50 protein-coding genes, 4 tRNA genes and 1 pseudogene (1 of these 55 running past the window's edge) are annotated in these 57,671 nt (G+C 38.5%); 35 read left to right on the top strand and 20 right to left on the bottom strand.

Annotation, left to right across the window (positions count from 1 at the left end):
- Positions 1-200: 200 nt before the first annotated feature.
- The 3 genes from infA to aat form a co-directional block, all read right to left on the bottom strand.
- The gene (gene infA / locus L0668_RS18180) at positions 201-419 is read right to left on the bottom strand and encodes a translation initiation factor IF-1 (RefSeq protein ID WP_008844395.1); all 219 of its coding nucleotides are present in this window, start codon (positions 417-419) and stop codon (positions 201-203) included.
- A gap of 84 nt (positions 420-503) precedes the next feature.
- The gene (locus tag L0668_RS18185) at positions 504-1,202 is read right to left on the bottom strand and encodes an arginyltransferase (RefSeq protein ID WP_235314241.1); all 699 of its coding nucleotides are present in this window, start codon (positions 1,200-1,202) and stop codon (positions 504-506) included.
- 8 nt (positions 1,203-1,210) lie between these two features.
- Positions 1,211-1,918 carry a leucyl/phenylalanyl-tRNA--protein transferase gene (aat, locus tag L0668_RS18190; protein ID WP_235314155.1) on the bottom strand — a complete coding sequence of 236 codons (708 nt, stop codon included), beginning with the start codon at positions 1,916-1,918 and terminating at the stop codon, positions 1,211-1,213.
- A 214-nt stretch (positions 1,919-2,132) separates the two neighbouring features.
- Here aat and L0668_RS18195 point away from each other — a divergent pair, with 214 nt between their 5' ends.
- Positions 2,133-4,391 (top strand): beta-galactosidase, encoded by a 2,259-nt coding sequence (locus tag L0668_RS18195; RefSeq protein WP_235314156.1) that lies wholly within the window; start codon positions 2,133-2,135, stop codon positions 4,389-4,391.
- Between the two features lie 91 nt (positions 4,392-4,482).
- Here L0668_RS18195 and trxB read toward each other — a convergent pair whose 3' ends face one another.
- Positions 4,483-5,436, bottom strand: coding sequence for a thioredoxin-disulfide reductase (gene trxB, locus L0668_RS18200; protein ID WP_235314157.1), 954 nt, complete (start codon positions 5,434-5,436; stop codon positions 4,483-4,485).
- A gap of 235 nt (positions 5,437-5,671) precedes the next feature.
- Here trxB and yfbV point away from each other — a divergent pair, with 235 nt between their 5' ends.
- Together yfbV and L0668_RS18210 are read left to right on the top strand one after the other, a co-directional pair.
- Positions 5,672-6,118 carry a terminus macrodomain insulation protein YfbV gene (yfbV, locus tag L0668_RS18205; protein ID WP_235314158.1) on the top strand — a complete coding sequence of 149 codons (447 nt, stop codon included), beginning with the start codon at positions 5,672-5,674 and terminating at the stop codon, positions 6,116-6,118.
- Between the two features lie 34 nt (positions 6,119-6,152).
- Entirely contained in the window at positions 6,153-6,500 is a 348-nt protein-coding gene (locus L0668_RS18210; RefSeq protein WP_235314159.1) for an outer membrane protein assembly factor BamB family protein, read from the top strand.
- Positions 6,501-6,505: 5 nt separating this feature from the next.
- On the opposite strand, the gene L0668_RS18215 is transcribed toward L0668_RS18210, so the two are convergent.
- Entirely contained in the window at positions 6,506-7,003 is a 498-nt protein-coding gene (locus tag L0668_RS18215; protein WP_235314160.1) for a SprT family zinc-dependent metalloprotease, read from the bottom strand.
- 93 nt (positions 7,004-7,096) lie between these two features.
- Between L0668_RS18215 and L0668_RS18220 the strand changes: the two genes are divergently transcribed.
- Both L0668_RS18220 and L0668_RS18225 read left to right on the top strand, forming a co-directional pair.
- Positions 7,097-7,582, top strand: a complete 486-nt coding sequence (locus tag L0668_RS18220; protein WP_235314161.1) for an acyl-CoA thioesterase — start codon at positions 7,097-7,099, stop codon at positions 7,580-7,582.
- A gap of 154 nt (positions 7,583-7,736) precedes the next feature.
- Entirely contained in the window at positions 7,737-8,825 is a 1,089-nt protein-coding gene (locus L0668_RS18225; protein WP_235314162.1) for a PQQ-dependent sugar dehydrogenase, read from the top strand.
- 35 nt (positions 8,826-8,860) lie between these two features.
- Here L0668_RS18225 and L0668_RS18230 read toward each other — a convergent pair whose 3' ends face one another.
- Positions 8,861-9,802, bottom strand: a complete 942-nt coding sequence (locus L0668_RS18230) for a LysR family transcriptional regulator (protein ID WP_235314163.1) — start codon at positions 9,800-9,802, stop codon at positions 8,861-8,863.
- 121 nt (positions 9,803-9,923) lie between these two features.
- Here L0668_RS18230 and L0668_RS18235 point away from each other — a divergent pair, with 121 nt between their 5' ends.
- The 7 genes from L0668_RS18235 (at position 9,924) to L0668_RS18265 (ending at position 21,168) form a co-directional block, all read left to right on the top strand.
- Complete coding sequence (locus L0668_RS18235) at positions 9,924-11,108, top strand: efflux RND transporter periplasmic adaptor subunit (protein ID WP_235314164.1); 1,185 nt, start codon at positions 9,924-9,926, stop codon at positions 11,106-11,108.
- Positions 11,109-11,117: 9 nt separating this feature from the next.
- Positions 11,118-14,327: an efflux RND transporter permease subunit gene (locus L0668_RS18240; RefSeq protein ID WP_235314165.1), complete on the top strand. Its 3,210-nt coding sequence runs from the start codon at positions 11,118-11,120 to the stop codon at positions 14,325-14,327.
- Complete coding sequence (locus tag L0668_RS18245) at positions 14,320-15,768, top strand: TolC family protein (protein ID WP_235314166.1); 1,449 nt, start codon at positions 14,320-14,322, stop codon at positions 15,766-15,768. The genes L0668_RS18240 and L0668_RS18245 overlap by 8 nt, the downstream gene beginning before the upstream one ends.
- Before the next feature lie 44 nt (positions 15,769-15,812).
- On the top strand, positions 15,813-16,826 hold the full coding sequence (locus L0668_RS18250) for a zinc-binding dehydrogenase (protein WP_235314167.1): 1,014 nt from the start codon (positions 15,813-15,815) through the stop codon (positions 16,824-16,826).
- A gap of 144 nt (positions 16,827-16,970) precedes the next feature.
- The gene (locus L0668_RS18255) at positions 16,971-17,933 is read left to right on the top strand and encodes a DUF7133 domain-containing protein (RefSeq protein ID WP_235314168.1); all 963 of its coding nucleotides are present in this window, start codon (positions 16,971-16,973) and stop codon (positions 17,931-17,933) included.
- A 117-nt stretch (positions 17,934-18,050) separates the two neighbouring features.
- Positions 18,051-20,087: a DUF7133 domain-containing protein gene (locus tag L0668_RS20955; RefSeq protein WP_441295209.1), complete on the top strand. Its 2,037-nt coding sequence runs from the start codon at positions 18,051-18,053 to the stop codon at positions 20,085-20,087.
- 136 nt (positions 20,088-20,223) lie between these two features.
- Positions 20,224-21,168, top strand: a complete 945-nt coding sequence (locus L0668_RS18265; protein WP_235314170.1) for a sugar phosphate isomerase/epimerase family protein — start codon at positions 20,224-20,226, stop codon at positions 21,166-21,168.
- A 119-nt stretch (positions 21,169-21,287) separates the two neighbouring features.
- Here the strand turns inward: L0668_RS18265 and L0668_RS18270 are convergent, their stop codons facing one another.
- The 3 genes from L0668_RS18270 to rimK are packed head-to-tail and all read right to left on the bottom strand — an operon-like array spanning position 21,288 to position 23,664.
- Positions 21,288-21,728 carry an ATP-dependent zinc protease family protein gene (locus tag L0668_RS18270; RefSeq protein ID WP_235314171.1) on the bottom strand — a complete coding sequence of 147 codons (441 nt, stop codon included), beginning with the start codon at positions 21,726-21,728 and terminating at the stop codon, positions 21,288-21,290.
- A gap of 5 nt (positions 21,729-21,733) precedes the next feature.
- The gene (locus L0668_RS18275; protein ID WP_235314172.1) at positions 21,734-22,759 is read right to left on the bottom strand and encodes a succinylglutamate desuccinylase/aspartoacylase family protein; all 1,026 of its coding nucleotides are present in this window, start codon (positions 22,757-22,759) and stop codon (positions 21,734-21,736) included.
- Positions 22,759-23,664 carry a 30S ribosomal protein S6--L-glutamate ligase gene (gene rimK / locus L0668_RS18280; RefSeq protein ID WP_235314173.1) on the bottom strand — a complete coding sequence of 302 codons (906 nt, stop codon included), beginning with the start codon at positions 23,662-23,664 and terminating at the stop codon, positions 22,759-22,761. Before rimK ends, L0668_RS18275 begins: the two co-directional genes overlap by 1 nt.
- Before the next feature lie 199 nt (positions 23,665-23,863).
- Between rimK and L0668_RS18285 the strand changes: the two genes are divergently transcribed.
- The 3 genes from L0668_RS18285 to lysS all read left to right on the top strand — a co-directional run bounded on the left by L0668_RS18285 (position 23,864) and on the right by lysS (position 27,627).
- On the top strand, positions 23,864-24,691 hold the full coding sequence (locus L0668_RS18285; RefSeq protein WP_235314174.1) for a mechanosensitive ion channel family protein: 828 nt from the start codon (positions 23,864-23,866) through the stop codon (positions 24,689-24,691).
- A gap of 208 nt (positions 24,692-24,899) precedes the next feature.
- A protein-coding gene (gene prfB, locus L0668_RS18290; RefSeq protein ID WP_235314175.1) for a peptide chain release factor 2 occupies positions 24,900-25,998 on the top strand; the annotation gives its coding sequence in 2 pieces (ribosomal slippage) (positions 24,900-24,974 and positions 24,976-25,998; 1,098 coding nt in all).
- 84 nt (positions 25,999-26,082) lie between these two features.
- Positions 26,083-27,627, top strand: a complete 1,545-nt coding sequence (lysS, locus tag L0668_RS18295; protein ID WP_235314176.1) for a lysine--tRNA ligase — start codon at positions 26,083-26,085, stop codon at positions 27,625-27,627.
- A 58-nt stretch (positions 27,628-27,685) separates the two neighbouring features.
- Here the strand turns inward: lysS and L0668_RS18300 are convergent, their stop codons facing one another.
- Together L0668_RS18300 and L0668_RS18305 are read right to left on the bottom strand one after the other, a co-directional pair.
- Positions 27,686-28,414, bottom strand: a complete 729-nt coding sequence (locus L0668_RS18300; RefSeq protein ID WP_235314177.1) for a TMEM175 family protein — start codon at positions 28,412-28,414, stop codon at positions 27,686-27,688.
- 75 nt (positions 28,415-28,489) lie between these two features.
- Positions 28,490-29,392, bottom strand: a complete 903-nt coding sequence (locus L0668_RS18305) for an HPP family protein (protein WP_235314178.1) — start codon at positions 29,390-29,392, stop codon at positions 28,490-28,492.
- A 151-nt stretch (positions 29,393-29,543) separates the two neighbouring features.
- Between L0668_RS18305 and L0668_RS18310 the strand changes: the two genes are divergently transcribed.
- Entirely contained in the window at positions 29,544-30,506 is a 963-nt protein-coding gene (locus L0668_RS18310; protein WP_235314179.1) for a DUF4862 family protein, read from the top strand.
- 222 nt (positions 30,507-30,728) lie between these two features.
- Here the strand turns inward: L0668_RS18310 and L0668_RS18315 are convergent, their stop codons facing one another.
- Together L0668_RS18315 and L0668_RS18320 are read right to left on the bottom strand one after the other, a co-directional pair.
- Complete coding sequence (locus L0668_RS18315) at positions 30,729-31,652, bottom strand: manganese-dependent inorganic pyrophosphatase (protein ID WP_235314180.1); 924 nt, start codon at positions 31,650-31,652, stop codon at positions 30,729-30,731.
- A gap of 172 nt (positions 31,653-31,824) precedes the next feature.
- Entirely contained in the window at positions 31,825-33,621 is a 1,797-nt protein-coding gene (locus L0668_RS18320; RefSeq protein WP_235314181.1) for a M61 family metallopeptidase, read from the bottom strand.
- A gap of 129 nt (positions 33,622-33,750) precedes the next feature.
- On the opposite strand from L0668_RS18320, the gene L0668_RS18325 reads away from it, so the two are divergent.
- The 9 genes from L0668_RS18325 to L0668_RS18365 all read left to right on the top strand — a co-directional run bounded on the left by L0668_RS18325 (position 33,751) and on the right by L0668_RS18365 (position 41,058).
- Positions 33,751-34,437 (top strand): flagellar brake domain-containing protein, encoded by a 687-nt coding sequence (locus tag L0668_RS18325; RefSeq protein WP_235314182.1) that lies wholly within the window; start codon positions 33,751-33,753, stop codon positions 34,435-34,437.
- A 66-nt stretch (positions 34,438-34,503) separates the two neighbouring features.
- The gene (locus L0668_RS18330) at positions 34,504-34,965 is read left to right on the top strand and encodes an Mpo1 family 2-hydroxy fatty acid dioxygenase (RefSeq protein ID WP_235314183.1); all 462 of its coding nucleotides are present in this window, start codon (positions 34,504-34,506) and stop codon (positions 34,963-34,965) included.
- A gap of 164 nt (positions 34,966-35,129) precedes the next feature.
- Complete coding sequence (locus L0668_RS18335) at positions 35,130-36,221, top strand: sensor histidine kinase (RefSeq protein WP_235314184.1); 1,092 nt, start codon at positions 35,130-35,132, stop codon at positions 36,219-36,221.
- Entirely contained in the window at positions 36,211-37,029 is an 819-nt protein-coding gene (locus L0668_RS18340; RefSeq protein ID WP_235314185.1) for a LytR/AlgR family response regulator transcription factor, read from the top strand. The genes L0668_RS18335 and L0668_RS18340 overlap by 11 nt, the downstream gene beginning before the upstream one ends.
- Before the next feature lie 83 nt (positions 37,030-37,112).
- Entirely contained in the window at positions 37,113-38,048 is a 936-nt protein-coding gene (locus tag L0668_RS18345) for a DMT family transporter (protein ID WP_235314186.1), read from the top strand.
- Positions 38,049-38,152: 104 nt separating this feature from the next.
- The gene (locus tag L0668_RS18350) at positions 38,153-39,334 is read left to right on the top strand and encodes an FAD-dependent monooxygenase (RefSeq protein WP_235314187.1); all 1,182 of its coding nucleotides are present in this window, start codon (positions 38,153-38,155) and stop codon (positions 39,332-39,334) included.
- 13 nt (positions 39,335-39,347) lie between these two features.
- Entirely contained in the window at positions 39,348-39,524 is a 177-nt protein-coding gene (locus tag L0668_RS18355) for a hypothetical protein (RefSeq protein ID WP_235314188.1), read from the top strand.
- A 109-nt stretch (positions 39,525-39,633) separates the two neighbouring features.
- Positions 39,634-40,650, top strand: coding sequence for a ribosome biogenesis GTPase YlqF (gene ylqF / locus L0668_RS18360; RefSeq protein ID WP_235314189.1), 1,017 nt, complete (start codon positions 39,634-39,636; stop codon positions 40,648-40,650).
- Between the two features lie 9 nt (positions 40,651-40,659).
- Entirely contained in the window at positions 40,660-41,058 is a 399-nt protein-coding gene (locus L0668_RS18365; RefSeq protein ID WP_235314190.1) for a YkgJ family cysteine cluster protein, read from the top strand.
- A gap of 1 nt (position 41,059) precedes the next feature.
- Here the strand turns inward: L0668_RS18365 and L0668_RS18370 are convergent, their stop codons facing one another.
- The 7 genes from L0668_RS18370 to L0668_RS18400 all read right to left on the bottom strand — a co-directional run bounded on the left by L0668_RS18370 (position 41,060) and on the right by L0668_RS18400 (position 45,554).
- Positions 41,060-42,487, bottom strand: a complete 1,428-nt coding sequence (locus tag L0668_RS18370; RefSeq protein ID WP_235314191.1) for an alanine/glycine:cation symporter family protein — start codon at positions 42,485-42,487, stop codon at positions 41,060-41,062.
- A gap of 302 nt (positions 42,488-42,789) precedes the next feature.
- Positions 42,790-42,864, bottom strand: a tRNA-Gln gene (locus L0668_RS18375).
- A 74-nt stretch (positions 42,865-42,938) separates the two neighbouring features.
- A tRNA-Gln gene (locus L0668_RS18380) sits at positions 42,939-43,013 on the bottom strand.
- A 4-nt stretch (positions 43,014-43,017) separates the two neighbouring features.
- Positions 43,018-43,102, bottom strand: a tRNA-Leu gene (locus tag L0668_RS18385).
- A gap of 31 nt (positions 43,103-43,133) precedes the next feature.
- Positions 43,134-43,210, bottom strand: a tRNA-Met gene (locus L0668_RS18390).
- Between the two features lie 198 nt (positions 43,211-43,408).
- Positions 43,409-45,019, bottom strand: coding sequence for a PH domain-containing protein (locus L0668_RS18395; protein WP_235314192.1), 1,611 nt, complete (start codon positions 45,017-45,019; stop codon positions 43,409-43,411).
- The gene (locus tag L0668_RS18400) at positions 45,009-45,554 is read right to left on the bottom strand and encodes a PH domain-containing protein (protein ID WP_235314193.1); all 546 of its coding nucleotides are present in this window, start codon (positions 45,552-45,554) and stop codon (positions 45,009-45,011) included. Before L0668_RS18400 ends, L0668_RS18395 begins: the two co-directional genes overlap by 11 nt.
- A gap of 210 nt (positions 45,555-45,764) precedes the next feature.
- Here L0668_RS18400 and dapB point away from each other — a divergent pair, with 210 nt between their 5' ends.
- From dapB to L0668_RS18450, 10 genes and pseudogenes are all read left to right on the top strand, one after another.
- Entirely contained in the window at positions 45,765-46,568 is an 804-nt protein-coding gene (gene dapB / locus L0668_RS18405; protein WP_235314194.1) for a 4-hydroxy-tetrahydrodipicolinate reductase, read from the top strand.
- Positions 46,569-46,877: 309 nt separating this feature from the next.
- On the top strand, positions 46,878-48,035 hold the full coding sequence (gene carA / locus L0668_RS18410; RefSeq protein WP_235314195.1) for a glutamine-hydrolyzing carbamoyl-phosphate synthase small subunit: 1,158 nt from the start codon (positions 46,878-46,880) through the stop codon (positions 48,033-48,035).
- 74 nt (positions 48,036-48,109) lie between these two features.
- A complete protein-coding gene (gene carB / locus L0668_RS18415) occupies positions 48,110-51,328 on the top strand; it encodes a carbamoyl-phosphate synthase large subunit (protein ID WP_235314196.1) in 3,219 nt (1,072 codons plus the stop codon).
- Between the two features lie 90 nt (positions 51,329-51,418).
- Positions 51,419-51,895 (top strand): transcription elongation factor GreA, encoded by a 477-nt coding sequence (gene greA, locus L0668_RS18420; RefSeq protein ID WP_235314197.1) that lies wholly within the window; start codon positions 51,419-51,421, stop codon positions 51,893-51,895.
- A 90-nt stretch (positions 51,896-51,985) separates the two neighbouring features.
- Positions 51,986-52,141: a RidA family protein gene (locus L0668_RS18425; RefSeq protein WP_235314198.1), complete on the top strand. Its 156-nt coding sequence runs from the start codon at positions 51,986-51,988 to the stop codon at positions 52,139-52,141.
- A gap of 15 nt (positions 52,142-52,156) precedes the next feature.
- Positions 52,157-52,378: pseudogene (locus tag L0668_RS18430) on the top strand (Rid family hydrolase); the annotation flags it as partial.
- A 299-nt stretch (positions 52,379-52,677) separates the two neighbouring features.
- Entirely contained in the window at positions 52,678-55,338 is a 2,661-nt protein-coding gene (locus tag L0668_RS18435; RefSeq protein WP_235314200.1) for a TonB-dependent receptor, read from the top strand.
- A gap of 76 nt (positions 55,339-55,414) precedes the next feature.
- Positions 55,415-56,476: an AraC family transcriptional regulator gene (locus L0668_RS18440; protein WP_235314201.1), complete on the top strand. Its 1,062-nt coding sequence runs from the start codon at positions 55,415-55,417 to the stop codon at positions 56,474-56,476.
- Between the two features lie 156 nt (positions 56,477-56,632).
- Positions 56,633-57,247, top strand: coding sequence for a c-type cytochrome (locus tag L0668_RS18445; protein WP_235314202.1), 615 nt, complete (start codon positions 56,633-56,635; stop codon positions 57,245-57,247).
- A 4-nt stretch (positions 57,248-57,251) separates the two neighbouring features.
- Positions 57,252-57,671, top strand: partial view of a cytochrome-c peroxidase gene (locus L0668_RS18450; RefSeq protein WP_235314203.1) — the start only. It continues 768 nt past the right edge of the window; 420 of the gene's 1,188 nt are visible here — the first part of the coding sequence; the start codon lies at positions 57,252-57,254; the stop codon falls past the right edge of the window.

Raw genomic sequence — 57,671 nt, forward strand, 5'->3', positions numbered from 1 at the left:
TGAACGTCTGACGCTTTTATTGCTTGATGTTTCCATAAAGAAGTCCTCTTTATGTCAACGTATTTCAGGATGAGACACTACCGACAAAAAAGCCGATATCAAATGATATCGGCTTTTTAATTTATGCTTTATTGCTTGTTAATTGGAATATTTACCAATGCTTCGCTGCGAATATTTATCGCGCAAAAACAATTTAACTATTATCTTGCACGGTAGATGATGCGACCTTTCGTTAGGTCATAAGGGGTCATTTCAACTGTAACCTTGTCACCTGTCAAAATACGAATATAGTTCTTACGCATTTTACCTGAAATATGTGCGGTAACAACGTGACCATTTTCTAATTCAACACGAAACATAGTATTTGGAAGGGTATCCAACACAGTGCCTTCCATTTCAATACAATCTTCTTTCGCCATCTAACTCTGCTACCTCTAATCAATAAAATAAGTGTCTAAAAATGCCGCGCAGATTTTGCCCAATAAGCAGGCGAGTGTAAAGCTTTACCCTACTTTTTTTGCAATTAGTTGCCATTTTTCGTTAAAAAAGCGCTCATGGGGTAAAAAATTCTGTTTATAGTTCATTTTTGCACAAGCATCAATTTGATAACCGAGATACAAAAATGCTTTGTTCATCGACTTTGCCAAGTCAATTTGTTGCAAAATGGCGTAGGTACCGAGTGATCTTTTACCTTCAGTGGGTTTAAAAAATGTGTATAAGGCGGACAGTGATTTAGGTAGATTGTCTGTGACTGCTACCCCAATTAATTCAGTTTCAGCATAAAACTCAATAAATAAAGCGTTGTCCCACGGACTTAGAATAAAACCATCATACTGTTGCCGACTGGCAGGATACATACTGCCATCAGCATGTCTTTGATTAATGTAAGATTCGTATAAAGGATAGTACTCTGGTTTGTCTTGTTCACTAACTTTAATAATGAGATCTTTATTTCGATTCAAAATCCGTTTTTGACTTTTGGATAACGCAAATTGGTTAACAGGTAACCTTATCGCTTCACAGGCTTTGCAGGCTTGGCAATGAGGTCGATAAATTTGTAATCCGCTACGTCTAAATCCTGCCCCAATTAAATAATCATAATGTTCAGCAGTTGGCGCTAAGTCTGGCATTAAGACTAATAACTGTTCTTGTTGATCGGTTAAATAACTACATGGAAAAGCTTGGGTTAAGCCAAATTTCATACTCATTTTTATTTTAGTGCCTGTAAGTATCTCGGTTGCCACAAGTGATTAGCAAAAGTTGATTGTTGCTGTATTGCTAATTGTTCTAAAAAATATTCTCTAGACACTTCTATACAACCTAAACTGGCTAAGTGTGGATTTTGCATTTGGCAGTCAATAAAAGTAGCCCCTGATGATTTGACTATCTCTATTAAATGCCAAAAGGCTAATTTAGAGCTATTTGCCACTTTATGAAACATGGATTCTCCACAAAAGACCTTTCCGGACACCACACCGTATAAGCCCCCAACTAACTGGTCTTCATCCCATATTTCAATTGAATGAGCATGACCCTCTAGGTGCAGATTTTTATAAGCTTGGATCATTTCATCTGTAATCCAAGTGCCTGAATCATTGCGTGGAATAGAGGCGCAGGCATCGATAACTTGGTTAAAGGCCAAATTCACTGAAATTTTTAAACCACAATTTCGAGAGAACTTACGTAAACTTTTACTGGCTTTATAATGATCTATTCGAATGATGCCTCTTGGATCTGGCGACCACCATAATATGGGCTCACCTTGGCTGAACCAAGGAAAAATGCCATTAGCATAGGCTAATTTTAATCTTGCACAACTTAAGTCCCCACCAAACGCTAATAAACCATTCGGTTCTACTATTGCTGTATGGCACTCAGGAAAGGTTAATTCTTCATTAAGTTGGGTAAGGGTGAGCATATAAATTCAGTTTAGGATAAGTGAGGCCAAGTCTAATACCAAAAAAATTGCGCCTCAAGTTGTTTAGTTGTCACTATTGTTTTTATTGTGATTACAAACCTTATTGTAAATTGTCTACAATATTGGTAGTGTGCATGGAAATATGATGTAACCCATTACATTGGCATATATAGAACTGTTTTTAATATTTCCCCAAATTTAAGAGATAGATTAAGTGAAACTACTATTATTGATTACCCTATTATTGACCTTGTCGTGCAGTCATAAAAAAGAGCAAAGCCTACTTACTTCGCCAACTTCAATCCAAGAATCGATCCTTGTATTACAAGACTTTGAAAGTGAAGAATTACAAGCTGATGTCTCTTTTACCGCAGCACAGGCAGAATTTGTCCAAACAAGTAAAATTGTAAACAGGGGTAATCAAGCCCTCAAGGTTAAGTTTTTATCTAAAGATAATCTTCACTCTTCGTTAGCTTTAAAACCTCAAACGCCTTATGACTGGAATCGGTATACAGATTTTAATATCGCCTTTGATATTAGCAACCAAGGACAACATTCAGTGCAGTTATTTTTAGATATAACAGATAAAACTGGTGCTAATTATACTCGAAGTGTGAGTATTCCTATTGGGCCTACAAAAACATACTATGCAAAACTAGCTGGGCATGATCTTGCCACGCCAGAGGGAAGGGGAGACATAGAGTTAAACTTTTTGTCAGGACTCAGGAATAACCCTGTGACATGGGAGTCTGATGAGGTTCAGTTTATCTCTTTATGGGGTAAAAAAAATCTAGATGTTTCAGCCATAACTAAAATTGAATTGAGTGTGCAATATGCTTTATTTGATAAAGAAATCACTATCGACAACATAAGATTACGTCACAATCCAAAGCAAAATGAAGCATTTTTGAAGGACATAGTTGATCAGTTTGGTCAAAACGCAAAACAAGACTATCCAGGTAAAGTGCACTCACTTGAAGAGTTGAATAAAAATAAGCAACAAGAGCTCAATGCTTTAACTGGTGAACTGTCTTCACAATTTAGTCTATTTAGTGGTTGGGCTAAAGGTCCTAAACAAAAGGGAACGGGTTTTTTCACTACAGGCAAGGTTAATGGTAAATGGTCCTTTATTGACCCTCAAGGCTACCCTTATTTCGCCACAGGACTAGATATAATTAGATTAGGTGATGCCGCTACAATGACAGGCTTTGATTTATCTGATCCTCAAACCCGCAAAGGGCGACATGTGGCACTTGATAGTCGAGCCAATATGTTTGAATGGTTGCCAGAGGAGAATGATCCATTAGCAAAACACTTTGGCTATATAGGCAATAATCATTCAGGCGCATTAAGAAAGGGTGAAACTTTTAATTTCCAACGTGCCAACCTAGAAAGAAAATATGGCCAAAACTACGAGCAAGAATGGTTGGATGTGACAGTCGATCGTATGCTTGATTGGGGATTCACTTCCTTAGGAAATTGGACATCTCCAAAATTATACAGCAACAATAAAATCCCATATTTTGCTAATGGCTGGATCAGAGGTAATTATAAAACTGTATCCAGTGGCCAAGATTTTTGGGGAGCAATGCCAGATGTGTTTGACCCTATTTTTGCCCAAAGCGCAGACAAAACAGCGCGCAGAGTAGCTACTGAAGTGAATAACAGCCCTTGGTGTGTCGGTATATTTATTGACAACGAAAAAAGTTTTGGTCGCTCTGAAAGCAAAAATAGTATTTACGGTATAGTGATCAACACATTAACTCGTGATGGTAAAGAAGTGCCAACCAAAGCCCACTTTACCCAGATGATGAAAACTAAATATTTAACCATCGAAAACCTTAATCTAGCTTGGGATAAAAGTATTACTAGTTGGCAAGCGTTTGAAAAAGGAATCGATTCAAGTCTAGTTAATGATGCTCAAGAAGCAGATTATTCGGCCATGTTATTTGCATATTCAGAAAAATATTTCAGTACGATTAACCAAGCAGTTAAGAAATATATGCCTAATCATTTGTATCTTGGTGCTAGATTTCCAGTATGGGGAATGCCTATGGAAGCGGTTAAAGCCTCAGCCAAACATGTCGATGTGATTAGTTTTAACGCCTATAAAGAGGGGCTTATTCCTAAGCAATGGGAGTTTTTAATTGATTTAGATATGCCAGCCATAATTGGTGAGTTTCATATGGGCGCAATGGACAGAGGCATGTTTCATTCTGGGATAGTGATAGCCTCTGACCAAAATGATCGAGCTAAAATGTTTAAAGATTATTTATATTCGGCTATCGACCATCCTAACTTTATTGGCGCTCATTATTTTCAATATGCTGATGGGCCTTTAACGGGCAGGGCGTACGATGGAGAAAATTACAATATTGGTTTTATATCCGTGACAGATACGCCTTACACTGAGATGGTAGAAGCGGCTAAGTCACTGAATAAGGAACTATATCCAAGACGATTTGGCAATTAATTTGTTTTACAGCTTGATTTAAGTTTTAACTAAAAAAGGGATGAAGCACTTACTTCATCCCCTTTTAAATCGGTATACTTAGATGTATTGGTTACTCTTGAGCGTCTAAATATTTTTCAGCATCTAACGCTGCCATACAACCAGTACCAGCAGATGTGATGGCTTGACGGTAAATATGATCACTTACATCACCAGCAGCAAAAACACCTTCTACGCTAGTTTGAGTAGCGTTGCCTTCGGTACCACTTTGCACTTTGATATAACCATCTTTCATCTCTAACTCACCTTCAAAGATAGAAGTGTTAGGTTGATGACCAATAGCAATAAATAAACCCATCAAGTCTATTTCTTCCGTCGCATCAGATTTGGTATCTTTAATTCGAATACCGGTAACGCCCATATCGTCACCTAATACTTCATCAAGTTGACGATCAAAATGTAAAATCACATTACCATTTTTAGCTTTGTCCATTAAACGGTCTGCCAGTATTTTTTCACTTCTGAATGAATCGCGTCTATGTATTACGTGAACTTCTGAGGCGATATTAGACAAATATAAAGCTTCTTCAACGGCAGTATTACCACCACCCACAACCGCTACTTTTTGATTGCGATAGAAAAATCCATCACAAGTGGCACAAGCTGATACACCCTTACCCATGAAGGCTGTTTCTGACTCCATACCTAAGTATTTAGCCGATGCGCCAGTACAAATAATTAAAGAGTCACAAGTATAAGTGCCTTGATCACCGGTTAAAGTAAATGGGCGTTTAGATAAATCAGTTTTATTGATGTGATCAAAAATAATTTCAGTATCAAACTTTTCGGCATGTTTTTGCATACGTACCATTAAATCTGGCCCTGTTAACCCTTCAGGATCGCCTGGCCAGTTTTCAACTTCGGTTGTAGTGGTAAGTTGGCCACCTTGCTGAATACCAGTCAACAATACTGGATTTAAGTTTGCCCGAGCAGCGTACACGGCTGCAGCATATCCCGCTGGTCCAGAACCTAAAATAAGTAACTTTACGTGTCTTGCTTCAGACATTTCATTCTCCAAAAATTCACTTAATAATCACCTAACATTCGGCGATTTGATTATCGTATGGGCTAGACATGTGGGCAAGTCTTTTACTTTCAATGATTTGAGAAAAACTTAATAGAATTAGCTTGAATAATTTATATATGTCTATAAAACCGGTTTTCAATGGTATTTGTATTTGGTGTTAGCGCAAATCGATTTTAGCAGTTAGAATGCAGGTGTAGCTTTTAGGAGAAGTCAATTGGCAGATACAATTACATCTATGGTAAAAGACGGTCAGCAATATATGCAAACCTGGCCGATGCAAAGGCAACTTTTTAGTATGTTTCCTGAAGGTCGTGTGATCACGGCGACTAAACTGTCTATTAAAGTCATGCCAGCCTTTGCTGTATTATCTGTAGCCTTAATGATAAACCTGAAAGGTTATGAAATATTACCTCAGGCATTAGCCATTGGTGCGTTCTTTTTGTCTTTACCTTTACAAGGCTTAATCTGGCTAGGTCATAGGTCCAATCAATTTTTACCTCCAACGCTTAATTCATGGTATTTAGATATTCACCATAAAATGCAATTGCAAGGTTGTGCATTACAAAGCCCTAAAGCCAAACCAAATTATAAAGAATTAGCACGATTACTTAAAACTGCATTTGATGAACTAGATAAAGCTTTTACCAAAACGTGGTTTTAACGTAAGGGAAGGGATTAAAAGGATAGAAATCAATATGGACAAGTTATATTTAGGAATTGATGGTAAAGCGGTTTGTATTGATAAAAAGACCGGGAATATTATTTGGTCGACCAAGCTCAAGTCTTCTAGCGCTGTTACCAATGTTTTTTATGATGATGGTTTTATATATGCCTACTCAGGCGGTCATTTATTTTGCGTTGATTCTAAAACTGGTGAAATTAAATGGGAAAATGGCTTAAGTGGGTATGGTTATGGCGCTTGCATTATGGCCAGTGAAAGTCAAAATGCTGCAGCCATCGCTGACCAAGTCGCAGCTCAAGCTCAACAGGCCGTTGCTGCAAGCATAGTCGTTGCCAGCACCACAACTCAAAGTAGCAATTAAAAGTATTATTTATTTGAAATGTTTGTTTGAGTTAAAATCGATTGACATCGTCGACAAGTATATTGTTGTTCGCCTCGTTTTACTTTGTTGTGCCGACGAATACTAAGCTCTACTGGGCCACATTCACATTGATAAACAAATTGTTTACCGGCAACCTTTTTAACATCCATTTTGTGATAAGTTTGCCCATCTAAGTCAAACAGTACTTTCATTAAACTTTTCCATTCTTTGCCATGAGGTCGTACTTTCCCAAACATAGAAAATGCAATTAAATGGCAGACCTCATGGGGTACCACTTCATCTAAAAATAATTGATGATTGTCTTTTAATAACACAGGATTAAAACGTAATTCGTTGGTTTGTAGCCTTGCGCAGCCAGCTATTTTTCCTCTTTGGTTAAAGGAAATTTTAGGAGGTTGAAAAGCTTTATTAAGTTGTTTAGAAGCTGTATGAATACATTCTAAAACTCGATTGATAACCAATTGTTGATATTGAAACGACAAAGTTTACTTACTCTGCTTAACAGTTGCTGACAATTAGATGATTTTAAATGATAATTCCAAACATAACACTCTCTAAGTTAACAGGATCCTACTATGGATATTGCACAGCGCCGCGCACTCAACTTTAGGTTTTTAGCTGAACCCACAGATGTAAACTTTGGTGGAAAAGTTCATGGCGGAATTGTTATGAAATGGATGGATCAAGTGGGCTATGCCTGCGCTGCCCAATGGAGTGGCAGATACTGTGTGACAGTTTCAATTGGGGGAATTCGATTTAAGCGTCCAATTCTAGTGGGGCAAATGGTTAATCTTAGGGCCAAAATTGTGCACACTGGCAGAACCAGTATGCATATTTATATTACTGTTTTGGCAACCGACCCTAAACAAAACGCTATGGTTGAAACAGGCCATTGTATTATGGCCTTTGTGGCCAGTGATGAAGCGGGTTATCCAGTAGAAGTGCCAAGCTGGAAACCTGAATCGGAACAAGATTTAGCTTTAGAAAGATATGCAATTCAAGCAAAAGAATCGGCACAAAGCTTAGATAAAGAGTTGCAAAGCACCCCAAATGACGAATAGGCTTAATAACTTCTAGTTATGCAAATAAGTTTCTGAATAATTCGTAGTTGAGTTACGAATTTTTTGTATTTGTTAAATTGTTAACAATACGGCTTGTCTTTTTGTAGAAAATACTATTAAGTAGGCATGTTCATAACCAATAGCGAATACCCAAATGAAAAAATTTATTATCTTAGTGTTATTAGTTTGCCTGCCAGTCTTTGTCTATTCGTTCCAATTAAAAGAAGTGGTAAGTGAATTAGAGCAACCAACGGATTTGTTATTTCTATCAGAGCAACAATTATTAGTGGCTGAAAAAACGGGGCGTTTGGTTTTGGTTGATTTAACTAAGAAATCGCAAAAAGACGTGCATAACTTCGAGGTATTAACTGATAGTGAGCTAGGATTATTAGGTATTACGCTCCATCCAAACTTTCAGCAGAATCAATTTATTTTTGTTAATTATAATCCGAAAGAAGGTGAACGGAGAACACGGATTTCGCGCTTTACTTTAAATAACCTACAAGGTGCCCCTTCGCTTAGCAATGAAAAAGTCATTTTAGAAGTAGAACAACCATATAAAAATCATGATGCAGGACAAATAGCCTTCGGACCAGATGGTTTTCTTTATATCGGCATGGGAGATGGCGGCTCTGGTGGCGATCCCAAAGGCCATGGTCAAAATTTAAAAACTTTATTAGGCACTGTGTTACGTGTTGATATTGATGCAGCAGACAATATTCCTTATTTAATTCCAGCAACTAATCCTTTCATTAATAATAGTGAAGCTAAAGATGAAATATGGGCTTACGGTATTAGAAACCCGTGGCGATTTACATTTCATGAAGAAACATTAATTTTAGCCGATGTGGGGCAAAATAAGTTAGAAGAAGTAAATGTGATCACCAAAGGTAAAAACTATGGTTGGAAAGTAATGGAAGGCAATGAATGTTTTAAAGATAAAAAACAATCTTGTGATAAAAGTCAGTACGAAGCCCCAAAAATCACCTATGGACGAGATCAAGGTCAGTCCATTACTGGAGGAAAAGTTTATACTAAAGGACATATTAAAAGTTTAGCCAGCCGTTATATCTATGCGGATTTTATTACAGGTAAAATCTGGTCAGCTAAGTATCCTGAATTTACCGATAATAAACTTGAAATTGATACAGATATCAATGTGTCAGCGTTTGGTTTAGACATTCAAGGTGAACTTTATTTGGCTGATTATGCCAATGGTAAAATCCATCAAATAGTGGAATAAATGTAAAGGACATAAAACACTCCAACAATTATTTTTTACTGATACATGGATTCAAAATTAGGGATATTATTTTCCCAAATTGGAACGCCCTTACCTATATATTCTCGAACAGCGTCAAAAAATAGTCGAGTTCTAACGGGTAAATCCCTATGTGGGTAAATGGCATATAGATGCCTAAATTCTGGCAGTTTAATGTGGGTTAAAATAGGGGTTAATAAGCCTTGTTTTACCTCATCTGCGACTAAAAATGCAGGGGATACAAAATACGCGTTGCCGGTTAGTATTTTTAACATCAACAGATCACCATCATTCGCTCGATACGCAGTGGTCATAGGCACTTGTACTTCTTTCCCATCATTATTTATATAGGTAATTTCATTTACCCGTAAGGTGTTGCTTGAATAACAGGCTGCGGGTAATTTGGCTAATTCTTCTATAGTGTTAGGTTCACCATAGGTGCGAATAAAGCTAGGTGTCGCCAGTATCACCAATCGGTTTCTGGCAATGGGACGTGAAATTAAGTTAGATACCTTAGGTTCACCTACGCGAAACGCCAAATCAAACCCTTCACCCACTATATCCACCATGCGATCTTCAGAACGTAATTCTACTTCTACTTGAGGAAATCTTTGTTGAAAATCATTTATAACAGGTTGTAAATAGCGCCTAGCAATAATGGATGAACTAGTAATTTTGAGTAATCCTTTGGGCTCAGTATGATAATTTTCGGCGACTTGTAATGTCTCACCTAATAAAAATCGAAGTTCGGTCGCTTTTTTTATCATTTCTGCACCGGCTGCAGTCAAAGAGAAGGTGCGGGTTGAGCGATTTAAAAGCCTTACACCTAGTTCTTCCTCTAATCTATTGATTTGTTTAGAAACAACAGAACGATCAATATTGCGTATTTCGGCAACTTTAGCAAAATTACCGAGTTCCACTACATCTAGAAACATCATCAAACGGCTAGTTGTATCCACAATATTACTCTTCTAAAATTTATTGGTGCCATTTTAGCACTAATAAATTGTAAATTTGTGGGTATTTCTTCTCATTAATTACCTTTATTATCGCCCCAATTAAATTTGCAGGGATATATTCATGTTATTCAACAATTACAGTAAAACTTTTATCTTAGGTGCACTAATAACCACCTTGGTGGCTTGTAGTGATACGGCAGAACAAGCTAAAGCACCCGTTCAAAAACCTTTAACCCCTATTGATGTTGCCCAAGTGGTGTATAAACCTGTGCAAACTTGGTTTACTTACACCACACGATTAGAGGCACCACAACAAGTTGCGCTTAAACCACGTGTTTCAGGTGTTGTAGATACAATTGAGTTTGTTGAAGGACAAAAAGTTAAACAAGGTGACCTCTTATTTAGCTTAGATCCTCGCCCATTTGTGGCTGAAGTTGAACGCCTGCAAGCACAAGTTATGAGTGCTTATGCAGAGCACAAACAGGCGCAAAGTGAAGCGGCCCGAGCTGTGCGATTACGTAAACGTGATGCTATTTCTTCTGAAGAAGCCGAATCAAGAGCGACTACTGTTAAAAAGAGCAAAGCACAAATTGAAGGGTTAAAAGCGCAACTAGTGGTTGCACAATTAAATTTAGAGTTCAGTAAAATTACTGCACCAATCGATGGCGTGATCTCGCGCGCAGAGATCACCAAAGGCAATACAGTCAACGCTAATCAAAGCACCTTAACGACTATCGTCTCTGATCAAAAAATGTATGCGTATTTTGATATTGATGAACGTACTTGGAATCGCCATTTTGAGCAGGTTCAAGTCAGCAATAATCTGCCCGTTGTTATGCAGTTAGTTGGTGCAGATAAATATGCTCATCAAGGACGTGTAGATTTTATTGATAATCAAATCAATACCTCTACGGGAACATTACGTGTTCGTGCCACCTTTGATGATATTGAAAATAAATTACGAAGTGGCGCATTTGCCCGTATTCGTATTGCTAGTCAAGAAGCTAAGCAACAAGTGTTAATTCCTGAAAGAGCCATAGGCACAGATTTAAAAAATAGTTTTGTGTTAGTGGTGGATGAGCAAAATACTCTGCAATATCGTTTAATTACTTTAGGTGACCGGTATGGTGAGTTTCGTGCCATCACATCAGGGTTACAAGCAAGCGATACCATAGCCGTTAATGGCCCTGCTAGAGTAGGACCGGGAATGCCAATCGCCCCACGTAATACCCAGTTAAATATCGATACCGTAGCACTCACCTTAGGTGCGCAGGTGGATCAACCTTTATTAACAGCTAAGCAATAAGAGCGGTTTATGAACTTTTCGCATTTTTTTATAAAACGGCCCATATTTGCTGCCGTATTATCATTGGTTATATTAATTGGTGGCGCAATTTCCTTGTTTCAATTGCCGATCAGTGAATATCCAGAAGTGGTGCCTCCTACTGTAGTCGTGACTGCAAATTACCCAGGCGCCAACCCAAAAGTTATTTCTGAAACCGTTGCCACGCCACTAGAGCAAGAAATCAACGGTGTTGAAAACATGTTGTATATGTCTTCACAAGCCACCAGTGATGGCAGAATGACATTAACAGTGACTTTTGCACTAGGAACTGACTTAGATGAAGCGCAAGTACGAGTACAAAATCGAGTAAACAGTGCGGTACCGCGCCTACCTCAAGAAGTACAGCGTTTAGGGGTGGTAGCTAAAAAAGCGTCGCCTAACTTAACTATGGTGGTGCACTTATTCTCACCAGATAAAAGTAGAGAAACCGATTATTTATCAAATTACGCTGACTTATACGTAAAAGACCAAATTGCCCGTATTGGCGGTGTGGGTGAAGTACGTGTGTTTGGTGGTGGTAAATATTCTATGCGAGTTTGGTTGAATCCGGATGCGTTAGCCGCCCGTCAATTAACTGCTTCAGATGTAGTAAACTCATTACGGGAACAAAACCAACAAGTAGCGGCTGGCTCTTTGGGGGCTCAACCTTCGTCACAAGCAGCACAATTCCAAGTGTTACTAAACGTGAAAGGTCGTTTAAGTAGCATAGAAGAATTTGAAAAAGTGATTATTAAAGTCACTGCTGACGGTGCAATCACCCGTCTTGAAGATATTGCTAGAGTAGAAATTGGCCAAGATAATTATGCGTTACGCTCATTATTAAATGGCCAAGATGCGGTGGCCATGCCGGTCTTTCAACGTCCAGGTTCCAACGCCATAGAATTATCAGACCAAGTTCGCGCGACTATGGAAAGTTTATCAAAATCTTTCCCTGCCGATGTAGCTTACGACATAGTTTATGATCCAACTGTATTTGTGCGCGGCTCTATCGAAGCGGTTATCGCTACCTTGCTCGAAGCCATTGCTCTAGTGGTAATAGTGGTGATTGTGTTTTTACAAACTTGGCGCGCGTCTATTATCCCGTTAATTGCAGTGCCTGTTTCGTTAATTGGTACTTTTGCGGTCATGCAGTGGTTAGGCGTGAGTATTAACACCTTATCCTTATTTGGGTTAGTGTTGGCCATAGGTATAGTGGTGGATGATGCCATAGTTGTGGTGGAAAACGTTGAGCGAAATATTGAAAAAGGTTTGTCTCCATATGAAGCGACTAAGGTTGCTATGACAGAAGTAACTGGGCCAATTATTGCTATTGCTTTAGTGCTATTAGCTGTATTTATTCCTACTGCGTTTATTACTGGATTAACCGGGCAGTTTTATAAACAGTTTGCTTTAACTATTACTATTTCTACTGTCATATCGGCATTCAACTCTTTAACCTTGTCGCCGGCTTTATCAGCAATATTGTTAAAACCCCATGGTGCCAAACCCGACTTTTTAACACGAGTTTTAAACTCTATATTTGGCCGATTTTTGTTTAAACCTTTTAACCGTTTATTCGAAAAAGGGTCACTGGCTTATCAAAATTCAATTAAAAAATTAATCCGATTTAGCATCATTGTCAGTGTTGTTTACTTTGCTTTGTTAGGTACAACTGCAGGTTTATTTAATGCGGTGCCTGGTGGATTTATTCCGGCTCAAGACAAACAATATTTAGTGTCTATTGCTCAATTGCCTGATGCTTCTAGCTTAGATAGAACAGAAGACGTAGTGAAGCAAATGTCTGAAATCGCATTACAGGTGCCTGGTGTGGCAAATATCGTTGGGTTTCCTGGTTTGTCTGTAAATGGGTTTACCAATAGTCCGAACAGCGCGGTAATTTTTACACCGCTCAAAGACTTTTCAGAGCGCCAAGGTCCACACTTGTCGGCGGCAGCTATTGCTGGTGAATTGAATAAACGTTTTTCGGTGATTGATGAAGCTTTTGTTGCGGTTTTCCCGCCACCACCAATTTTAGGTTTAGGCACAACCGGGGGCTTTAAATTACAACTTGAAGATAGAGCAAATCAAGGGTTTGAAACTTTATTTAACTCTTTACAAACCGTGATAAAAGAAGCGAATCAACGTCCAGAGTTAATGGGTTTATTCTCTAGTTTTCGGATCCAAGTACCACAAATGGATATTGATATCGATCGCGAACAAGCCATGTTACAGGGAATATCTTTAAGCCAAGTCTTTGATACTTTACAAATTTATTTAGGCTCAGTGTATGTGAATGATTTCAATATGTTTGGCCGAACTTATCAAGTGAATGCCCAAGCAGATGCCGAATATAGATTAGATGCCAAACAGATCTTAAATTTAAAGGTGCGTAATGCAAATGGCGACATGGTGCCGTTAGGAGCAGTGTTAAGTGCCACGCCAACTAGAGGGCCAGATCGGGTGATGCATTATAACGGCTATCCAAGTGCTGAATTAAACGGTAGCCCAGCTATGGGTTATAGTTCAGACCAAGCACAACAAGCCATTGAGCAAGTTTTAGCCAGTAATTTACCTGATGGTATTGATTACGAATGGACCGAAGTGACCTATCAGCAAATCATTGCGGGTAATACTATGGTGTATATCTTTCCACTCGTTGTGCTCTTGGTATTTATGGTCTTGGCTGCACAATACGAAAGTTTACGCTTACCATTGGCTATTATCTTAATTGTGCCTATGACTATATTTTCGGCTTTATTTGGGGTGTGGTTAATTGGAGGGGATAACAATATATTCACCCAAATTGCACTCATTGTACTGGTCGCTTTGGCCTGTAAAAATGCCATATTAATGGTTGAATTTGCCAAAGAAGAACAAGATGCAGGATTAAGTCGTTTAGATGCGATTATTCAAGCAGGTCGCACACGTTTACGTCCTATATTGATGACGTCGATAGCCTTTACTGCTGGTGTGGTTCCTCTAGTGCTAGCTTCGGGTGCAGGTGCTGAAATGCGTCAAGCAATGGGTGTGGCAGTATTCTCAGGCATGATAGGGGTGACATTGTTTGGTTTATTATTTACCCCAGTGTTTTATGCCTTAGTGGCCAAGGAAACAAAGGTCAAAGACATAGACTCAAAGGCAACTAGCGAAAACCAAGCTGACCAAATAGAAGTCGCACATAAGGAGCAAACGCATGGGTAAGTTGAATTTATCAAAGATTAACTTTTCAATTATGAGCGATTCAATGACGAACTTTTCAATGAAAAGCACAGTTTCAGCAATCGCCTTGGCTTTAACTTTGGCTGGTTGCGCAAGCAATCAGCATTCAACAGACAATCGTTTAGCTAAAAATACATTTTTTGCTGAGCAAACATTTGCATCTGAGCTAACTGATAGTGCTGCTAATAATCAATGGTGGACAAGTTATTCGAGTACTCAGCTAGATGGGTTTGTTGCACAGGCTTTGCAGACTAACCGCAATTTAGCCGCTGCTCAATTGCGTTTTCAAGCGGCAATTCAACAGCTGGGATATGAAGAAGCACAATATTGGCCACAAGGTGGTTTACAAACTGAAGCAAGTCGTGAGTCTGTGTCTGGGAATATTCAAAATAGTGCCAGCTTAGGAGCTGCCATTAATTGGCAACTTGATTTATTTGGACGAATTTCGGCATTAATTAACGCGGCACAAGCCAGTAGTTTGCAGGCTCAAGAACAAAAACATCAGCTGGCGGCGGAAGTGGTCAGCGGTGTCACTCAAAGCTTTTTCGAATGGCAAGGTAATCAATTAAAGTTACAGATCATTAATCAGCAAATTGCTGCAATCACTTCAAGTATAGATGTATTGCAAGCGAGGGTTGATGAAGGGGTTGCGTCTAAACTGGATTTAAATCGGACTTATGCTCAGTTAAATCAACAAAAAGCTTTATTACCCCAAGTTGAAACAGCCTTGTTTCAAAATAAGGCGGCATTAGCTGTATTATTAGGGCAAACGCCTGAGCAAATAGAGCTAAGCTTTGAAGCGGAACTGATTAGTCAAAATTTGACCCAACCTGTAGCCTTAATGCAACCTGAAAAGGCCCTGAGTTTTCGCCCAGAAATTAGTATCGCAAGGTATCAATTAATCCAGCAAAGCGCGCTTGCAGATGCAGCAGAAGCTGCCTTGTATCCAGATATTTCAATATCAGGCTTTGCAGGTTTACTTAATCCAATTGGTGGCAAGTTATCGAGTAATGATGATGCTTGGTCAGTTACACCTCAGCTGAATTGGTCAATTTTAAGTTGGCCTGCACTTAAAGCTCAAGCCAAAGCGCAACGCTCTTTAAACCAAGCTGTATTTGCTGATTATGAAAATACTATTATCAGTGTTATCGCCAGCTCACAAGCGGCTTTAGTTAACATGAAGCAATCAAAAACCTTGCATGAATTTGCAGACAAAAGGTTATACCATGCTCAGCAGGCACATATGCAAGCTAAGGCTATGTACGAAGAAGGGCAAATGCCTTTCTTAGATTTGTTGTCAGCTAGGCAAGATGCGTTAGTGGCACAACAAGCATCAGTTGATGCAAAAATAGCCTTTATGTTGGCTAAAATTTCCACTTATAAAGCGTTTAGTGGCGGTTGGAGTCGAACGTTAGTACAGTAATAATTGACGTATTTTTATCTAGAAGTAAAAAAAGGTAAGTAGTTATGGGTAACCTAGCCGACACAATGCAAGCGATCACATTAGCCAAAGCACAAGAAGAGTTTGTTTTGCTGAAACAATCTATCGCTACGCCCAAAAGGCAAGATAGTGAGTTATTGATCCGTGTTGAATTTGTTGGCCTTAACCCGATCGATGCAAAATTAGCCAAACAAGGCTTTGCTGATTGGCAATATCCACACATTTTAGGCTTAGATGCTGTGGGTACTGTGGTGGATGCCCCCGTCGGTGTGAGCCCTAATATTGGTGATCAAGTGATGTGGCATGCCAATATTCAACAACAAGGCATGTTAGCAGAGTATGTGGCAGTACCGAATTTTGCTGTGTCAAAATTACCAGATGGCTTGTCGGCTGAAACTGCAGCCGCTTTGCCTTGCGCCGGCATGGCAGCCTTATTTGCTTTAGATAAGTTACAAATAAAAGAAGGTGACAACCTCTTAGTGGAAGCTGGGGCAGGAGCAGTAGGTCAGTTTGCTATTCAGTTCGCCAAACAGCGTGGAGCCATTGTTTTTACTACAGCAGCAAAAAGTACTCATAGCTATTTAAAGAAACTTGGGGCTGACGAGTGTTTTGAGCACAAAGATAAAAAGTTACTGAATAAGTTTAAAATGGCCTTAGGTCATAGTGAGTTTGATGCTGTAATCGACAGCGTAGGTGGCGACAATACTATCCGAAATATAGAGTTATTGCGTTTTTGCGGTAAAATAGCTTGTTTAAATGGCTTGCCTGAATTACCTCCTGAGTTACTTTTTCATAAAGCCCCAGTGATTAATATCGTATCCCTAAGTGGTGCATGGTTGACACACAGTCTATGTGCTCAACAGCATATGAGTTTTATGGGAAATTTATTAATGAATAGTGTCAATGATGGCAGTATTAAAGCACCAGCTATTGTGCCCATAGCGTTTCAAGCCGATGCCGTTACACAAGCTTTAAAACAACAATTACAAGGAGGTTTATTCGCTAAGCAAGTAGTGCATGTTGCGAATACAATTAATTAATTGCCCTTGAGTAATTTTCTTTCTCATTATCTTGTTATTTTAAATGTGCAATATGTTATTTATATAAAAAATTAAAAACATATCTTATGAATGTATGTTAGTTTTTGGTTAAAACCTTTAACACTAATAAGATGTGAATTAATCATGCAACAAACAAACTATCGTATATTTACTCTAGGTTTACTCTGCTTTTGTATATATGCTGCGGCTTGCACAGTGCAAAAACACACAACAACAAGTACCCAAAAAACGGTCGATAATCAAGATAGAGTGGCGAAGAATATTTCGGTTGCAGAAATAGCTGGCAACAATAAAATTGCCCAGTACATGCATAGTTTTTCTGGTCGGGGAATTCAATCAGACGATTCCTTACCCACACCTGCTCAAGATACATTAAAGGGCTTTAGTTATCCTGACGATCTGGCGTTAGATCTAGTGTTATCGGAGCCTCAAGTCAATCAACCTGTATTTATTAACTTTGATCACCGCGGCCGAATGTGGGTAGTGCAATATAATCAGTATCCCTACCCAGAAGGTGTAAAGGTGGTGGACATAGATCACCATAATCGAGCTGTATTTGATAAAACACCTAAACCACCAGGTCAGGGCTTAAAAGGTGCAGATAAAATTACTATTTTTGAAGACACAAACGGTGATGGTGTATTTGATAAATCGACTGATGCTATTACGGGCTTAAACATAGCTACCAGCGTTACCCTAGGGCGTGGAAAAATATGGGTATTAACTCCACCCTATTTAGTGGCGTATCCTGATCCTGATGGCGATGGCTTGCCAGATGGAGAGCCAGAAGTTCACTTAGATGGCTTTGGTCTGCAAGATACTCATGCCGTGGCTAATAGTCTAAGGTGGGGGCCTGATGGCTGGTTATATGGTGCTCAAGGGAGTACTACTATTTCAACGGTTAATTCCGCTGATTCAAAAAATGTACATTTTAAAGGCCAAGCCTTTTGGCGATATCATCCTACCCTTAAAACTTTCGAAGTTTACGCAGAAGGTGGTGGCAATACATTCTATGTGGAAATAGATGACAAAGGTCGTTTTTACTCAGGCACGAATGAAGTGATACGAGGTTATTACTATAAATAGGGGGGCTATTATAAAAAGAATTGGGGAAAACATGGTGCCTTAACCAACCCCTATGCTTTAGGTTATTTAACCGGAATTCCGCTGCAAGGTAAACGTATACGATTTACCCATGCATGGATAAAATATCAAGGTGATGCCTTACCTAATCAATACAAGGATCAACTGTTTGGATTAAATCCGTTACTTAACTTTGTGCAAATAAGTCGACTTGAGGAACAAGGTTCCAGTTTTAAAGCAGTAGATGAATCAAAGGTATTAAGTAGTCAAGACCATTGGTTTCGGCCTGTAGATATAAAAGCAGGGCCAGACGGCGCGGTTTATATAGCAGATTGGTATGACAGTCGTTTATCCCATGTTGATCCTAGAGATACTTGGAATAAAAATACTGGGCGTATTTATCGATTGCGCAGTAAACAATCCCAACCACAGGGCCAGTTTGATTTTAGTCAATATAGCATTAGTGAATTAACAACAGCGTTAAAAAGTGAAAATAAATGGTTTAGACAACAGGCCTTACGTCAGTTTGGCGATCGTAATGATGCACAAGCTATTCATGCTCTATTACCCTTATTTCGCGGAAATAATGCTCAAAATGCCTTAGAAGCCTTATGGGCTATTCATTTATCCGGTGGTTTATCTGATGATTTAGTTATCGAAGCGCTGGAGCATAAAGACCCATATGTTCGTTTATGGGCGGTTAGGCTAGTAGGAGATAATAAACAAGCCTCAAAAATAGTGGCTGATAAACTCGTGCAATTAGCTCGTCAAGAGAGGCATCTTGAGGTAATAGGGCAGTTAGCGTCCAGTGCTAAGCGCTTAAGTGGTGAATTGGCAATACCTATCATCGCCCAACTAATTGTCAATCCAGCAAGTCAGCATGATATTGAAAATCAAATGCTAATTTGGTGGGCAATGGAGTCGAAAGCGGTAGCTTATCGCACAGCGCTACTGAAGATATTTAGTAAGCAAAATATTTGGCAATTACCTATTGTAAAAAATGTGCTCATCACTCGTTTGATGCAGCGTTATGCTTTAGCGGGGGGCATGCTTAACTACCAAACCAGTGCCGAATTATTAGCCTTATCTCCCTCAGATCAAGATTCAAAAATAATGCTGGCCGCCCTGCAACAGAGTATTCAATCTGTTGAGCTAAATTTATTGCCAGAACAGCTTGTTTCGCAAATGCAATTACTTCAAAACAAGTTTGGTGAAGGTAAGTTATCGAATGGGATTAAACAAAAAGATCCCACTGTAATACAAGAGGCATTAAGTATTATTGCCAAAGGTAAAGGCCAAGCTTTAGAACGTTTGTCTTATATTAAGTTAATGGGCCAAATTCAAGAGACGCAAGCCATCCCTATTTTATTAAAGTTAGTTATCGATGGGACAGAAACCACGGGCGCAAGATTTGAAGCTTTGCAAGCTTTGGGCAAATTTAATTCCGCTGAATTGGGTAGCAAGTTGGTGTCTTATTACCCCGATAAACTTCGAGCCGACCCACTTCTTAAGGACGCAGCTTTATCTCTATTCGCCACCAGAGCTGAATGGGCTAAAGCTCTACTAATTATGGTAAATCAAACTCGGCAAGTTAAAAAAGCTGATATCCCAGATCATATTGTTCGCAAAGTTAAATTGTTGAATGATCAGGCTTTGACCCACCAAGTCGATCAAATATGGCCGGAAGTAAGAGTGACAAATACCGATGAGAAATCGCAAGAAATCAGCAAAATTAAACAAGCGCTCGACGTTGGAAAGGGCATAGCCTCAGACGGAAAAATTGTGTTCAACCAGTATTGCGGAGCTTGTCACCAATTATTTGGTCAAGGCGGTCATTTAGGCCCTGATTTAACCGGTTATGATAGAAATAACGTGAACAGTTTTGTGTTAAATATTGTTGATCCTAATGCCGAAATTCGTGAAGGTTATGTGTTGTATCAGGCAAAACATAAAAATGGTCAATCCCTAGTGGGATTTGTACAAGATAGAAACGCTAGTCAACTGATATTAAAGCCGGTTGGCCAAGATGCTGTTACCTTTATGCTTGATGATTTAGTCTCTTTAGAGGTGCAAAGTCGCTCTATTATGCCTGAGCGGATCATTGAGCATCTGAGTCACCAACAGATACGAGATTTGTTTGCTTATATTAGGCAGTAATCAATATCAGTCACTTGTCATTAAAAAAGTGTTGTTAAAAGAGTTGGTAAAAAAGCTGTTAAAAAAGCTGTTAAAAAAGCTGTTAAAAAAGCCTAGTTTAAAAAGCATGTTTAATTAAGATGTGGAGAGTAGTTTTATGCAAAGACGTGAATTTATTCAATCAAGTACCGCGCTAGCCTTGGGGGCATTATTAGCTAGCCAATCGATTTATGCTAACACTCCCCAAACAAACAATAGCCAGTTGAATCTAAATGTTTTTTCTAAACATCTACAGTTTTTGAATTACGCTGACATGGCTGATGCTGCGGCTAATATTGGATTTGACGGTGTTGACCTAACCGTGCGGCCTAAAGGCCATGTGTTGCCTGAGCGAGTAACAGAAGACCTATCCAGGGCAGTTGAAGGCTTAAAATCAGCAAACTTCAGTCCAAATATGATGACCACAGCGATTACCGATGTCCATCAGCAAGATAGCAAAGCTGTTATAAGCACAGCGGGGCAGCTTGGATTTAAGGTATATCGAATGGGTTATTACCGGTTTAATCAAGATTCAAAGCCACCACAAGCGCTTAAAGAGTTTAATCAAAAACTTAAAGAGTTAGCCGTTATAAACAAGCAAGCTAATATAAAAGGTGCCTATCAAAATCACGCTGGAGTTTCATTTGTAGGTGCCCAAGTGTGGGATATTTGGCATATGTTGGAGGATGTAGATACCGAATATATGGGCTGTCAATACGATATTCGCCATGCCTCGGTTGAAGGAGCACAATCTTGGCCGGTGACATTCAATATGCTGCGGAATAATATCAATAGTCTAGTGTTAAAAGACTACAAATGGCAGAAGGTGAACAGTAAATGGAAATTAAAAAATGTGCCAATTGGCCAAGGAATGGTAGATTTTAAAGGTTACTTTGCAATACTTAAAAGTCTAGATATCAATTTGCCAGTATCTATGCATTTTGAATACGACTTAGGTGGAGCTGAACATGGCGCTAAAAAGATTGCAGGTAATGGTGCGGATGTTTTTGCTGCTATGCAGCGAGATGTTGAGCAAGTCAGATTATTGTGGCAACAAGCTTAGATTAAGTTTAGCTTAATTTAGTGTGAGGACAGCTTTGGTTAAATTAAAAAGTGCTTTAGGCGGGTGACGAACCGTTTTAAAAATTACGGTTCGTAAAGCCAACCATTTTGTTTAAAGCCTTAGTTTTTAGTTAATAAAAATTCATGTTCTGGATCCACTACCAAACGGCCTGCCATAGTTTCTCGCCCTAATAACATTAAATATTTCATACTTGAGCGGTCGGTAAGAGTCAGCTGAATTTGCCATTGCATGTCGGCAATTAAAATATCCGTTTCGATAACGTAACGTCTTTCAAAGGTGCCGTTAGAGCTTTTGACTTTGCGTAAACTCTTGGGAATAGCTTCTCGTCTGACGAGTTTATTGACATCGTGTACATCGGGATGAATGTCAAAACTGATCCAGGTTTGATTGTCTCGCTCAAACTCTTGAATATTATCCACATGTAATGACGAAGTGGTGGCACCTGTGTCTACACGCGCTTCTAAACCAGATAAAGTTAAATCGGGTAAATCACATAACTCTAACGCGCCAACAAGATGTTTTTGGTTATCTATTTGCATAATTTTTAATACACTATTGAAGGTTCATTTAAAACTAAGTTATCTTGTAATAACCCAAGATTTTCCGCTACCGAATCAGGTTTTCTGAAGTATGCAATATGATACATAGCTTCACCTTCTTGGGTCAGAGGAATGTTTTGTTTACCAATAATAACCCCTTCTTCTGGGCTGAGCACTTTATTCAGCTCAGAACCATAAGGGTCGGCAATAATGGCTAACACATCACCTTTATTGACATGATCGCCTAATTGAGCAACATGGGATACAAAACCACTATCATTAGCTCGTACCCAACCACTTTGACGGGCAATAAATTGGTTGATCTTATGGCCTTGACCTTTACGGTTGGTTAACATGCCAATTTCGCGCATAACATTAACTATGCCTTTTACCCCTGCTCGTATGGAATACTCATCGTATCTAAGTGCTTCACCGGCTTCATATAGTAATACCTTGGTACCTAAATCTGCTGCAGCTTCTCGTAATGAGCCTGGCCTTATGTCTGCGTTCAATAAAACCGGTAAACCGAAGGCTTTGGCTAGATGTAAGGTTTCTTCATCATCTAGATTAGCTCGTACTTGGGGTAAATTACTTCTATGGATTGCCCCTGTGTGTAAATCTATGCCGTAGTTGCATTTAGTCACTATTTCGTTAATAAACAAATGAGCTAATCTACCTGCAAGTGAACCTTTTTTACTGCCGGGAAAACTTCGGTTTAAGTCTCGGCGATCGGGTAAGTAACGACTTTGGTTAAGCACTCCATAAGTATTGACTATTGGTACAGCGATTAAGGTACCTTTAAGAGATTTAATCGAGCGACTTTTGAGTAACCGATTAATGATTTCAATACCATTTAGCTCATCCCCATGAATAGCTGCACTGACAAAAAATGTAGGGCCATCTTTTTTACCTCTTTGCACATGCACAGGCATAGACATATGGGTGTCTGTGTAGAGCGGAGGCATGGGTAATTCTATTCTTTTACTTTCACCAGCTTTGATGGTGATCTCACCAATAACCATAGGTTCCATTAACCTTTACCTTTAGTCTTATTACTGTGTGGTTTAGCATTTTTGGCTATACATTGAATGATCATCGAAGCCACGTCTTTGCCTGTAGCTTTTTCAATACCCTCTAAACCAGGCGAGGAGTTTACCTCCATTACCACCGGGCCTCGGGTAGCACGTAGTATGTCTACCCCACACATACGTAATCCCATAGTTTTAGCAGCGTCTACTGCTGTTTTTCTTTCCGCCGGAGACAGGCGTACTACGCTTGCAGAACCGCCTCTGTGTAAGTTTGATCTAAATTCGCCCTCTGCACCTTGTCTTTTCATGGCAGCAATGACTTTACCATCAACCACTAAACAGCGAATATCAGCTCCGCCTGCTTCTTTAATATATTCTTGTACTAATATATTGGCCTCTAAGCCCATAAAGGCTTCAATTATCGCTTCGGCTGTTTTTTGTGTATCAGCTAACACTACACCAATACCTTGGGTTCCTTCCAATAGCTTAATGACAACCGGTGCACCACCCACGTTTTTAATTAAATCACCAATATTATCAGGGTGATTGGCAAAACCAGTGCGCGGCATACCAATACCTTTACGAGATAACAACTGTAACGAACGAAGTTTGTCTCTAGAGCGGCTAATGGCTACTGATTCATTGATACTATAAGTACCCATCATTTCAAACTGGCGAACCACTGAGGTACCATAAAAAGTAACAGATGCTCCAATTCTCGGAATGACAGCATCGTAATGTGGCAGTGGTTTACCTTTGTAACGTACCGAAGGTTTGCTACTCGTGATATCCATATAACAATGCATAGTATCAATAACATCAACTGTGTGGCCTAAAGCTTCACCAGCTTCAACTAATCGTTTGGTGGAATATAATCTTGGGTTACGCGACAAAATAGCAATACGCATTTTTTAATTGTCCAATAGGTTACTAAGTAATAATTAACGCATAGTAATAGCATTTTATAGTTAGGATTTATAATTATTTTGCAATTATTTTTAACCGATTGATTAGTCGTTATCGTGTCCTAGATTTTCTTCGTTAATTGAGCCTTATTCTTGTATAATCCGCCAATTGAGATTATTAAACTAATATAGGTTGTGTTTTATGGATTTGATTAGAAATGTTTTTGAAAATCAATTAGTTTTAACTTTTTCAATTACGTTTTTGGCTTTGTTGATCAAATACCTGTTAGTTAAGTTATTGCGTAAGCGAGCTGTATCAAAAGGCCAAGATAGACGAGATTTAGTCAATAATTTAAAAAACTTTGTGAATTTTGTTTTGACCGTATTAATACTCAGTATCTGGGCCAACGAAATTCAAAAGTTTGCGTTTTCTATTGCGGCTTTTTCGGTCGCAATAGTATTAGCCACACGTGAGTTTATTCAATGTGTAATTGGGTTTTTCTATTTAGTGTCTACTCGTCCTTTTAGAATCGGTGATTGGATTGAAGTGGAACATTTTGTAGGGGAAGTATCTGCCACAGATTGGATTAAAAGTACCTTATTAGAAGTGGATATTAAAACTTACGAATACACAGGTAAAACTTTATATATCCCTAATAACAAGTTGATTTCTAGTCCTATCAAAAATCTTAACTTTTTGAAACGTTACGCAACTCATACTTTTAAAATTGTGCGTGATCAAAGTGTCAACCCTTATGCTTTTATCGATACTATCATTGAAAACGCTAAGGTGTTAAGTAGTGACTTTTATGAAGTGGCGGCTCGTTATAATCACATGATAGAAAGACGCTTGGATATTAGTATTTCAGGTCCAGATCCGATTATTAAAATTACTACAACTGAACTAGGGGACACTCAAGCTGAGATAAAAATTTTCTGCCCCACTGAGAGAGTCATTGAATTGGAACAGGCAATCACACAAGACTATTTAAAACACTGGCATCTAGAAAAAGTAAAAAACCAGCATTAGCGGCTAGTTAAGTGCATGAGTACTTGGCCGCTGGCTTTAATGAAGAATATGTTGAATTGGTAAGTGTTTAGTTAATAAGCATGTTGTAAAAAAAACACTGATAAAAGATTGTTTTAATTCGAATAAGTTTATGCTGGATACTGTTAATAATCCTCGAAATCCGCTAAAATCCGCGTCCTTTAATTTTTCATCTCTAGTCTAAAAATATATGTTTGAAATCAATCCAATACACAATGCCTTAGCTGATATTAGACAGCGTGCCGATTCGCTTCGGGGGTATCTTTGACTACGATCAGAAAAAAGAGCGCTTAGAAGAGGTTAATCGCGAATTAGAAAGTGCCGATGTATGGAATGATCCTGAACGAGCACAAGGCTTAGGTAAAGAAAAAGTCTCATTAGAGTTAGTGGTTGAAACCATTGAAAAGCTCGAGTCAGGCGCAGAAGATGTAGAAGGTTTAGTTGAGTTAGCCGTAGAGGCTGAAGATCAAGAGACCTTCGATGAAGCCCAAACTGAATTAGCCGAATTAGTTAAAAAGTTAGAAGTATTAGAATTTAGACGCATGTTTTCTGGTCCAAATGATGCGAATGACGGATATATCGATATTCAATCTGGGTCTGGTGGCACAGAAGCCCAAGATTGGGCCAACATGTTATTACGCATGTACCTGCGTTGGGGCGAAGCCCATGGTTTCAAAACTGAATTAATTGAAGTGTCTGATGGTGACGTGGCAGGAATTAAAAGTGCCACTATTCGTTTTAGCGGCGAATACGCCTTTGGTTGGTTACGCACTGAAACAGGTGTGCATAGACTAGTGCGTAAATCACCTTTTGATTCAGGTAGCCGCAGGCATACGTCTTTTGCATCAGCGTTTGCTTATCCAGAGGTAAATGATGATATCGAAATTGATATTGATCCATCAGATTTACGTATTGACACTTACCGAGCATCTGGTGCTGGTGGACAACATGTAAACCGAACAGATTCAGCGGTACGTATTACCCACGAACCCACTAATATTGTGGTGCAATGTCAAAATGATCGTTCTCAGCATAAGAACAAAGCTCAGGCGATGAAACAGTTAAAAGCTAAATTGTATGAGCATGAAATGCTTAAACAAAATGAAGAAAAACAAAGTATGGAAGATGGTAAATCTGACATTGGCTGGGGCAGTCAAATACGTTCATACGTGTTAGATGACTCTCGTATTAAAGATTTACGCACTGGGGTAGAAACCAGAAATACTCAAGCCGTATTAGATGGCGATTTAGATAAATTTATTCAAGCCAGCCTTAAGTCGGGTTTGTAGATCTTAGACCATAGCAAGGATTGAAGACACTAGCCTAGCTTGTAAACACAGTTAAATAAAAATTGGACAACACCAGGAACACCGATGACAGATAATCAGCAAGACGAAAATAAATTGATTGCAGAGCGTAGAGCAAAACTTTCTCAAATAAGAGAAAACTGTAAATCAAATGGCTTCCCAAATGACTTTCGCCGTGAGTTTTACAGCGATGAGTTACAGCAGGAGTTTGGCGAGCTTGAAAAAGCTGATTTAGAATCACTAGGCAAAGTAGTAAGCATTGCTGGTCGTATATTAGCTAAACGCGGGCCATTTTTGTTATTACAAGATATGACGGGTCGTATTCAGTCTTACGCTGCTAAAGATACGCAAAAAGATATTAAAGAAAGATACGGTAGCCTAGATATAGGCGACATTATAGGTGTAAAAGGTGAGTTACATAAATCAGGTAAAGGTGATTTGTATGTCAATATGACTGAATATAAATTGTTGACTAAATCTTTACGCCCATTGCCAGAGAAGTTCCACGGTTTAGCGGATCAGGAAACCAAATATCGTCAACGATATGTGGATTTGATCACCAACCAAGATACCCGTGACACCTTTATGATCCGCAGCAAAGTGGTCAGTGGTATTCGTAACTTCTTAACCGAGCGCAACTATATGGAAGTAGAAACTCCTATGTTGCAGGTTATTCCTGGCGGCGCCACAGCTAAACCTTTTACCACCCATCATAATGCCTTAGATATAGATATGTACCTACGTATCGCGCCGGAGTTGTATTTAAAACGTTTAGTAGTAGGTGGTTTTGAGCGTGTTTTCGAAATAAACCGTAACTTCAGAAACGAAGGTTTATCCACGCGCCATAACCCAGAATTTACTATGTTAGAGTTTTACCAGTCTTATGCTGATTATCATGATTTGATGAACCTGACAGAAGAGATGTTACGTAAAGTAGCACAAGATGTTTTAGGCACTACTATCATCAAAAACACCACTAAAGACGCTGAGGGCAATGTAGTAAGCGAAGTAAACTATGACTTTGGTCAGCCGTTTGCTCGTTTAACCATGAACGAAGCGGTACTTAAATATTGGCCTGAAGCTAACGCAGCAGCGATTAATGATCCTGAAAATCATTTACCGGAGCTAAAGGTTATGGCTAAACAGCTACATATTAAAGAGCCAGAAGTTGACGGTATTTGGGGCGCTGGTAAATACTTGTGTGAAATTTTTGAAGCCACAGCGGAAGAAAAACTGGATCAACCAACTTTTATTACCGCCTACCCGTGGGAAGTATCACCACTAGCACGCAGAAACGACGATAATAGTTTCGTGACAGATAGATTTGAATTTTTTGTTGGTGGTAGAGAGCTTGCCAATGGTTTCTCGGAGCTGAATGACGCTGAAGATCAAGCTGCACGTTTCCGTAAACAAGTTGAAGAAAAAGATGCTGGTGACGATGAAGCCATGCATTTTGACGAAGATTACATACGTGCCTTAGAATACGGATTGCCACCTACAGCAGGTGAGGGCATAGGGATCGATCGTTTGGTAATGTTGTTTACCGACAGTCCAACGATTAAAGATGTGATTTTATTCCCTCATATGAAACCAGAAGCGCCAGCTGAGTAGTTTTTGAGAATAATTTGAAAAGGACGCTTAGGCGTCCTTTTTTGATCTGGTCTTTGAGCTAAAGTTGCGAGAGCTGTTTTTTACGTTTTGCAAAATTATATGATAAACAAGGTATAGCCACAGCTAAGCCAAAATATACAAAGCCAGCATAGGGTTGCAAAAATGCTGGTGCTAACCAAGCGAATAAGGCTGATGCAAATCCAAATACAGCCTGTATTCCCCATATATTTATCGCAAAACTAGTATGTAGTTTTTCCAATTCGTTTAGTTTTAATAGGTTATTAACTCGAAATGCATGCCAATACAAAAGCATGACAATTAAGGCTAGAATTGCAAACCCCAACCCATAAACAATAAATAAACTAGAAAGCTCCTGCACTGTATTAACTTTAAAATCACTAGGTAACCAGCCAATACTTACAAAATCAAAAAATGCTGAGAAAATTAATCGTAGTGGATATACAAATACTAAAATAAAGAAAATCATTATTAAGGTTAGTAGGCTAGAAAGTGTATCGTTCAGACCATAGCGATTACTCCACGTTCTGTGAGCTAACCAAAATACAGCTAGTTGCAAAAAACTTAGTGCAAAGGCTGGAATGTTTTTAAGGGCAGCAATAAATTCAGGGTAGTCCTGTGGAATAGTGCCAACAGATACTACTAGCATGGTTAATGCAAAAGCAAAAGCCGCATCTGAAAATACTTCCATTCTGGTCATATTTTCGCCTCGTAGACGAAAATCTTGCTTAATATCTAGTTTATCAAGCGAGTTAGGATCCCATGACATCAAAAGTCCTCAACAAGTGGGGAAATATTAGTTGTAAACTTTGTATACGTTTTAGTCAATGTAGCATTATAAGATTCAAGCTTTTGGTTTCATTTTTTCCTTAGCCCACTCAGCAAATTCTTGTAAGGTACAGCTATCAGAAAAGCCTTTTTTCTCACCGTCCACAATCCGATATACAATTAAATGATATACAGGGTTTTCATGCTCTCTTTGATCTATGATTTGACGCACAGACCAAGCTCTGCCGGGCTTGCCATTTGTATAAAATGCTCCAGCTTCTAGTTCAAATCCAGCGATAAGCTCTTTATGTAAAATAGCATCAGCCAAATCAACAATATGTTTAATTTGTTCCTCGCTTGCATCAATGACTATTTCAGATTGACTGATTGCATCGTGAATGTGTCGCATCTTTATGCGCTGAGTATCTGGGTGATAACCCACCTTTTGGTAGCGCATTAAATTTTGTGGGTAACGTCGCCAATGGAAAAAATTATTAAATAAAAGGGCTGTTAACAACAAAATAGTACAGTTGATTAAGGTGGGTGTAATGACATACCAATAGCCTAAGTCATGGATTGCTTGACCGCCAATAACTGCGGCCAAAGCTGTGGCACCGCCAGGGGGATGCACACTACGAGTTAAATGCATAACTAAAATTGAACTTGCTACAGCGACTGCGGCGGCAATAGTGATATTGTCGATTAATATAGCACTAGCCACTCCTACTATGGCTGACGATAAGTGCCCAACCATTAGTGCCCAAGGTGTGGATAATTGCCCATGAGGCACTGCAAATAAAAGTACGGTAGAAGCACCCATAGAAGGCAAAATTGCCATAGAACCTTCGGCGCCGGTAAAATATCCAGTTACGTAAAAGCATAAAAAAATTGCTATTACACCACCTAAAGTTGCGACTACTTTCTCAGAGTCAACAACTCCACTTTGAATACCAAAAAAACGCACGAAACTTTGAAACATTAACTCGACTTTAGCCTATTAAATATTCACAACTATGATTGGTAACATACGGAATCTATTAGTTAATTTAAATATATATTTAAAATTTTTTGATACGTGAAATGTTTGGCTTCATGATAAAGTGTTAGAAAACGGATTAAGGAAATTATTAATGCAATATTTTGTTGGTGCCTACGCGACATCACCCTGTGCTTTAGGTTGGGATCCAGAGTTAGAGTCTAGTTATTATCAAGAATTAAAAAAATTACCTAATGTAAAAGGGTTAGAACATCCTTTTACTGGAAAACTACATTCAAATGATGATGAGTGGTTTTTACAAAACCTTGATCCTAATTGGCAGTATTTATTTACCTGTGTTCCGGGAAACATGAATGCCCTAGGTCAGAATCCTAATTTTGGTATTGCATCAGATGATGAAGCGGGTCGTCAAGAAGCACTTAGCTTTATGCAAAAAGCCTGTGAAGCCATTACTAAACTAAATGGCCACCTAGGTCGTCAAGCGGTGCAAGCTATTGAGATACAAACGGCACCTGATCGTAGTAAAGCTCGAGGTTCTATTGTTGCTTTAGAAAAATCACTAAAAACCATGTTGCAGTGGGATTGGCAAGGAGCACAATTGGTGATTGAGCATTGTGATACTTTGGTTAAAGATCAAGTGCCAGCCAAAGGTTTTTTGACCATTGAAGATGAAATTTCCGTGGTGAGAGAAGTTAATGCGACTATATCTAATCCCGATCAAAAGCCCGTTGGCATGATTGTTAATTGGGGGCGTTCAGTTATTGAAACCCGCAATACTCAAGGGGCAATCGAACACATTCAGCTACTTAAGGATAATCAGTTATTGTCTGGCTTAATGTTTTCTGGCGTATCTGACCAAGAGACTGAATATGTAGCTTGGGCAGATACCCATATGCCACCTGCGCCTAATGATAAATTACAAGCAGGCGCGACAGATTCGTTAATGACAGAACAAGAAATGCATGCCAGTTTAGCGGCTTGTGGTGAAGTACCATCAATTGTAGGGATCAAGTTGGGTATTAGGCCTAAATCTATGCCTATGTTGGAAAGAGTAGCGCATATACGTGATTGTTTAGAAGCACTAGAAAGGTTTTAACATTCGTTGCGCGGGCTTATTCACTTCGTTTACTTATGTGCTGCGCGCACTAAAGCACTCGCGGTGCTCACAGCAATCTCGGTAACCCCCGTGTCAGACTAGTTTTCCCTCTAACTAAAATTTAGAGGGAAAACAAGTCTGACACAAGGGGGGAACATTAATGAACGCAGCGCATATCTTAATTCACTGCGTAGCAGTTATAAATGCTTTTAAAATTACGATTTAAGCTAGCGAATCTTGTAATGGGGGGACGACTTGCTTTTTACGGCTCATAATTCCATCAATCCATACTTTGCCATCAACAAGTGATTTTCCATAAGCTTTATCGGTTAAATCTGCGTTGTCGCTGACTACTAATACTTCTGATCCTTCACGCATTATGTCTGTTAGTAATAACATCACACTATGACGCTGACCTTCAGTCTTCAAGGCGGCTAGATCGGCTAAAAAGTCTTGTTTCATGCTGTCGAAAACACTTAAATCGATGACTTCTAATTGGCCAATACCTACCTTTTTACCGTGCATATTAAAATCTTTAAAATCACGTAACACCAAATCACGTATAGGCGTACCTTCTACCGCTGATTTTACTTTAAACATTTCCATACCTAAGGCTTTATAATCTTCAATGCCGGCTATTTCAGCTAGTGCTTCTACACATTTAATGTCGGCTGTGGTGCAAGTGGGTGACTTAAATATAACCGTGTCAGATAAAATGGCACACATCATTGCACCAGCAATATTCTTAGGAATTTCTACACTATGAAAATCATACATCATTTTGATTATGGTATTGGTACAGCCCACTGGGCGGATCCAACATTCAAGGGGGGTAGAGGTGGTAATGTCGCCTAGTTTATGGTGGTCAATAATGCCTAAGACGGTGGTGTCGTCAATATCGTCAGGACCTTGAATACGGTCCGAGTGGTCTACTACATATATCCCATCTGTATCAGCGAAGGTTAATTTTAGCTCTGGTTGCTCTAGTCCAAAGGTTTCTAAAATGAATAAGGTTTCAGGAGAAAGTTCACCTAAACGTGCTGGTTTAACATCTTCACCTGTTACTTTTTTTAAGTACGAAAGAGCAATAGCTGAACAAATTGAGTCTGAATCTGGAACCTTGTGTCCCACGGCATAAGCTGACATAAAAAATCTCTATTTAAGAAGTTGTGAGTGAAAAAGGGTGTAATTTAATGGCGCATATTCTACCAAAAACTTAAGCCATTCGCATAGTCAGCATGATTATTAGTCATAGTAATATTGATATTTAACTTGGCCTTTTTGTTTGCTTGCTCAATAAATAGGCTTATTATGCGCTTTACTGCAACCAAGATGCACACTTCTTTTCATCCATGATTTCCAGATATACATTATCCAAAACCACAGGCTGTGCAGTAAATGATAAGGTTTTCAATTTTTTGTCTCTTAAAATGACTAAGTCTACTCGTTGATCTAGAGTTAAATTATTGATTATGTGTTTTAAATTAGCATTGCTAACCTGCCAATTATTTAAGGCTACTATGACATCTTTAACCTGTAATCCAGCATTAAACGCAGCACTTGATTCAGTGACTTGTAGCACAATAACACCGACATCTTGGTCTTTTATCTGAGCGCCAAAATCAAATAGGAAGGCTTCTGTAGTTGGTATTCCACCTTTGTCCTCTAGCTTGTCTCTTGGATTAAGCTTTACGTTTACCCCAAATTCTTCGAGTAGTGAGGTAAAAGGTAACTCCTTAGTTGTGTAAAGGGCCAAATCAAAAAAGTCGCTTAGATCTATATCTATATGGTCACTGATAAACTCTTGTACTGTGTTTATTGTGGTAGGGATATTGAGTTTACCGTGATTTGTCCATAAAAAGCGCATTAGGTCGTCTAGCGAGTGTTTGTTGTGGCTATGTTGTTTGATGAGTAAATCTAAACACATGGCTAACACTGCACCTTTATTGTAGTAACTGACAATATTATTAATGGCACCTTCGTCTTGCTTGTAGAATTTAGTCCAGGCATCAAAACTTGAGTCGGTGATGCTTTGTTTAAATCTACCTTGGTTGCGTAGTAAACGGCTGAGGTTTTGGGCCATGACTTTTAAGTAATCTTGCTCAGAAATAAGGCCACATCTCAGCAGTGATAAATCATCGTAATAACTGGTAAATCCTTCGTAAATCCAAAGTTGTTGTGTGTATTGTTCTTTGTCTAGGCTGGTATTAAATAATTCTTCAGGTTTAGTACGCTTTACATGCCAAGTATGCAAAAACTCATGGCTGCAGAGGCTCAAAAAGACTTGATATCCTTCGGTCATTTTATCTTGTTGATATAGGCTAGGCAGATCTTTACGACTATACATCAAAGCTGTTGAGCTTATATGTTCTAAACCACCAAAGGCGTTGTCAGTTAACAAAGTGATAAATTGATAATGTGATATGGGCGCTTCATCTTGAAAAAATTCGATTTGATGCTGGCAAATTTGTGTTAAGTCTTTTTTTATTCGAGCTATATCAGCTTGGTGGCCGCCAGCTAATATGAGTTCAAACTCTACGCCTGAAGTCGTAAATGGAACAATATCGAATTCACCAATTAACACAGGATGATCCACTAGTTGGTCGTAATTGTTCGCCCAGTAGTCTCCAAATTTATGAGATAAAGGGTTTTCTGATGACATAGTGGTGGCGACTTGCCAATGAGATAACTTCAGGTTGTTGGGTTTCAATAATTCTACAGAGCAAGGAAGTTCTGTTTGCCCTTTAACTGCCAAAAACATATTGGTGCCATTAAAAAAAGCGTATTCGTCATTTATGTATGCGCCTCTTACAGACAGGTCATAGGCATAAATATCATAATAGATATATATTGTCTCAAGGCTAGGTGTGACTCGCCAAGTTTGTTTATCAAGCTTATCCACTCGTAACATGCCACCAGTACTATTCTCGGCGCTGAGGGTAACAATATTCTTGGCGAAGTCTCGGATCATATAACTGCCTGGGATCCAAGCGGGAAGGCTTAATACTTGGCCTAATGGATCTGGATTAGTTATGCAAAGTTTGACTGCGAATAGGTGTCCAGTGAGTGATTTTACGCTAACTTGGTAATGGATATTAGTTTTTGGTTTATGCATGATTTGACTGAAGTACCTGATTTATTAACCTAAGTAGGCGTTAAGTGTTATTCTTAGGTTGTTGTTTTTATAAACTTTATTTACCATCCTTAACTACAAATAACAATGTTTTCTAGGAACTCAAATTAAATGGCAATTTTGCAGGAAAAAGTTGGGCTCACGAATGTAGACCTTAGAAAGCTTAAGTCTATGCGTCCAGGTAGACCTGTAGATTTACAAATCTCTACGTCAGCCGGTATAAAAAGAGTCAGAAGTGAATTTATCGGCATGGATGGTAAACGTTGTTTAATCATTAAATTTCCCGATGAAAGTAAATGGGGGCGGTTAAGAGATTCTGTTTTTAAAGATACTTCTTTAATTATGCGCTATATCTTGGAAGACGACACCGGAGAAATTATAGCCTTTAAGGTTAAAGTATTATTGATCGCTACCACGCCAAGTGATCTTATTTTTACGTCCTTCCCATTGGCTATCCAAAGTCATGATTTGCGAGCTGAGCCTCGTGCACAAACCACTATAGGAGCTAAATTAGATTATGTAGAAAGCCCAGTTGGTTTTTGCGATTGTGTGGTGGTTGATATATCTACTAAGGGCTGCCGAGTTAAAATTGATAAAAAAGGCTTAATCGAAAAACCTGAATTAAAAAAGACAGTGAACATGTTTATTATCGGGCCAGCTAATAAGGAAATTAGGTTGGTAGGTACATTGTTGAGTGCTAAAGCCGATGAGGTGTCTTGGTATTATGGAATGAAGTTTGAAACCGCTGAAGATGAAGTGAAAGATTTATTAAAGGAAATGATGCTAATTGCTGGTTGATGCCAAGCCTGCATCTTGTTAAATTATTGTAAATAAAAATAATAAATAGTATTGACAGGATAATATATGAGACAGATCGAAACACTGCTAAATGAATATGGTGAAAGCCATCAAAATCGCTCGAATATTTATATTCATGCCGTTGCTGTACCTTCAATATTTTTTGTTAGCTTGGCCTTAATTTGGTCCATACCAACCCCTGAGTTTTTAGATTATTTTGACGTGACTTGGGCTCATGTACTGTTAATTCCAACCTTGTATTATTACTTCAAATTATCAGGCCCGATAGGCGCAGCCATGACATTTTTGAGCATAGTGTCTTTTTTCTTGATCAAATTATTGGTTATGTATGATGTGTCGGTGTGGAAGTTTAGTTTAGTGTTATTTGTAGTGATGTGGGTTTTACAGTTTTGGGGACATAAAATTGAAGGGAAAAAGCCCAGTTTTTTTAAGGATCTTCAGTTTTTACTAGTCGGCCCGGCATGGTGGTGGGTACATTGGTTAAAGCGTTTTAATATCAATTATTAAAAAGTGTTTATCTAGACTAACTATTCATCTCAACTATTAATTAAACTTAGACAAAGAAAATAAGCTTGCGATAAACATACATGTAGTTAAGACCAAGACCTTAGTCACTGAGGTTTTGGTTGCGTATAATCCCTTTCATATACATACCTAATTTGAGAATCAAAGTGCCTAATTGGGAAACCTTAGTTGATAGTCGCGAGCGACTTTTTTGGACTCTGCAAACCGCTGGTTGGGCTGGATTTGCCATTATTTATTATATTGGTTCATTTTTGCATGATATGCGTAGTATCTGGTTGTTTGTCATTATATTGAATGCCTATGCTGGTTGGCTTCTGACCATCCCATTAAGGTATATTTATCGTAAAGCACTCACCCTCAAGCCTTTGCAAATGTTGGCCCTAGTGGGAATTAGTCTTTATATAACCGCCTTGTTATGGGCTATGGTTAAAAACGTAAACTATTGGGAGATATACAAAAAGGGTTATCGCCCTGAAGAGTGGTACATGTATTTTACTAATACCGTTAATTCAATCATTATGATTGGTTGTTGGACCGGTGCATATTTTGGTATCAAGAATTACCAAATGTTACTTAAAGAAAAACAAAATGTACTTAAAGCCTCTTCTATGGCCCATCAAGCGCATATCAAAATGTTACGTTATCAGCTTAATCCCCATTTTTTATTTAATACCTTAAATGCTATTTCCACTTTAATTTTGATTAAAGATAATCAAACCGCCGGCGCTATGGTGAATCGCTTGAGTGACTTTTTACGTTATTCTTTAGACAAGGATCCGATCCGAAAAGTACCATTAATCCAAGAAATACAAGCGTTAGAACTCTATCTAGAAATTGAAAAAGTCAGATTTGAGGAAAGGCTAAGTGTCAATTGGGATGTGGACGAGCAAACAACTAAGGCACTAGTGCCGAGTTTAATATTGCAACCTTTGATTGAAAATTCCATTAAGTATGCCATTTCAAAAATGGAAGGTGGGGGGCAGATCAATATTTCAGCTAAGACCTTCGGTCGAGATTTGATGTTGAATGTGAGTGATAATGGTCCTGGGGCCGACATTACTGATGGCCAATTGCCTTTAAGCAAAGGTGGGGGAGTGGGGTTAGTCAATATTAGAGAAAGGCTTGATGCTTTGTATAAAGGTAATTATTCTTTTGATATTTCTCATAATTATCCGTCGGGTATTAAAATTAATATCCGTATCCCCTTTGAAATAAGCGAGTCGTACATTGAAGATTAGTACTGTAATTGTTGATGATGAGCCTTTGGCTAGAAAAGGTTTAGCCATACGTTTAGCTGAATTTGAAAACATTAAATTGGTGGGGGAATGCAAAAATGGCATAGAAGCGGTGTCATTGATCCCTCAAATTCGACCTGACCTAGTGTTTTTAGATATTCAAATGCCTGGCTTAAATGGTTTCCAAGTGATTAATAAACTAAAAGAGCTTAATCAACCTATTCCATTGATCGTATTTGTCACAGCTTTTGATTCATACGCCATCAAAGCCTTTGATGTGCATGCCTTAGATTATGTGTTAAAACCAGTCGATGAACAAAGGTTAAAAGAGGCGATTGATAAAGTCACCATTAACTTGCAAATTAAACAACAAGGCGGCACCAATGAAAAGTTAGCCAAGTTAGTGGCCGACTTCACTGGAGATGATTGCGAAGATATTCTTCGCAAACTAGCGAATGGTGAAACCTTAACCAGTTCATCCTATCCTGAAGTACTTGCCATTAAAGATGGTTCAGAAGTCACTAGAGTGCCAGTAGTTGATGTACAATGGATAGATGCAGCGGGTGATTATATGTGTGTGCATACCGCAGATAAAACCCATATTATGCGACGTACCATGAAGGAATTGGTTGGTGATCTTGATCCTAAAAAGTTTGTTCGTGTACACAGATCAGCTATTGTGAATATAAAATATGTACAAAAGTTGGTCAGTCACATTAGTGGTGAATATCACCTGATACTCGAAAACGGTGAAGAGTTAAAGGTCAGTCGTAGTCATCGAGATAGTGTGAAACAAATGATTAAGAGTTAATTTAATACAAAGCTGGTCTTATACTATGACTGCTTGCTATATTTGCCTGCTTACCTAACATCTTAGAAAACTCTGAAGGTCCTGTGAAATCAGTTGAAGTAAATGCCAATAATCATTGGCTTGGTTTTGCCTTGTCTTTATTTACCGCAGTGTTGTGGGGCGTGTTACCTATATTCCTAAAACTGTGCTTAGAATCGATGAATTCTGTCACCATAACTTGGTATCGATTTTTAGTCGCCGGTATTTTTGTGTTTCTTATCTTGTATAAAAGAAAAGCCTTACCAAAAGTTGAGGTTATGCGAGGTAAAGCGTGGGTTTGGCTAATCGTTGCCAGCTTATTGTTGGTGGCTAATTATGTGGCAAATGTACACGGATTAGAGTATTTGGCGCCTGAAACCGCTCAAGTATTAATGCAATTAGCCCCTTTTTTATTGATGTTGGGTGGCATAGTCTTTTTTACAGAACGTTTTTCTCCATTAGAGTTTTTAGGCGCGTTTGCATTGCTACTCGGTATGTCCTTGTTTTTTAATGAAAGAATCGAAGAATTATTTAGCTCTTTTAATGACTTTACCCTAGGTGTTTTAATCATAATCTTTGCCGCAGTGACATGGGCGGGTTACGCTCTAATGCAAAAGCCATTATTAAAAGTATTATCAGCCAAACAACTTACTTTATATATTTACGTATTTGGCTTATTGGTGTTGTTTCCATTTTCTGATCCTAGTCAAATATTAGATATGCAGATGATCCATATTTACGCACTGATATTTTGTTGCTTGAATACTATTTTAGGATATGGTGCGTTTACTGAAGCTCTGGCTGTTTGGCAAGCGTCTAAAGTCAGCGCTGTTATTACGCTGGCGCCAATTTTTACATTTATTAGTATGGTAATTGCGGTAGACGTTTTACCTGAACATTTTGTTGCGACAGACTTAAATACTTGGGCATATATTGGAGCAGGTATAGTAGTGGTTGGTTCGGCTTTGACTTCACTTGGTAGAGCTAATCATAGACGTTAGGATATAGCTGCAGATTAAGTCTTAGTCAAGTTAAATTAATAAAACGATTGAAACTCAGATTCTAATATTTTAAAGGCTGTTGATTTTTGATTGAAGGTAAAGCTATGTTCGATTTTTGTATTGTTGGCGGAGGCATGATTGGTGCCTCTATGGCACTTGGGTTGAGTGATATGGGATTCAACATAGCTTTAGTTGAAGCTCACAAACCCGAGGATTTTAATCCTATTCAATTACCAGATAGACGTGTTTCAGCAATCAATGTGCATTCAGAGCAACTTCTTACAGAGTTAGGAGCGTGGGACTATATTCAGCAGATGCGTTCATGTGTGTATAAACGATTATCTGTTTGGAATGAGCCGACTTACCGCACTGATTTTGATTGCCAATCAATCAGCCGGCCTCATTTAGGCCATATTATTGAGAATAGAATTGTACAATTAGGCTTACATAAAAAAATTGAGTCAGAAGTAAATATTAGCTGTTTCTGGGATCACAAAGTAGCCACTATCCAATCCAATAATGGGCCACTTGTTGTACTTAATGATGACACCCAGATTTCTGCCAAAATATTAATCGGTGCTGATGGTGGGAGTTCTGTTGTGCGCAAAGCAGCAAAAATTGGCGTGCAAGGGTGGCAATATAATCAGCAAGCGCTGGTCATAAATATTAAAACTAATAGTCCACAACAAGACATCACTTGGCAACAGTTTACGTCTAATGGACCGATAGCCTATTTACCGCTATTTGGAAGTTATGCTTCCTTAGTTTGGTATAACCATGCAACTAATATTCATCGTTTGAAAAGCCTTTCAAAAGAGAAGCTTAAGCAAGAAATTGTACAGACTTTTCCTGATGAGTTAGTTGATTTTGAAGTTTTGTCTTCGACTAGTTTTCCGTTAACCAGAATGCATGCTAATCAATATTACAAAGATAATTTGGTATTAGTGGGGGATGCTGCTCACACCATTAATCCATTAGCAGGGCAAGGTGTTAACTTAGGTTTTAAAGATGTGGCAGTACTATTAACTGAGTTAAAAAAGCAATTAGACAAATTAGGTCATGATAAGGTATTAGCACAAGTTAATAGTAATCTATGGATGGCTGCCTATGAAAAGCAAAGACGGACGGATAATTTAGCTATGATGTCGGCAATGGATCTTTTATATGCCGCTTTTAGTAATGACATAGGGCCATTAAAATTGTTTAGAAATTTGGGGTTAAAATTGGCAAACAATGCCGGCCCTATTAAAAAACAGGCGTTAAAATACGCTATAGGCTTGAGTTGATAGGAGAAAGTTGATGACAGTGCTGATTATTTTGGGAGTCTTGTTTATATCGTTAGTGGTGATTGTGCCACTTATTGAAAGGTCAAACTTTCAATTATCCAACGAACAAATGAGTAAATATGGTCGCTTGATTTTGCCTCTTTTGGTGGTAGCAATTATTATTCAAATTATTATGTATTACAGTCGTTAAGCCTACAGGCCGAATGGTATAATGCCTGCGTTTTAACATTCATAAGTTTAATTCGTATATTTTTTATTTGTAGATTTTCATTAGTTAAATTAAGTGTAGAGGCAATTTAATGGCTGTTCATTGGTATCCAGGGCATATGCACAAAGCCCAAAAAGAAATTAAACAAGTTTTGCCTCAAGTCGATTTATTGATTGAAGTGTTAGATGCCCGTATTCCTTATTCTAGTGAAAACCCTGCCATAGCTGAACTTAGAGGTGACAAACCCTGTATTAAAGTGTTGAGCAAAACGGATTTAGCCGATCCTAAAATTACCGAGATGTGGCAACAGCACTTAGAAAAAGAACGCTCAGTTAAAACTTTTGCTGCGACGACTGAAGAGCCAGCGAAAATGAAACAGATTATTGATCTGTGCCGAAAAATGTTGCCAGACAAAGACGCCAGTGTAAAAGCGATTAATACTATGATTGTAGGTATTCCAAATGTTGGTAAATCTACCTTAATCAACATTTTGGCAGATCGTGTAATAGCTAAAACAGGCAACGAAGCGGCAGTGACCAAAAACCAGCAAAGAATTAATTTGGGTAATGGCATCACTTTATTTGATACGCCAGGTATCTTATGGCCTAAAGTTGAAAACGCGAATAGTGGATATCGACTAGCAGCAACTGGAGCGATTAAAGACACGGCTATGGAATATGATGATGTGGGCTTTTATCTGGCTGATTATTTAATAAAAGCTTATCCTGAATGTTTAAAAGAACGTTTTAAATTGGATGAAATACCTGAAACAGAAATAGAATTCTTGGAAGCGGCGGCAGGCAGTCGCGGTGCCAAAATGGCCGGTGGAAGAGTTAATTTGCATAAAATTTGTGAAGTGTTAATAAACGAACTCAGATCAGGAAAGTTAGGTCGCGTCAGTTTAGAAACCCCTCAAATGACTGAGCTAGAAGAAATTGAAATAGCTAAAGTGTTAGCTAAAAAAGCGCAAGATAAACTCAAAAGAAAAGAAAGCTTTAAAACTGGCTCGTTAACCCCAGACAAAAAAGATCGTAAAGAAAAAAGAGAGTCGGATAGGGCAGCGCAATCGGCACGCATGAAAAAACAAAATCGTTCTCGAAACAAATAACATGAACATATGAAAGATTGTACTCAGTGTGGCAAATGCTGCATTAAATACAGTGATGGTGACTTATTCGCCTCCGAAGCTGATTTAGATATGTGGAACCTGTTTAACCCTGATATTGCCAAATATACCAAAGCTGGTTTGATCTGGTTTTCACCATCTAGTGGAAAACGTTTAACTTTATGCCCATTTTTAACAGAAAACCCTGACCCAGCCAATCCAGCACGAAAACTGTATACATGTGATATTTATTTCGATCGGCCAGAAGATTGTCGTTTCTATCCAGTTACCATAAAACAAATGTTAAATGACGACTGTGAGATGCTGGAACCAGATGATCTACTTAAGCCAATTAAAGCCCAAGCAGATTTAGATAAATTAATGAAAGACAGTCGCCCAGGATTTGATTAAATTAATCTTTCCCTGTCCAAATACCGTCTTCTGAACTTCCTTGTATTTCGCAGTCACCATCTTTATAGCTTATTTTTTCACCATTACTCTCAAAAGCATCACGCTTCTTGAAATAATCTTTGCTAATAGAAACGATTGTGGGTGTCATCCATACTAAGGCAATGATATTAATAACCGTCATTAGGCCTAAAGCCATATCAGCTGCAGCCCACACCTCAGGTAAAGCCGCCATTGAACCCCACAAAATCATAATTAAATAACCAGCTGTGTAACATGCTCTACCTAATTTGTTATCCAACTTAAACATATGTAGATTACTTTCACCATAGGCATAATTTGCTACTACTGAAGTAAAGGCAAATAAGCTAATAGCCGCTGCAACAAAGTCCGCTCCACCAGAGCCAAGGTGAGAGCCCATAGCATCTTGAGTTAAACGAATACCTTCCATTTGTTCGCTGTTAGAGCCGCCCGCTAATAGGATAACCACTGCGGTACAGGTACATAAAATCATAGTGTCGATAAACACACCTAACATTTGTACATAACCTTGAGATACAGGGTGATTCGGGTTCGGTGTGGCACTGGCTGCTGCGTGAGGCACACTACCAGAGCCAGCTTCGTTTGAATAAAGTCCCCGTTGAACTCCATGCTTAAATGCTGCACCTATAGCGCCAGCGCCAGCTTCTTGTAAACCGAACGCGGAAGCTATGATATCCCACAACATGGCAGGCACGAGTTCAATGTTCATTATTGTAATGAATAGAGTCACCAAGACATAAGTGACGGCCATAAATGGCACTACCCATTCTGCAAATCTAGCAATGGCGCGTAATCCGCCTATAACAATTAAGCCTGCTAGTAAAATAATGACTAAGCCTGAATAAAGGGTAGGGATCTCGTAAGCATGGTTTAGGGCATCTGTAATGGTATTGGCTTGTACCGCACTAAATATAAAACCGTAACCTAAAAATAAAAATAATGAAAATATAACGGCTAACCAGCGTTTGTTTAAGCCTTGCTGAATATAATAAGCGGGTCCACCACGGTATTCGCCATTGGTATCTTTAACTTTGTATAATTGTCCTAACACACTTTCTGCAAAACCTGTGGCCATACCTAAAATCGCAATGACCCACATCCAAAAAATAGCACCTGAGCCACCTAATGAAATTGCCACAGCTACGCCGGCTAAATTTCCGGTACCCACTCTAGCTGACAAACTGGTGCATAGTGCTTGGAATGAACTGATACCAGCCTTATCGCTATGAGTGCTGCCTTTCATTACAGAAAACATATGTTTGAAGTGGCGAATTTGAATAAAGCCTAATTTGAAAGAAAACCATACGCCGGCTATTAGCAGCATGTAGATAAGGATTTGGCCATTACCCCAAAGTATATTGTTAATAAACGCGACTATTTGATTGATCAAGGCTTGTCCTTTGAAATGAAGATCTAATTAGGAAAGTCTGCCGTGTAATGTCTATGATGTCTAGGATGAACTGGGGATATTTAATTTTATGTCCATATAAACACTAAGCGCCAAGCAGAAGCTTAGCGTTCTGGTTTATTTGCCCGGGGTAGCAGGACTTGAACCAACGGAATGACGCGGGGATCAAAAAAGGCTGTTGAGATAGCAGGCTTATTTGATGTTTGGCTAGGATAGCAGGACTTGAGCCTACGCATTGACACCGGGATCAAAAAAGCCTGCTAACAAGCAGGCTTTTTAATATATGGCTGGGGTAGCTGGACTTGAACCAACGAATGGCGGGATCAAAACCCGCTGCCTTACCACTTGGCTATACCCCAATAAAACAGGTGTACTATAAACAAACAGCCGTTTATTTATATAATAAGTCGTTATTCTAACAACTTATAAAAAATGGCTGGGGTAGCTGGACTTGAACCAACGAATGGCGGGATCAAAACCCGCTGCCTTACCACTTGGCTATACCCCAACAATGGTGCGGAAGGAGAGACTCGAACTCTCACGCCGTGAAGCACTGGAACCTAAATCCAGCGTGTCTACCAATTCCACCACTCCCGCATTTTACTCTTCTCTTTAATAAAGACAAAAGTGGTGGCTACACCGGGATTTGAACCTGGGACCCCATCATTATGAGTGATGTGCTCTAACCAGCTGAGCTATGTAGCCACTTTTGTACTCCGTTACCGAAGTGGCGCGTATTATGCTGATCTAGTATTTGGTCGTCAACCGTTTTTTTAATTAAACTAATCGTTTGCTCAGATACTAAACAGCTACAAGCTTGTTTGAGTAAATTTTTAGCTAATCGAACTATTTTTAAACGAAAATTAATACAAAAGTTTCGGTTTGACTTAGGTCCAACCTAATTCACATCCATGATTTTTTACTCGACTCTACTTTAAACAAACAATCGTTAATAAGTCCAAAAGCTAATTCTTGACTAATTAAAGGTATCTTAAGTGCGCCAGAGGCTAATACAAATTTGACTGATGCAAGTTCTCGGCGTTTCATTAGTTCAGTTTGTAAAAATTTGGTTTGCTGTACTTTAAAAGTAGGGAAACAATAATAGTCGACACCAATTAACCCTTTACGAATGTATATAAAGTTTTGGTCTTGAGCTATTCCCCATCGCCTCCAACGCAATACGGTTAAGCCACTGAACAAAGCTAATAAAGTTGTTGTAATAAGGATTAATATTGCTTGATGATTAAACCAACAAATGAGTGAAGCAACAATCCAAATAGGCATCCAAATTAGGACAATATTACGGGCAATAAATCGTTTACTAATAGAAATAAAACCTTGTTGGTTAATTAGCTGAGCCAATTTATTTTGCGGATATGCATCATCAATAAGATCTTGGCACTCATTGAGTTTCACAGAGGGGACAATAATTTTATTGGTCGCTGCTGAAGCATTCATACTATTTTCAATTGAACTATTTTGTTCAAATTTTAAATTGATACGTTTTAATATAAGGTCAAGCCAATCTTGTTTCCTGACAACCATTTGTAAGCGGCTTAGACGCATGCTGACTTCGTGTTTAGTTAATAAGCCACTACGTCTAATGTACCTATCATCTAATTTATTAAGGGTATATCCGTAGAAACTGATAATAGAGCCAATTACTGAGAAACTAACTAGGATTAGCATAATTAAGATAGTGAGTGATAATGCGTATAGGCCTACCTCTAACATTGAATGGGTTTGTAAACTAAACAGTGCTTTAAAGTCCATGCCTAGCTTGTTTGCCCAATCCCCTATGTGAGTCGCTATGTCATCAAAAAATGGGGCTAAACCACCCAAAAATATCCAAATTCGATTACTTGTTATCCCATGAATAATTAGATCACTCAGGCTTCTGGTATTAAGGGTTGTTTCAGTTGTGTTGTTTGATGGACTGGTTTGGGAGGAGGCAAACTTGCTTTCTCCAATTGGTTTTGATTGTTTAGTATGTTGAAGTATTTGGCTTTTTAATTTTTCGGCTAATTCTAGTTTTAAGGCAATGATCTTGGCTTCATTTTTAGCGGAGCCTGCTGTGTCGAGTTGCAAACAGGCATGGCCTGAAAATCGATAATAAAGAGGTTGTTCAATTTTGACATTTTGAACTCTTTCAAAAGGCAGGTTTAAGTGCTTTTTGCTGATCACCCCAGAGCGAATTTCAATATTATTATCGGTTAAACGAAAGCGATAAACTTTAAAACTCAACACTGCAAATACTATTAATATAGCTACTAAACCCAAAATGCTAGGTATCCAAATATAGGGATGTTGAATGATACTTTTATAATTGAGTGCCAATACAGGGATTAAATAAAAGGCATTACTAAATATTTGTTTAAAACTGCTGGCGGTAAAATACAAAATCGCGATAGGAGAAAGTTGTTGCCAATTAGCAGAATGATCGTCAGTGCCTATTTTTTGTTCGGCTGAGTCATTAATTTTAGACTCTTGTTGCTGACTAATGTCATTTTTCATGATTAGTCACATCCTTGTGCTCAATAATATATTGACGTAACTGTTGAGCTGTTTCTAATGGTAGTCCTGGAATTTCAAACGTGTGCATGGCTCCGCCGGCACTGAATACTTGTAATTTGGCTAAATTGATTTTGCGATCTATCGGCCCTCGTTTTAGTTCTATATGCTGTATTCGAGTGATAGGTTGGCTAACGGTTTTTCGAAAAAACAAGCCACTTGAATAATGAATGTCTAAGTCACGTAAAGTATAACTTTTACGGATGTCAGCCTGATAACCAAGTAAAACCACTAAACTAACGATAATAATGATAGCTGAGCTTATGAATAGTAAATTTTGTCTAATGTTTTGCGAAACCTCAATAAAAGGCTGAAAATATAATATAAAGGCAATTATTAATAACAGCAGTACAACACAAGCACCTACTTTTAAATTGGTTGAGGCATATTTTTCGGATAAGCGCTGTTTATCCAATTCTTGAATCTGCGGTAAATCAGCTACGTCCATCATTGGATTATTAAAATTACTTTGTGGCATATTGATCCTCTTCTTCTTTTATCTTCCTTAATAAAGTTTAACTTGATATCGACCCTATTAGCATTACATTCCAGTAATCATTGAAAAATAAATCTGACTTTGCTTATTCCCAGTTCAGGTTATTTATAACAATACCTGTGCTGCAACTAGATAATAAATCAGGCACAATTAGCTTATTATTAAGTTTATTTATTTAAGTATCAGAACAAGATGACAAATATTGCAATTTTTGGTGCGAATGGACGCATGGGCAGAGTATTAATCGAAGCAATTGAGCAAAGCAATGAAAATACACTAACAGGTGCATCGGTTAGACCTACTTCTTCTCTAGTTGGTGTGGATGTAGGAGAACTTGCTGGAATTGGCAAGAAAGGGCTAAATGTAACTGCTGATTTAGGCGACAATATTTCAAACATTGACGTGTTAATTGATTTTACTTTACCAGATGCACTGTCTGCTAATTTGGACATGTGTATCAAACATAATAAACCTATTGTGATTGGCACTACAGGTTTAACTCAAGAGCAAAAGCAAATTTTAGACAATGCCAGTCAACATATTCCAGTAGTCTTTGCAGCTAATTATAGTGTTGGGGTAAACCTGATGTTAAACCTAGTTCGTCAGGCTGCTTCAGTTATGGCTGATACGGCGGATATCGAAATTTTAGAAGCTCACCATAGATTTAAAAAAGATGCGCCATCTGGCACAGCTGTGGCCATAGGCGAAGCTATTGCTTCAGAAATCGGCCGAGATCTATCTAGTTGTGCGGTTTATGGTAGAGAAGGGGATACGGGAGAGCGTGATCACAACACAATTGGTTTTGCGACCGTTAGAGCCGGGGACGTAGTGGGTGAACATACTGCTTTATTTGCTGATATCGGTGAAAGGTTAGAAATAACTCATAAAGCTTCAAGTAGATTAACCTTTGCTAAAGGAGCGGTTAAAGCGGCCAATTGGTTAATTGATAAACCTGCCGGTTTGTACGATATGGAAGATGTATTAGGTTTTAAATAATCGAGTTTGAACAAAATTGTATTATATAAAGTGTATATTTTGGCGCTTATGAGTAAAAATTCTTACAAAGCGCTTGTTTATGCATTTTTTACAATTGGCAATAGACCTTATTCGTCGTTATATGTATAATATTGCGAATTTGCCAAAATCCAGTGAAATACCTCTTGTTTCACTACTTTTTCATAAGCAAATTGACTTAAATTTCATACAAATCAATTGATTGTATAAATTTTCTTCGGAGCTCATTTTTATGTATTAAAATTAGCTCCTTAGGTTAAAACTTTTTATTTAACTAACCTGGAGGTTGATTTGGCTAATTCTGCCCTTTTAGTTCTTGAAGATGGTTCTGTCTTTAAAGGTACCGCGATTGGTGCTTCTGGTAAATCTGTTGGTGAAGTAGTGTTTAATACCTCTATGACAGGTTATCAAGAAATTCTTACTGACCCGTCTTACGCTCAGCAGATAGTAACACTGACCTACCCCCATATTGGTAACACTGGTGTCAATCAGGAAGATTGTGAATCAAATGAAATTTGGGCTAAAGGCCTCATTATTCGTGATCTACCACTCATTGTAAGTAATTTTCGCAGTGAAAAAAATCTGTCAGATTATCTAAAAGAAAACAACATTTTAGGTATTGCCGATATAGATACTCGTCGTTTAACCCGCATTTTACGCGATAAAGGTGCACAAAATGGTTGTATCATTGCCGCGTCTTCTTTGGATGATGTGAAGCTTGATGAAGCTGAAGCGTTAAAAGCAGCTAAAGAGTTTTCTGGACTCAAAGGTTTAGATTTAGCAAAAGATGTTACCTGCGAGCAAACCTATGATTGGAATGGTGGAAGTTGGGTTTTAGGCTCTGGTTATCAGTCTTCATTAGACAAGCCGGCAGAAAACATGCCTTTTCATGTGGTTGCATACGATTTTGGTGCAAAACATAATATTCTACGTATGTTAGTAGACCGCGGTTGTAAACTAACTGTGGTACCAGCTAAAACATCAGCTGATGAAGTATTAGCGTTAAAGCCTGATGGTGTATTTTTATCAAATGGCCCAGGCGACCCAGAGCCTTGTGATTATGCCATTACTGCAATTAAACAAATTTTAGACACAAATATCCCAATTTTTGGGATTTGTTTAGGCCATCAATTATTAGCTTTAGCCAGTGGTGCCAAAACCGTTAAGATGAAATTTGGTCATCATGGAGCTAACCATCCGGTTAAAGACATAAAAGGTAATCGCGTGATGATCACCAGTCAAAACCACGGTTTTGCTGTTGATGAAAACTCTTTGCCAAGCAATCTTGAAGTGACACATATTTCATTGTTTGATAAGTCTTTGCAGGGCATACATCGCACAGATAAGCCAGCTTTTAGTTTCCAAGGACATCCAGAAGCAAGTCCAGGTCCACACGATGCTGCGCCATTATTTGATCACTTTATTGAGTTGATTAAAGCGGCAAAATAGCCAATAGGTTGCTGGAGGCTTTCTTTTTAAAAGCAAGCTAGTAGATATTTAAAGAGTGTAGAGTAAAGAATATTATGCCAAAACGTACCGACATAAAAAGCATCTTGATATTAGGCGCAGGCCCAATTGTTATAGGTCAAGCATGTGAATTCGATTATTCAGGCGCACAAGCCTGTAAAGCATTAAGAGAAGAAGGTTATCGAGTTATTTTAGTTAACTCTAACCCAGCCACAATTATGACTGATCCAGAAATGGCTGATGCAACTTATATCGAGCCAATTCATTGGGAAGTAGTTAAAAAAATTATTGAAAAAGAACGACCAGATGCTGTGCTACCTACTATGGGTGGCCAAACAGCACTTAACTGTGCATTAGATCTAGAAAAGTACGGTGTATTAAAAGAATTTAATGTTGAAATGATTGGGGCTACAGCTGACGCAATTGACAAAGCTGAAGACCGTGAACGTTTCGACAAAGCCATGAAATCCATTGGTCTTGAATGTCCAAATGCTGAAATAGCCCACTCTATGGAAGAAGCCTTTGATGTCAGTTCAAGAATTGGCTTTCCTTGTATTATTCGCCCGTCTTTTACAATGGGTGGTTCAGGCGGCGGTATTGCCTACAATAAACAAGAATTTGAAGAGATTTGTCGTCGTGGGCTAGATTTATCACCAACTAGCGAATTATTGATTGATGAATCATTAATTGGTTGGAAAGAATACGAAATGGAAGTGGTTAGAGATAAAGCTGACAATTGTATTATTGTTTGTACCATTGAAAACTTCGACCCTATGGGTGTGCACACTGGTGATTCAATCACAGTCGCTCCAGCTCAAACATTGACTGACAAAGAATTCCAAATTATGCGTAATGCAGCTATAGCTGTGTTACGAGAAATTGGTGTTGAAACCGGTGGTTCAAACGTTCAGTTTGGCGTTGACCCTAAAACTGGTCGTTTAGTGATTATCGAGATGAACCCTAGGGTGTCTCGCTCTTCAGCATTAGCTTCTAAAGCAACCGGTTTCCCAATTGCAAAAGTGGCAGCTAAATTGGCTGTAGGTTATACCCTTGATGAACTTGCAAATGATATAACTGGTGGTTTAACCCCAGCATCTTTCGAACCGACTATCGATTACGTTGTGACTAAGATCCCACGTTTTAACTTCGAAAAATTTGCAGGCGCTAACGATCGCTTAACGACACAAATGAAGTCGGTAGGTGAAGTGATGGCTATTGGTCGTAACCAACAAGAATCATTACAAAAAGCCTTACGTGGACTAGAGGTAGGAGTGAACGGTCTTGATTCAATTATTGATATCACGGATCCTGAAGCTAAAAATACTATCATTCGCGAATTACGTGAACCTGGTGCAGAGCGTATTTGGTATATAGCCGATGCTATGCGTATGGGTATGTCAGTGGAAGAGATATTCAATCTAACCAATATCGACCGTTGGTATTTAGTGCAAATTGAAGAACTAATCATACTTGAGAATCAACTGCTCGAATCTGGTTTATCGTCAATTGACCAAAATTTAATGACTACTTTAAAACGTAAGGGTTTTGCTGATTCAAGAATAGCTGAATTAACCGGCGTTGAAGAGTCTGACGTACGTGAAGTGAGACGTGGTTTTGATATTCATCCAGTTTATAAGCGTGTTGATACCTGCGCAGCTGAATTTTCATCAGATACAGCTTATATGTATTCAACTTATGATGAAGAGTGTGAAGCTAACCCTAGTGATAAAGACAAAATTATGATCTTAGGTGGCGGACCAAACCGCATCGGTCAAGGTATTGAGTTTGATTACTGCTGTGTGCACGCTGCTTTAGCTATGCGTGAAGATGGGTACGAAACCATTATGGTTAACTGTAACCCTGAAACGGTTTCTACTGATTATGATACCTCTGATAGATTATATTTTGAGTCTGTGACCTTAGAAGATGTACTTGAAATTGTACGCATTGAACAGCCTAAAGGTGTAATAGTGCAATATGGTGGTCAAACACCACTTAAATTAGCGCGTGCTCTAGAAGCGGCTGGTGTACCTATTATTGGTACTTCTCCAGATGCCATCGATAAAGCTGAAGATCGTGAACGCTTCCAAAAAATGGTTAATAAGTTAAACCTTAAACAACCGGCTAACGCTACGGTTAGTAATATGGAAGAAGCGCTAGAAGCGGCTGGTGATATTGGCTTTCCATTAGTGGTACGTCCGTCATATGTTCTAGGCGGCAGAGCTATGGAAATTGTATATGACCTTAAAGATCTAAAACGTTATTTAACTAACGCGGTTAAAGTGTCTAATGACTCTCCTGTATTGTTAGATAGGTTCTTAGATGACGCGATTGAAGTTGACGTTGACGCTATTTGTGACGGTGAAGAAGTGGTTATTGGCGGCATTATGGAGCATATTGAACAAGCCGGTGTGCATTCAGGTGACTCAGCCTGTTCACTCCCTCCTTATTCTTTAAACAATGATATTCAAGACGTAATGCGCCAACAAGTTAAAGCTATGGCTTTAGAGTTGGGTGTGGTTGGTTTGATGAATACTCAGTTCGCGGTAAAAGATGGCGAAGTGTATTTGATTGAAGTTAACCCAAGAGCCGCGAGAACCGTTCCATTTGTATCAAAAGCCACAGGTATGCCAGTGGCCAAAATAGGTGCAAGAGCGATGGCTGGACAATCGCTAGCTTCACAAGGTATCACCAAAGAAATTATTCCACCGTTTTATTCTGTGAAAGAAGTAGTATTACCTTTTGCTAAATTCCAAGGTGTTGATCCATTATTAGGCCCAGAAATGCGCTCAACTGGTGAAGTTATGGGGGTAGGTGATAGTTTCGAAGAAGCTTATGCCAAAGCTAATCTAGGCGCGAGTCAAGCCATTCCAGTTGGTGGCAAAGCCCTACTATCTGTACGTTTAAACGATAAAAATCGTGTAATTGAATTAGGTCAAACTATGGTGTCTAAAGGTTTCTCTTTAGAAGCAACAAGTGGAACAGCTAAAGTTCTCAATAATGCTGGTGTACCTTGTAGTGTGGTGAATAAGCTAAGTGAAGGTCGTCCTAATATTGTTGATGCGATTAAAAATGGTGAATACAATTACATTGTAAACACCACAGAAGGCCGTCAGGCCATTGATGATTCAGTGTATATTCGTAAAGAAGCGTTACTGAATAAAGTGGCTTATACCACGACAATGAACTCTGCTTTTGCTACTGTAAATGCTAATGAAGCGGATGATCGTGCCAGAGTAACTTCAGTACAAGACCTGCATAAACGTATTCACTAATAGTTAATCGATTGAAAAACGTAAATTAACACCTATATATTTTGATTAAGTGTTAATTACGTAATAACAAAAATAAGAGAGTGTTGATAGATGAATCAATATCCTATGACAGCCAAGGGAGCAGAAATGCTTCGTGAAGAGCTTAATCATTTAAAATCAGTTAAAAGACCTGAAATTGTCAATGCGATTGCAGAAGCAAGAGAGCATGGGGATTTAAAAGAAAATGCTGAATACCATGCGGCACGTGAACAACAAAGTTTTTGTGAAGGCCGGATTCAAGACATTGAAGGCAAATTATCCAACGTTCAAATTATTGACGTCACTAAAATGCCAAATACAGGTAAAGTCATATTTGGTACCACAGTGACTATCTTAAACTTGAATACTGAAGAAGAAACCACCTATAGAATAGTGGGGGAAGATGAAGCTGATATTAAAAATAACTTAATTTCAGTTGGTTCACCCATCGCCCGTGGTTTAATCGGAAAACAGTTAGATGATGTAGTAAATATTCAAACACCTAAAGGCGTGATTGAATATGAAATCTCAGAAGTTCAATATATTTAAAGAGACACACATATTTGGGTTTTATTGTTAGAAAGAGGCGTTAGCCTCTTTTTTTATACTTGAAGTTTGTGCTTAAAATAGATGAGCAATATGAGTAGAAGATTGATTACATCAGGATCAGAGTTTGAAGAAAACGTTGCCTATTCAAGAGCCATGGTTGATGGTGATTATGTTTTTGTATCTGTATCTGGCACCACTGGGTATAACTATAGTGATATGTCAATTTCAGAAGACGTCAGTAAGTAAGCGGAACAGTGTTTTTTAAACATTCAGTGTGCTTTGCAACAAGCTGGGAGTTCTTTGGCGCAAATTGTAAGAGTGACATATATACTGCCAAATAAGCATGACTTTGAAACTTGTTGGCCAACTTTCGCCAAATATTTAGGTAAGGTAAAATCCGCTGCAACTATGTTCGAAGCAGGCTGGTTAGATGACAAAATGAAAATTGAAATTCAGGTAACAGCTAAAATTGAAGTAAGGTAAATATTTTATGCTTTTTGGGTTCGTATATTATTGGAATTGTATTCTTTTTAATTATGATTTAATCAATAATGTTTAATAGCAAACAAGTATTACTAACTAAACAGGGTGTTAAATAAGTTAATGAAATGTAATGGGTAGTGCTTGGCTATATGCTAGGTGAGACGTGACCTTTGCATGAATCCGTCAGCCTTATTTATTTATTCGTTATCTAAATAGCAGTAATTAGGCAGTTTAAACCATATAGATTCTTATAGTTGCCAAATAACTTATAATAATTAGCTAGTCACTAGAGGTATTGCATGAACCATTCACAAACGCCTGCACACGTCGTCTATCGTCCATCACAACTATTTGGTCCTTTAAAAACGTTGCTTGCAAAAAGTATTGCGCTAGCAGTTTCTTGTTCAATTTTATCAAGTAGTGCGTTTTCTCAAGACTCTTATTCTCAAGACACTAATACTGATGATGGTTTTAAATTTGAAGTAATTGAAGTGACATCACAAAAGCGTGTGCAAAATGTTATGCAGGTACCTATTACAGTAGGAATTATCAACGCTGATTTGTTAGAAGAAAGTAGTTCAATTGGCCTAGCGGATGTAGATAAATTTATTCCAGGTTTTGATTTTAGTGACGCTAATGTTACTCAGGCTGGCGTGAAAATTCGTGGTGTTTCGAGTCCAAATATCTCAGTTGGAGGGGATCCTTCAGCGGCTACATTTTATGATGATGTATATATGCCTAGAGCTGCGCAGAATGTGGTGTTTTCTGACATCGAAAGGGTAGAAGTGTTAAAGGGCCCCCAGGGTACTCTTTTTGGCCGAAATGCAGCCACGGGTGTAGTTAGCATTATTCCCAAGAAACCGAGTGATGATACTGAAGGTTTTGGTAAATTTAGTTGGGGTACAGATAATTTACAACGTTATGAAGGTATGGCAAATGTGGCTTTGTCAAATAATTTGTATTTACGCGTGAATGGCTTAGTCAGCCTACAAGATGGCATAGTACAAAACACTGCCAAACCAGAGTGGAACAAAAATAACAAAATCTGGGATCTAGGTGACAAAAATCATAAGGCGGCGCGTATTGCCCTACTGTGGGATATTTCCACCGGTACAGAGTTTCAATTATCATTAGATTTAGACGATTTGAATCAAGCCCCGCCTATGGCCATAGGGTTAAGTGCATATGCATCCCATGGCGGTACTCAACCTTTTGCTAGCTATACAGAAAACGATGTGCGTAAAGGTGTCGAGTCTCGCGATATGTATGGTGTAACAGCTAAATTCATACATGAGTTTGACGATAATTGGTCAATGAAATATGTAGCCAGTGTACGTGATTGGCAAACAGTCAATCGTGAAGATGAAGATGGTACTGCAGATATCACCCGTTATTTTGATACCTCAAACAATGAAGACTCAGATATTTTTTACACTGAACTACAGTTCAACTGCGTGAGCGCTCGGGTGAGTGCGGTGACTGGCTTTTCTTATTCAAAAGAAAATGTTACCCAAACTTCTGAGCTAAATATTACGACAGATGCAGTGGCTAGAATTGTCACCCAAGATTTAAATAATGAAATACGTGGTGGAGTGGCTCAGCAAATAGCAGCTGCCATTGGTGGAACATCAGATGAAATCACTCAAGCTGTTTTTGGTCCAGGCGTTACCTTTGATGCGGTAGTTGATAGTCAATTTAGTGAGTTAGGATTACCTATGGATCATTTATGGAATCCAGGTGAGTGGGCTAGTGCACTTAATGCGTTAGGTTATGGTTCAACTATTACCGCTGCATTGGGTATGCCCGGTGCTGATTTAAACGATGGTTTAGTGCTGTTAGCAGGTGATGCCATTTATGAAGTGGTATCACAAACATTAGGGGTACCTGAAATATTCGGTCCAAGTCATAGCGGTCAGTTTTGGCAAGAAAGTGTCAACAATACAGGTACTTTTACTAATTGGGGGGCTTTTGCGGATGTAGATTTTGCCATAAATGACAAGTGGCACGTGATTGCTGGATTACGTTATTCTAACGATGAAAAAGATTTCGCATGGTATATACCTGAAACCAGTTACGCCGCGGTTAGACCTGGTGTGAGTAATCAGCTTTTCCCACAGGTAGATATATCTGCAACTGATAGTTGGAGTAAAGTGACAGGACGTTTAGTCACAAACTACCAAATTAACGACGATAACTTTGTGTTTGCATCTTATTCAACAGGTTATAAATCTGGCGGCTTCGACTCTTTAACTCCTATTTCCCAAGCTGATGGACAAGAAGCCTTTGCCCCAGAAGATGTGGCTAACTTTGAGTTAGGGTATAAAGGGATATTATCAGACAGTTTTATTACCAATATTAGTTATTATCAAATGGAGTTAGACAACTTCCAAGTCGCAGTGGAATCCAAGCAACCGGGCAGTACCACGGCTGTGAGTACTATTATTAATGAAAATCGGTCAATAAACGGAATAGAAATTGATGCAAAGTGGAATGTAAGTGATGCTATTACTGTAGGAATAGTAACTGATTTTCGTAATACTGACGCTGATAGACCTTCTTTTTATAACGCAGAAGGTGAGTTGTTAGATGCAACTTCAACTTCCTCTGATAATGACACTAACTATACGGCCACCTTAGATTGGTTTCCCGATTCTAAATATGGTGCGATTAACGTACATATTGATTACGTTTTTGTAGAGAATACTAATGCCCAACGATCTGATATTTTGCCATTCCAATTGGCAATACCTGAATATCTTAGTGATAGAAAAAATTTAAGTGCTAGGATCTCATTAAGCACAAATGACGATTCTATGGAAATGGCATTTTGGGGGCGAAATTTGTTAAATGAGCGTTATATTGAAGGGATAAGTAATTTAACTCGCGCATTTTTTGGTACTTCCTTTGCTCGAATAAATAGAGGGCGAGAAATAGGAATGGATTTCAAATATAACTTTTAAGTGATATCTTTAAAAACAAGCCCACCTTAAAGGTGGGTTTTTTACATTATCAATAAAGAGACTTACAGACTTCCATATGCAACAACTCTCTAGTTTTTTAGCACATAGTGCTTTTAGCCTAATGGCATTATGTGTTTTATTATTATTACCTAGATATATCTGCCAACTAAATTATCGTAAAAACCGTTCAATTATTTTGTTTTCAGTTTCAATGTTGTGTGGCTGCGGATATTTAATATCAGAAAGTTTTGGCCCTCTTACCAATATGTCCGTTTTATGGTGGTTAGAATATATTTCTGGCAATGCCTTACCCGGCGTGTTTTGGTTAACCTCAATTAGTATTTTCTCAGAAAAACACGAATTGGAATATTGGCAATATGCCTTAGCCTCAAGCACTTTGCTTATCCCTTTAACGTCAACACTGGCCCAACTAATCTTAGGTTTTGATTTAAAAGAACTCCCAGCGTTTTGGGGGTTAGTGACTTACGGTGCTTTAATAATTGAACTAGTGCTAATTGTGTATGCTTTGGTTGTTGCGATGAAAACCTGGCAATCAGATTTGGTGCAAGATAGACGTTATATTCGTGGCAGTGTAGTGGTTTTTGCTGCTATGTATATTTTGTTAGTGATCGTCAGTGAGCAGCTTTTTAATTTAGACTGGATTTGGTTAGATACAGTTAAACATTTGTTGCTGTTAATCTTGATTATAACCGTGGATCTTGTGTTGTTTTCGTTAAAAGATGGGGTTTTATTTGAAGGGCCTAAACGCTTTTCACCACCATTAAAAATAAATAAAACACAATCACCAGAGTTACAACGGATCATACATTGTATGTTGAGTGAAAAATTTTACCAAAACGAAGGTGTCACCATTAGTTTGTTATCTCGTCATTTAAGTATTCATGAATATAAATTAAGGCAATTAATTAATGGCGAATTGGAGTTTCGAAATTTTAACGATTTTCTTAATTTTTATCGAATTAAAGAAGTGACAGAGAATTTATCTAAACCAGAAGATAGCCATATTCCAGTCTTAACACTAGCACTGGATAGTGGTTTTAGAAGTTTAAGCTCATTTAACAAAGCCTTTAAAAATACTCACGGAATTACCCCTACTGAATTTCGCAATAGGATCTGATTGATTATTAAAAAATAGCGGCTTAAGTAATGAGTTCTATAATACGTCAGCTTTTTTTGAATATTAAACAAGTAAAAGATTGGTTAAATTATTATTCTACGGCAAGTTCTAATACGGGTAGAGCTTCATTCGATCAATGAAGTTTAGGAGCGTCTAATGTCGTTTATAGTTAAATGTTTGATTGCTGGTTTATTGGTTGTAAATACCAGTCAACTTTTATATGCAAACGGCAAGCAAGCCTACACAAAATGTATCGCTTGTCATGGTGAAATGGCAGAAGGTAAATCTCAGCTTAACGCACCAGCTCTAGCCGGACAGTTTGACTGGTATTTAACTAGGCAAATAAACAATTTTGCTTCAGGCCAAAGAGGCAGTCATAACCAAGATACCAATGGTAAAACTATGGCTGTATTCGCAAAATCTCTTTCTGATAAAAATCAATTAGATGCACTAAGTAAATATATCAGCCAACTTCCAAGTATTTCCACTAAAGGAACTCTAAGTGGAAATATGATGAATGGTTCAAGGTATTACCAAGCAAAGTGTGGAGCCTGTCATGGCGGTAATGCACAGGGAAATAAAGGATTTAATGCACCTAAATTAGCTGGCCAATCGACTGAATATCTAGCCTTGCAAATGGCCAATTTTAAGCAAGATATTCGTGGATACCATCAAGAAGACAAATTGGGCCGCCAAATGGCGATGATGGCCAAAGTCGTTTCTGAGCAAGAATTAATTGATATCTTGTTTTATATTGCGGAACAAGAGTAGGGATATGCTCAAATTTTTCTCTGTTAGCTTATTGATACAGCTAGTATTGAGTTGCCAAGCTAGTTCGGCAAACAACACTATAAGCATTGAGCTAAGAGATAGCTGCCCCCCAAGCTTTGAGTTAACAGAACAAGGTGTATGTAAATTAGTCAACCTATATCAACAATACGATTCAATACAAAATGTTGGAGTGGGGGGCTTACAAAGCGCATTATCTAAAGGCCGAGACGGGTTTACCCCTAATGAAATTGACTTAGGTCGGTATTTATTTTTTGACCCACTGTTATCTAAAGACGGCTCAGTATCTTGTGCCAGTTGTCATATTCCAGAAAAAGGTTTTAGTGACGACCTGGCTAAAAGTGTTGGTATAGGTGGCCAGCAAACTACTCGCTCCGCCCCATCTTTGTGGAATGTGGGATTTGTT

The sequence above is a fragment of the Paraglaciecola algarum genome (genome assembly GCF_021532655.1).
Taxonomy (GTDB): Bacteria; Pseudomonadota; Gammaproteobacteria; order Enterobacterales; family Alteromonadaceae; genus Paraglaciecola; species Paraglaciecola algarum.

Coding starts and splice junctions, on each gene's coding strand:
- infA (WP_008844395.1), bottom strand. CDS start 419: ATGGCGAAAGAAGATTGTATTGAAATGGAAGGCACTGTGTTGGATACC.
- L0668_RS18185 (WP_235314241.1), bottom strand. CDS start 1,202: ATGAAATTTGGCTTAACCCAAGCTTTTCCATGTAGTTATTTAACCGAT.
- aat (WP_235314155.1), bottom strand. CDS start 1,918: ATGCTCACCCTTACCCAACTTAATGAAGAATTAACCTTTCCTGAGTGC.
- trxB (WP_235314157.1), bottom strand. CDS start 5,436: ATGTCTGAAGCAAGACACGTAAAGTTACTTATTTTAGGTTCTGGACCA.
- L0668_RS18210 (WP_235314159.1), top strand. CDS start 6,153: ATGGACAAGTTATATTTAGGAATTGATGGTAAAGCGGTTTGTATTGAT.
- L0668_RS18220 (WP_235314161.1), top strand. CDS start 7,097: ATGGATATTGCACAGCGCCGCGCACTCAACTTTAGGTTTTTAGCTGAA.
- L0668_RS18225 (WP_235314162.1), top strand. CDS start 7,737: ATGAAAAAATTTATTATCTTAGTGTTATTAGTTTGCCTGCCAGTCTTT.
- L0668_RS18235 (WP_235314164.1), top strand. CDS start 9,924: ATGTTATTCAACAATTACAGTAAAACTTTTATCTTAGGTGCACTAATA.
- L0668_RS18240 (WP_235314165.1), top strand. CDS start 11,118: ATGAACTTTTCGCATTTTTTTATAAAACGGCCCATATTTGCTGCCGTA.
- L0668_RS18245 (WP_235314166.1), top strand. CDS start 14,320: ATGGGTAAGTTGAATTTATCAAAGATTAACTTTTCAATTATGAGCGAT.
- L0668_RS18250 (WP_235314167.1), top strand. CDS start 15,813: ATGGGTAACCTAGCCGACACAATGCAAGCGATCACATTAGCCAAAGCA.
- L0668_RS18255 (WP_235314168.1), top strand. CDS start 16,971: ATGCAACAAACAAACTATCGTATATTTACTCTAGGTTTACTCTGCTTT.
- L0668_RS18265 (WP_235314170.1), top strand. CDS start 20,224: ATGCAAAGACGTGAATTTATTCAATCAAGTACCGCGCTAGCCTTGGGG.
- L0668_RS18270 (WP_235314171.1), bottom strand. CDS start 21,728: ATGCAAATAGATAACCAAAAACATCTTGTTGGCGCGTTAGAGTTATGT.
- L0668_RS18275 (WP_235314172.1), bottom strand. CDS start 22,759: ATGGAACCTATGGTTATTGGTGAGATCACCATCAAAGCTGGTGAAAGT.
- rimK (WP_235314173.1), bottom strand. CDS start 23,664: ATGCGTATTGCTATTTTGTCGCGTAACCCAAGATTATATTCCACCAAA.
- L0668_RS18285 (WP_235314174.1), top strand. CDS start 23,864: ATGGATTTGATTAGAAATGTTTTTGAAAATCAATTAGTTTTAACTTTT.
- lysS (WP_235314176.1), top strand. CDS start 26,083: ATGACAGATAATCAGCAAGACGAAAATAAATTGATTGCAGAGCGTAGA.
- L0668_RS18300 (WP_235314177.1), bottom strand. CDS start 28,414: ATGTCATGGGATCCTAACTCGCTTGATAAACTAGATATTAAGCAAGAT.
- L0668_RS18305 (WP_235314178.1), bottom strand. CDS start 29,392: ATGTTTCAAAGTTTCGTGCGTTTTTTTGGTATTCAAAGTGGAGTTGTT.
- L0668_RS18310 (WP_235314179.1), top strand. CDS start 29,544: ATGCAATATTTTGTTGGTGCCTACGCGACATCACCCTGTGCTTTAGGT.
- L0668_RS18315 (WP_235314180.1), bottom strand. CDS start 31,652: ATGTCAGCTTATGCCGTGGGACACAAGGTTCCAGATTCAGACTCAATT.
- L0668_RS18320 (WP_235314181.1), bottom strand. CDS start 33,621: ATGCATAAACCAAAAACTAATATCCATTACCAAGTTAGCGTAAAATCA.
- L0668_RS18325 (WP_235314182.1), top strand. CDS start 33,751: ATGGCAATTTTGCAGGAAAAAGTTGGGCTCACGAATGTAGACCTTAGA.
- L0668_RS18330 (WP_235314183.1), top strand. CDS start 34,504: ATGAGACAGATCGAAACACTGCTAAATGAATATGGTGAAAGCCATCAA.
- L0668_RS18350 (WP_235314187.1), top strand. CDS start 38,153: ATGTTCGATTTTTGTATTGTTGGCGGAGGCATGATTGGTGCCTCTATG.
- L0668_RS18355 (WP_235314188.1), top strand. CDS start 39,348: ATGACAGTGCTGATTATTTTGGGAGTCTTGTTTATATCGTTAGTGGTG.
- ylqF (WP_235314189.1), top strand. CDS start 39,634: ATGGCTGTTCATTGGTATCCAGGGCATATGCACAAAGCCCAAAAAGAA.
- L0668_RS18365 (WP_235314190.1), top strand. CDS start 40,660: ATGAAAGATTGTACTCAGTGTGGCAAATGCTGCATTAAATACAGTGAT.
- L0668_RS18395 (WP_235314192.1), bottom strand. CDS start 45,019: ATGAAAAATGACATTAGTCAGCAACAAGAGTCTAAAATTAATGACTCA.
- L0668_RS18400 (WP_235314193.1), bottom strand. CDS start 45,554: ATGCCACAAAGTAATTTTAATAATCCAATGATGGACGTAGCTGATTTA.
- dapB (WP_235314194.1), top strand. CDS start 45,765: ATGACAAATATTGCAATTTTTGGTGCGAATGGACGCATGGGCAGAGTA.
- carB (WP_235314196.1), top strand. CDS start 48,110: ATGCCAAAACGTACCGACATAAAAAGCATCTTGATATTAGGCGCAGGC.
- greA (WP_235314197.1), top strand. CDS start 51,419: ATGAATCAATATCCTATGACAGCCAAGGGAGCAGAAATGCTTCGTGAA.
- L0668_RS18425 (WP_235314198.1), top strand. CDS start 51,986: ATGAGTAGAAGATTGATTACATCAGGATCAGAGTTTGAAGAAAACGTT.
- L0668_RS18435 (WP_235314200.1), top strand. CDS start 52,678: ATGAACCATTCACAAACGCCTGCACACGTCGTCTATCGTCCATCACAA.
- L0668_RS18440 (WP_235314201.1), top strand. CDS start 55,415: ATGCAACAACTCTCTAGTTTTTTAGCACATAGTGCTTTTAGCCTAATG.
- L0668_RS18445 (WP_235314202.1), top strand. CDS start 56,633: ATGTCGTTTATAGTTAAATGTTTGATTGCTGGTTTATTGGTTGTAAAT.